50 protein-coding genes and 1 pseudogene (2 of these 51 only partly in view) are annotated in these 57,671 nt (G+C 32.4%); 24 read left to right on the top strand and 27 right to left on the bottom strand.

What is annotated here, in order from left to right; genetic code table 11:
- On the bottom strand, positions 1-651 hold the beginning of the coding sequence (locus ACP3TL_RS12230; protein WP_277575700.1) for a glycoside hydrolase family 2 TIM barrel-domain containing protein. It extends 2,325 nt beyond the left edge of the window; 651 of the gene's 2,976 nt are visible here — the first part of the coding sequence; its start codon is at positions 649-651; the stop codon falls past the left edge of the window.
- A gap of 15 nt (positions 652-666) precedes the next feature.
- Positions 667-2,055, bottom strand: coding sequence for a melibiose:sodium transporter MelB (gene melB / locus ACP3TL_RS12225; RefSeq protein ID WP_069816839.1), 1,389 nt, complete (start codon positions 2,053-2,055; stop codon positions 667-669).
- A gap of 186 nt (positions 2,056-2,241) precedes the next feature.
- On the opposite strand from melB, the gene ACP3TL_RS12220 reads away from it, so the two are divergent.
- Positions 2,242-3,066: an AraC family transcriptional regulator gene (locus ACP3TL_RS12220; RefSeq protein WP_069832782.1), complete on the top strand. Its 825-nt coding sequence runs from the start codon at positions 2,242-2,244 to the stop codon at positions 3,064-3,066.
- A gap of 10 nt (positions 3,067-3,076) precedes the next feature.
- On the opposite strand, the gene ACP3TL_RS12215 is transcribed toward ACP3TL_RS12220, so the two are convergent.
- Positions 3,077-3,601, bottom strand: a complete 525-nt coding sequence (locus ACP3TL_RS12215; RefSeq protein ID WP_069832783.1) for a DUF3267 domain-containing protein — start codon at positions 3,599-3,601, stop codon at positions 3,077-3,079.
- A 126-nt stretch (positions 3,602-3,727) separates the two neighbouring features.
- Between ACP3TL_RS12215 and ACP3TL_RS12210 the strand changes: the two genes are divergently transcribed.
- The 4 genes from ACP3TL_RS12210 to ACP3TL_RS12195 are packed head-to-tail and all read left to right on the top strand — an operon-like array spanning position 3,728 to position 6,153.
- Complete coding sequence (locus ACP3TL_RS12210; RefSeq protein WP_002506324.1) at positions 3,728-3,931, top strand: helix-turn-helix transcriptional regulator; 204 nt, start codon at positions 3,728-3,730, stop codon at positions 3,929-3,931.
- Positions 3,928-4,647, top strand: coding sequence for a DUF3169 family protein (locus ACP3TL_RS12205; RefSeq protein ID WP_069832784.1), 720 nt, complete (start codon positions 3,928-3,930; stop codon positions 4,645-4,647). The genes ACP3TL_RS12210 and ACP3TL_RS12205 overlap by 4 nt, the downstream gene beginning before the upstream one ends.
- 28 nt (positions 4,648-4,675) lie before the next feature.
- Positions 4,676-5,518: an ABC transporter ATP-binding protein gene (locus ACP3TL_RS12200; RefSeq protein ID WP_069832785.1), complete on the top strand. Its 843-nt coding sequence runs from the start codon at positions 4,676-4,678 to the stop codon at positions 5,516-5,518.
- Positions 5,518-6,153, top strand: a complete 636-nt coding sequence (locus tag ACP3TL_RS12195) for an ABC-2 transporter permease (RefSeq protein ID WP_069832786.1) — start codon at positions 5,518-5,520, stop codon at positions 6,151-6,153. Before ACP3TL_RS12200 ends, ACP3TL_RS12195 begins: the two co-directional genes overlap by 1 nt.
- A 60-nt stretch (positions 6,154-6,213) precedes the next feature.
- Here ACP3TL_RS12195 and gtfB read toward each other — a convergent pair whose 3' ends face one another.
- The 4 genes from gtfB to ACP3TL_RS12175 form a co-directional block, all read right to left on the bottom strand.
- Positions 6,214-7,536 carry an accessory Sec system glycosylation chaperone GtfB gene (gene gtfB, locus ACP3TL_RS12190; protein WP_069832787.1) on the bottom strand — a complete coding sequence of 441 codons (1,323 nt, stop codon included), beginning with the start codon at positions 7,534-7,536 and terminating at the stop codon, positions 6,214-6,216.
- On the bottom strand, positions 7,529-9,037 hold the full coding sequence (gtfA, locus tag ACP3TL_RS12185) for an accessory Sec system glycosyltransferase GtfA (RefSeq protein WP_277575701.1): 1,509 nt from the start codon (positions 9,035-9,037) through the stop codon (positions 7,529-7,531). Before gtfA ends, gtfB begins: the two co-directional genes overlap by 8 nt.
- A 44-nt stretch (positions 9,038-9,081) precedes the next feature.
- Entirely contained in the window at positions 9,082-9,270 is a 189-nt protein-coding gene (locus ACP3TL_RS12180) for a hypothetical protein (RefSeq protein ID WP_069832789.1), read from the bottom strand.
- A 109-nt stretch (positions 9,271-9,379) separates the two neighbouring features.
- Positions 9,380-12,127: a YSIRK-type signal peptide-containing protein gene (locus ACP3TL_RS12175; protein ID WP_277575702.1), complete on the bottom strand. Its 2,748-nt coding sequence runs from the start codon at positions 12,125-12,127 to the stop codon at positions 9,380-9,382.
- Between the two features lie 879 nt (positions 12,128-13,006).
- On the opposite strand from ACP3TL_RS12175, the gene ACP3TL_RS12170 reads away from it, so the two are divergent.
- The 3 genes from ACP3TL_RS12170 (at position 13,007) to ACP3TL_RS12160 (ending at position 14,703) form a co-directional block, all read left to right on the top strand.
- A complete protein-coding gene (locus ACP3TL_RS12170) occupies positions 13,007-13,639 on the top strand; it encodes an ATP-binding cassette domain-containing protein (RefSeq protein ID WP_069832794.1) in 633 nt (210 codons plus the stop codon).
- A gap of 18 nt (positions 13,640-13,657) precedes the next feature.
- Entirely contained in the window at positions 13,658-14,380 is a 723-nt protein-coding gene (locus ACP3TL_RS12165) for a peptide ABC transporter permease (RefSeq protein ID WP_069832793.1), read from the top strand.
- A 179-nt stretch (positions 14,381-14,559) separates the two neighbouring features.
- On the top strand, positions 14,560-14,703 hold the full coding sequence (locus ACP3TL_RS12160; RefSeq protein ID WP_277575703.1) for a hypothetical protein: 144 nt from the start codon (positions 14,560-14,562) through the stop codon (positions 14,701-14,703).
- 105 nt (positions 14,704-14,808) lie between these two features.
- On the opposite strand, the gene ACP3TL_RS12155 is transcribed toward ACP3TL_RS12160, so the two are convergent.
- The 3 genes from ACP3TL_RS12155 to ACP3TL_RS12145 all read right to left on the bottom strand — a co-directional run bounded on the left by ACP3TL_RS12155 (position 14,809) and on the right by ACP3TL_RS12145 (position 18,230).
- The gene (locus ACP3TL_RS12155; protein WP_002506312.1) at positions 14,809-15,198 is read right to left on the bottom strand and encodes a tautomerase family protein; all 390 of its coding nucleotides are present in this window, start codon (positions 15,196-15,198) and stop codon (positions 14,809-14,811) included.
- A gap of 127 nt (positions 15,199-15,325) precedes the next feature.
- Positions 15,326-16,825 (bottom strand): sodium:solute symporter family protein, encoded by a 1,500-nt coding sequence (locus ACP3TL_RS12150; RefSeq protein ID WP_069832401.1) that lies wholly within the window; start codon positions 16,823-16,825, stop codon positions 15,326-15,328.
- A gap of 25 nt (positions 16,826-16,850) precedes the next feature.
- On the bottom strand, positions 16,851-18,230 hold the full coding sequence (locus tag ACP3TL_RS12145; protein ID WP_069832400.1) for an LLM class flavin-dependent oxidoreductase: 1,380 nt from the start codon (positions 18,228-18,230) through the stop codon (positions 16,851-16,853).
- A gap of 411 nt (positions 18,231-18,641) precedes the next feature.
- Here ACP3TL_RS12145 and ACP3TL_RS12140 point away from each other — a divergent pair, with 411 nt between their 5' ends.
- A complete protein-coding gene (locus ACP3TL_RS12140; RefSeq protein ID WP_069832399.1) occupies positions 18,642-19,406 on the top strand; it encodes a 2OG-Fe dioxygenase family protein in 765 nt (254 codons plus the stop codon).
- 72 nt (positions 19,407-19,478) lie between these two features.
- Here the strand turns inward: ACP3TL_RS12140 and ACP3TL_RS12135 are convergent, their stop codons facing one another.
- Both ACP3TL_RS12135 and ACP3TL_RS12130 read right to left on the bottom strand, forming a co-directional pair.
- A complete protein-coding gene (locus ACP3TL_RS12135; RefSeq protein WP_069832398.1) occupies positions 19,479-19,838 on the bottom strand; it encodes a DUF1304 domain-containing protein in 360 nt (119 codons plus the stop codon).
- 72 nt (positions 19,839-19,910) lie between these two features.
- Positions 19,911-20,252 (bottom strand): helix-turn-helix domain-containing protein, encoded by a 342-nt coding sequence (locus tag ACP3TL_RS12130; RefSeq protein ID WP_069832397.1) that lies wholly within the window; start codon positions 20,250-20,252, stop codon positions 19,911-19,913.
- Between the two features lie 173 nt (positions 20,253-20,425).
- On the opposite strand from ACP3TL_RS12130, the gene ACP3TL_RS12125 reads away from it, so the two are divergent.
- A complete protein-coding gene (locus tag ACP3TL_RS12125; RefSeq protein WP_285325944.1) occupies positions 20,426-21,430 on the top strand; it encodes an NADP-dependent oxidoreductase in 1,005 nt (334 codons plus the stop codon).
- A 125-nt stretch (positions 21,431-21,555) separates the two neighbouring features.
- Here the strand turns inward: ACP3TL_RS12125 and ACP3TL_RS12120 are convergent, their stop codons facing one another.
- Complete coding sequence (locus ACP3TL_RS12120; protein ID WP_069832395.1) at positions 21,556-22,974, bottom strand: sodium:solute symporter family protein; 1,419 nt, start codon at positions 22,972-22,974, stop codon at positions 21,556-21,558.
- A gap of 266 nt (positions 22,975-23,240) precedes the next feature.
- On the opposite strand from ACP3TL_RS12120, the gene bioB reads away from it, so the two are divergent.
- From bioB to ACP3TL_RS12095, 5 genes are all read left to right on the top strand, one after another.
- Positions 23,241-24,224 carry a biotin synthase BioB gene (gene bioB, locus ACP3TL_RS12115; protein WP_069817236.1) on the top strand — a complete coding sequence of 328 codons (984 nt, stop codon included), beginning with the start codon at positions 23,241-23,243 and terminating at the stop codon, positions 24,222-24,224.
- 365 nt (positions 24,225-24,589) lie between these two features.
- Positions 24,590-25,843 carry an ATP-grasp domain-containing protein gene (locus ACP3TL_RS12110; protein WP_069832393.1) on the top strand — a complete coding sequence of 418 codons (1,254 nt, stop codon included), beginning with the start codon at positions 24,590-24,592 and terminating at the stop codon, positions 25,841-25,843.
- Positions 25,836-26,936 (top strand): hypothetical protein, encoded by a 1,101-nt coding sequence (locus ACP3TL_RS12105; RefSeq protein ID WP_069832392.1) that lies wholly within the window; start codon positions 25,836-25,838, stop codon positions 26,934-26,936. Before ACP3TL_RS12110 ends, ACP3TL_RS12105 begins: the two co-directional genes overlap by 8 nt.
- Positions 26,937-28,232, top strand: a complete 1,296-nt coding sequence (locus tag ACP3TL_RS12100) for a tetratricopeptide repeat protein (protein WP_277575704.1) — start codon at positions 26,937-26,939, stop codon at positions 28,230-28,232.
- Complete coding sequence (locus ACP3TL_RS12095; protein ID WP_081325278.1) at positions 28,219-29,238, top strand: class I SAM-dependent methyltransferase; 1,020 nt, start codon at positions 28,219-28,221, stop codon at positions 29,236-29,238. Before ACP3TL_RS12100 ends, ACP3TL_RS12095 begins: the two co-directional genes overlap by 14 nt.
- A 253-nt stretch (positions 29,239-29,491) precedes the next feature.
- Here the strand turns inward: ACP3TL_RS12095 and ACP3TL_RS12090 are convergent, their stop codons facing one another.
- A complete protein-coding gene (locus ACP3TL_RS12090; protein WP_069817237.1) occupies positions 29,492-30,301 on the bottom strand; it encodes a DUF2238 domain-containing protein in 810 nt (269 codons plus the stop codon).
- Positions 30,302-30,816: 515 nt separating this feature from the next.
- Here ACP3TL_RS12090 and ACP3TL_RS12085 point away from each other — a divergent pair.
- Positions 30,817-32,673 (top strand): glycosyltransferase family 2 protein, encoded by a 1,857-nt coding sequence (locus ACP3TL_RS12085; protein ID WP_081325277.1) that lies wholly within the window; start codon positions 30,817-30,819, stop codon positions 32,671-32,673.
- Positions 32,674-32,766: 93 nt separating this feature from the next.
- Here the strand turns inward: ACP3TL_RS12085 and proC are convergent, their stop codons facing one another.
- Both proC and ACP3TL_RS12075 read right to left on the bottom strand, forming a co-directional pair.
- A complete protein-coding gene (proC, locus tag ACP3TL_RS12080; protein ID WP_069832390.1) occupies positions 32,767-33,540 on the bottom strand; it encodes a pyrroline-5-carboxylate reductase in 774 nt (257 codons plus the stop codon).
- Positions 33,541-33,570: 30 nt separating this feature from the next.
- Positions 33,571-34,458 carry a DMT family transporter gene (locus ACP3TL_RS12075; RefSeq protein WP_277575708.1) on the bottom strand — a complete coding sequence of 296 codons (888 nt, stop codon included), beginning with the start codon at positions 34,456-34,458 and terminating at the stop codon, positions 33,571-33,573.
- 140 nt (positions 34,459-34,598) lie between these two features.
- Between ACP3TL_RS12075 and ACP3TL_RS12070 the strand changes: the two genes are divergently transcribed.
- Together ACP3TL_RS12070 and ACP3TL_RS12065 are read left to right on the top strand one after the other, a co-directional pair.
- Positions 34,599-35,417, top strand: coding sequence for a LysR family transcriptional regulator (locus ACP3TL_RS12070; RefSeq protein WP_069832389.1), 819 nt, complete (start codon positions 34,599-34,601; stop codon positions 35,415-35,417).
- Between the two features lie 175 nt (positions 35,418-35,592).
- Positions 35,593-35,743 (top strand): annotated as a pseudogene (locus tag ACP3TL_RS12065) (IS5/IS1182 family transposase); the annotation flags it as partial.
- Between the two features lie 113 nt (positions 35,744-35,856).
- Here ACP3TL_RS12065 and ACP3TL_RS12060 read toward each other — a convergent pair.
- From ACP3TL_RS12060 to ACP3TL_RS12050, 3 genes are all read right to left on the bottom strand, one after another.
- Positions 35,857-36,360 (bottom strand): DUF805 domain-containing protein, encoded by a 504-nt coding sequence (locus ACP3TL_RS12060; protein ID WP_069832388.1) that lies wholly within the window; start codon positions 36,358-36,360, stop codon positions 35,857-35,859.
- Positions 36,361-36,685: 325 nt separating this feature from the next.
- Complete coding sequence (locus ACP3TL_RS12055; protein WP_069817244.1) at positions 36,686-37,687, bottom strand: LLM class flavin-dependent oxidoreductase; 1,002 nt, start codon at positions 37,685-37,687, stop codon at positions 36,686-36,688.
- 333 nt (positions 37,688-38,020) lie between these two features.
- The gene (locus ACP3TL_RS12050; protein WP_069832387.1) at positions 38,021-38,956 is read right to left on the bottom strand and encodes a DsbA family protein; all 936 of its coding nucleotides are present in this window, start codon (positions 38,954-38,956) and stop codon (positions 38,021-38,023) included.
- A gap of 141 nt (positions 38,957-39,097) precedes the next feature.
- Between ACP3TL_RS12050 and ACP3TL_RS12045 the strand changes: the two genes are divergently transcribed.
- From ACP3TL_RS12045 to ACP3TL_RS12035, 3 genes are all read left to right on the top strand, one after another.
- A complete protein-coding gene (locus ACP3TL_RS12045) occupies positions 39,098-39,664 on the top strand; it encodes a TetR/AcrR family transcriptional regulator (RefSeq protein ID WP_002506296.1) in 567 nt (188 codons plus the stop codon).
- A 19-nt stretch (positions 39,665-39,683) separates the two neighbouring features.
- Positions 39,684-40,040: a DoxX family protein gene (locus ACP3TL_RS12040; RefSeq protein ID WP_069832386.1), complete on the top strand. Its 357-nt coding sequence runs from the start codon at positions 39,684-39,686 to the stop codon at positions 40,038-40,040.
- Positions 40,041-40,271: 231 nt separating this feature from the next.
- Positions 40,272-40,463, top strand: coding sequence for a hypothetical protein (locus ACP3TL_RS12035; protein ID WP_069832385.1), 192 nt, complete (start codon positions 40,272-40,274; stop codon positions 40,461-40,463).
- A 148-nt stretch (positions 40,464-40,611) separates the two neighbouring features.
- Here the strand turns inward: ACP3TL_RS12035 and ACP3TL_RS12030 are convergent, their stop codons facing one another.
- A complete protein-coding gene (locus tag ACP3TL_RS12030) occupies positions 40,612-42,321 on the bottom strand; it encodes an ABC-ATPase domain-containing protein (protein WP_069832384.1) in 1,710 nt (569 codons plus the stop codon).
- Between the two features lie 380 nt (positions 42,322-42,701).
- On the opposite strand from ACP3TL_RS12030, the gene ACP3TL_RS12025 reads away from it, so the two are divergent.
- Complete coding sequence (locus ACP3TL_RS12025; protein ID WP_069832383.1) at positions 42,702-45,965, top strand: choice-of-anchor I family protein; 3,264 nt, start codon at positions 42,702-42,704, stop codon at positions 45,963-45,965.
- A 74-nt stretch (positions 45,966-46,039) separates the two neighbouring features.
- Here ACP3TL_RS12025 and ACP3TL_RS12020 read toward each other — a convergent pair whose 3' ends face one another.
- Positions 46,040-47,242: a GTP-binding protein gene (locus ACP3TL_RS12020; RefSeq protein ID WP_069832382.1), complete on the bottom strand. Its 1,203-nt coding sequence runs from the start codon at positions 47,240-47,242 to the stop codon at positions 46,040-46,042.
- 181 nt (positions 47,243-47,423) lie between these two features.
- Here ACP3TL_RS12020 and ACP3TL_RS12015 point away from each other — a divergent pair, with 181 nt between their 5' ends.
- The gene (locus ACP3TL_RS12015) at positions 47,424-48,275 is read left to right on the top strand and encodes a hypothetical protein (protein WP_069832381.1); all 852 of its coding nucleotides are present in this window, start codon (positions 47,424-47,426) and stop codon (positions 48,273-48,275) included.
- Between the two features lie 138 nt (positions 48,276-48,413).
- Here the strand turns inward: ACP3TL_RS12015 and ACP3TL_RS12010 are convergent, their stop codons facing one another.
- The 4 genes from ACP3TL_RS12010 to dcuS form a co-directional block, all read right to left on the bottom strand.
- Positions 48,414-49,595, bottom strand: a complete 1,182-nt coding sequence (locus ACP3TL_RS12010) for an NAD(P)-dependent malic enzyme (protein ID WP_069832380.1) — start codon at positions 49,593-49,595, stop codon at positions 48,414-48,416.
- A gap of 29 nt (positions 49,596-49,624) precedes the next feature.
- Positions 49,625-50,977, bottom strand: coding sequence for a 2-hydroxycarboxylate transporter family protein (locus tag ACP3TL_RS12005; protein WP_069832379.1), 1,353 nt, complete (start codon positions 50,975-50,977; stop codon positions 49,625-49,627).
- A gap of 140 nt (positions 50,978-51,117) precedes the next feature.
- Positions 51,118-51,834, bottom strand: coding sequence for a response regulator (locus ACP3TL_RS12000; protein WP_069832378.1), 717 nt, complete (start codon positions 51,832-51,834; stop codon positions 51,118-51,120).
- Positions 51,835-53,436 (bottom strand): DcuS/MalK family sensor histidine kinase, encoded by a 1,602-nt coding sequence (gene dcuS / locus ACP3TL_RS11995; protein ID WP_069832377.1) that lies wholly within the window; start codon positions 53,434-53,436, stop codon positions 51,835-51,837.
- 278 nt (positions 53,437-53,714) lie between these two features.
- Between dcuS and ACP3TL_RS11990 the strand changes: the two genes are divergently transcribed.
- On the top strand, positions 53,715-54,449 hold the full coding sequence (locus tag ACP3TL_RS11990) for an NAD-dependent protein deacylase (protein ID WP_285336805.1): 735 nt from the start codon (positions 53,715-53,717) through the stop codon (positions 54,447-54,449).
- 85 nt (positions 54,450-54,534) lie between these two features.
- Here the strand turns inward: ACP3TL_RS11990 and ascB are convergent, their stop codons facing one another.
- Together ascB and ascF are read right to left on the bottom strand one after the other, a co-directional pair.
- Positions 54,535-55,956 carry a 6-phospho-beta-glucosidase gene (gene ascB / locus ACP3TL_RS11985; protein WP_285325961.1) on the bottom strand — a complete coding sequence of 474 codons (1,422 nt, stop codon included), beginning with the start codon at positions 55,954-55,956 and terminating at the stop codon, positions 54,535-54,537.
- Positions 55,953-57,671, bottom strand: partial view of a PTS cellobiose/arbutin/salicin transporter subunit IIBC gene (gene ascF, locus ACP3TL_RS11980; RefSeq protein ID WP_069832374.1) — the 3' portion only. Its footprint extends 156 nt past the window's final position; the window shows 1,719 of its 1,875 coding nt (coding positions 157-1,875); its start codon lies beyond the right edge, outside the window; it ends in the stop codon at positions 55,953-55,955. The genes ascB and ascF overlap by 4 nt, the downstream gene beginning before the upstream one ends.

Genomic DNA, 57,671 nt, shown 5'->3' with positions numbered 1-57,671 from the left:
GATTTTAAAATCATCTACACGTGATTGCGCTCGTTTTAAAATATAAACATCTCTAAAAATACCTGAATGTCTGAACATATCTTGGTCTTCAAAATATGTGCCATCTGAGTATTTTAATACAAGCACTTGTATCGTATTCTCTCCATCACGCACAAATTTTGAAATATCAAATTCTGAAATAGCATGAGATATCTGACTATAACCTACAAATTGATTATTTACCCATACATAAAATGCGCTATCTACACCTTCAAAATTCAAATGATAATCACTTTGCGTATCATATGAACTTAACTCAAAAGAACGTGTATAACGTCCGCATGGATTGTACTTCGGTACATACGGCGGATCAAATGGAATTGGATATTGTGTGTTAAGGTACTGTATTTGATCGTAGCCATATAAATTCCATACAGACGGTACTGGCAATATATCCTTTTTAATCTGTTGAGGTTGGTTTAAACATGCTTCTAGAGAATTGAAATATTCAAAGTGCCAATCACCATTTAATAATGTCACATTTTTTGTATTATAACGTGTTTCTAAACGGTAGTCAGACTCCCCTCGTTGATAAGGTATATAAAATGCACGTCTTGGCATCAAGTTCACATGCTGAATCTCCATATTTTCATGAAATTGTTCTTCTAACATAAAATGACATCCCCTCTATTTAATATTCTCTCTATGTTCCCTCTGACGTTTATATCGGAGTGTTTTCTCAATATCATTTAAAAAGTCACCTTTTAAATGGAATGCTTTATGATATAAAAATGCTGTTAAACTAACGAAAATCAACGGTGCAACAATAATCATGATACGCAGCCCATTAACCGTGACCGCTGATTGTGCCTCATTCGGTGTATAACCTAATACAGATAAGCCGACACCGACAATTAAAGCAGCAACTGCTTGTGATGCTTTAGTTAAAAACGTGTTTGTGGAAGTGATCACACTCTCATTACGTTGCCCAAACTTCACTTCACCGTAATCAATCACATCTGCAAGAGACACTGTTGTTATACCAATCATAAATCCTGAACCAACTCGTAACATACCTGCACCTATAATGACTAAGATCGTACTTTGTGGCGCCACGAAACCTGATATTAAAATAATAACTAAACCAGTTATGATAAGCGTAATAGCTGTATTAAACGCTCTAGTTCTACCCACCCATTTAATAAAACGTGGCAAAAGTAATAAACCAAGCATTTCACACAGAATCATTGCATTAAAAATTGAAAATAAATGTTCCGCATTCACTACATATTTAAAGTAATAAATGATAGAACCATTGAGGGTTTGTAAGCATAAATTAAAAGTTAATAAAACACCCATGATGGCAAGTAATTCTTTGTTTTTAAATAAAATACGACCAATATCTTTAAAATTAACTTTAATACCTATTTGTTTTTCCATTTCATGATCTTCAGGTACTTTGAAGACTGTTACACCTATCGTAAAGATAAAAACAACACTACAGATTACGGCAAAAACAAAAATGCCTACCGAATCACTACCACTACCAAAGACGTCTCCTAATTTATGTATAAAGAACAAACCAAAAGTACCTACAATAAATGCGGCTAAACTTGCGAAAAATCTAGGAATGACTGAAATCTCTTCACGTTCTCTAGGGTTATGCGTCAAGTTCGGTAACCAAGACCAGTACGGAATATCCATCATCGTATATGTCATTCCCCAGGAAATATACATAATCGATATATAAATATACATAGACGTTTGTGATAAATCTAAATTCGTAAACAGCAAGACTGTAACAATAGCATTAGCAAGCGTACCGATAACGAGCCACGTCTTGAACTTACCAAAGTTATTCCGCGTATTATCAACGATCATACCCATAATCGGGTCATTAATTGCATCCCAAATACGTGCAACAAAAAGCATAACTCCGACAAATGCAGGAGATAAACCTACAATATCTGTGATATAAAACATTAAGAAGAGCCCAACAATATTAAATATGGCATCCTTCCCTATTGCACCAAAGCCAAATGCTAATTTTTGCTTTCCAGTTAAATATCTATCCATTTTATCCACCTCTAAAATCTCACTTTTTAAAGCGCTTACATATATGTTAATATCATTTTATCAATTTAAAGTGCATGTTATGAATAGCATAATGATGATGTTGTATGGCAAAATGTTGCATTTTGTTATTATAATGTGATTATATAAATCTAAAGAAGTTCAATATGATGAATTGAGAGGTGTGTTATGCAAGTTTTATGGAAGAAATTTAGTAAAAAGTTAATTGATGCTAATTTAGTAGAATGTGGTATTGAAGTTGGTGTACCAAATGTAGGTTATAATTATACAGTTTTCCAAACATCTGTAATACATATCGTGACTCATGGTGAAGGTATTTTTAAATATAATGGGCAGAGTTTCAACTTAAAAAAAGGGGATATGTTTTTACTAGAAAAAGGCATGGAAGTTGAATATAAGCCTTCATTTTCAAAACCTTGGACTTATTATTGGGTAGGTATTAGTGGCAAACAAATTCTAGATTATTTAGCACGTAGTTATATCGTAGATGACCATGTCATTATAGGTAAAGACACTTCTGAAATTAAAAAAACGATTCATAATATATGTGATCTTTCAAAAAAAATTGCGTCTAGCAACTCACATGACATTTTAATCATGCAACATATATACCAATTAGTTTATATGCTTCAAGAACAGTTTCCTAAAAATTTCTCAGTTAACGTCAATATTGTTAACGAAGATATCCAAAGAGCAGTCGAATTTATCAATTCAAACTATCACAAGAATATTAGTGTCGTTGATGTTGCGAAATATGTTAATGTCACTCGCAGTCATTTATTCAAGCTGTTTAAGAAGAATTTAAATTGTTCTCCCAAAGCATACTTAACATATATCCGTATGTATCATGCATCTCAATTACTTATACATACGAATAATATGATATGTGAAGTTTCAAGTAAAGTTGGATATAAAGATCCTTTGTTATTTTCTAAAAATTTTACAAAACACTTTGAAATTAGTGCGTCTGAATATCGAAATAATTTTTCGTAGCTTTAAATTTTCAACTTATAACAATGCCACTATCTGTAGTTTTAATATGAGAATTCTTTGGTGTTTGTATCATTTTAATCACCCAATAAAAGTCTCCAACACATGACATTGTATGCATGGTAGCAAATGATAAAAAGAACACTTTGGGTAAAATCCCCATATAAAAAGTTATGATGAAAGTTGAAGTAATAATAACAAATGGTGCTATTGCACTTATAGCAAAAGTTAATGGCGTAAAGCTTCCCCCTGGTATTGCACAATAAATCATTCCGTTAGCTATTCCAAAATTCACCTTATTCAATGGCGAGAACAGTTTGAAAAACAAAGCGTGAATTAATTCATGTACAATAAACGTCCCTATAAATAACCCTATTCCAATAAATATATTAGCTAACATTGAATCGAAAATATCGATAGTATCAGACATCTTCACCATAACAAAAAACAACCCACCAAAAACAATACATAAGGCAATTTGATATTTAGAAAATGCTTTTATTAATGAATCATTACCTATAATATCAATTTTTTTCATAATGATAATCTCCTCTTCATATTATAAAATTCTCACATATAACATACACGATACATGTCATTTTGACAAATATAGTTGTCAAAATGACAAAAGTAATATATATTAACCTTAAGGAGTTGATCAATAATGCGCAATCGACTTAAAGAATTACGTGCACGTGATGGCTATAATCAAACACAACTTGCTAAAAACGCAGGAATTTCTAGACAAACTGTTTCCTTAATAGAACGTAATGATTTTATGCCATCAATTCTGACAGCTGTTAAAATTGCTCGCATATTTAATGAACCCGTTGAAAACATCTTCATAATTGAGGAGGAAGATTTATGAAAGTAGGACGCTTTTTATTGCTTGTTTTAGTAGGAGGAATCATTGGTGGTATTATTGGCCTATCCTTTGGCTTATTTGAAAATAACAGCCATTTTTCAAGCATAAGTTTCGCAAGCCACGAAATTACAATCATTGTTTGTCTCATTGCATCCCTCATTAATATAATCCTTACTCTAGTGTTATATAAAGTTCAACAAAATGCACTCACATTCAAATCAAAAATGAACCATGATATAGAGGGTCAACAAGCTGATGAATTTGAAGAGAAAGCAAATATGATGTTTATGAGAACGAGCTTTATTTATTATGTTCAAATTTTAATTAGTTTAATTTGTATGTTTATTATAGTGATGGTAAATGCTCCTGAGGGAGACATTTTTTATCCTATCATTCCTTACTTAATCACAATTGTTCCTTCTCTGATGATTGGTTTCTTTGTAAGAAAATTTGATAGTCGTTATCCAAAACAAGGTGAAGCTCAGTATACGGAGAAAATTCTAGACATCATGGATGAAGGAGAACGTCATATAACGCTCGTCTCTATGTTCAAAATTTATCATATCAATCTTACTTTATTGATTATTGGTGGAATGATATTAGGTTTATTCTCATTAATTACTGGCATCAACCAACTTTTAGGATTGCTCCTTATTATTATTCTTTTTATCTATAATGCATTTGGTTATATGTTAAAAGTACGTAAATTTTATTTATAAATATAGTATGAAGAAAGAGAGTGTATCTATGGAACACCTTTTAAAAGTTCAAAATTTAAATAAGTCTTACACAAAATCTGACTTTCACCTTTCCGATATTTCACTATCAATCAAACCTAGTGAAGTTGTAGGTTTAATTGGAAAAAATGGTTCAGGTAAATCTACATTGATTAATACATTGGTCGGAAATCGCTTTAAAGACAGTGGAAAAATCATTTTTTTCGATGAAACTGTAACAGAAAATGATTCCAATTATAAAGAAAATATCGGTGTTGTATTTGATGATTTACGTGTACCAAACAAACTAACAATCAAAGAAATTGATAAAGTGTTTTCTAATATTTATCAATCATGGAATAGCGAAAAATTCTTTTCAATTATCGATAAATTTGAGTTACCTACTAATAATGCAATTAAATCTTTTTCACGTGGTATGCGTATGAAAGCTGCTTTGACAATATCGTTAGCACACGAAAGTAAACTTCTCATTCTTGATGAAGCTACTGCTGGTATGGATGTCTCAAGTCGTGAAGAAGTTATTGAAATGTTAGAGGATTACATAGAAGAAGGCAATGGGATTTTGATTTCATCTCATATTTCAGAAGATATTGAGCAGCTTGCAACTAAACTTGTATTTATGCGAGATGGCAAAATTATTTTTGAAGAAAACAAACAAAACTTATTGGATAATTATGGCATTATTGAGCAACCTGAAGAAGATTTCAATATTCCAACTGACCTTATCATAGCTTCAAGAGCTCGTAATCACATAAGAACTACTTTAATCAATAATCGTAACCAAGTAACAAATGCGAGACCATTGCAAAATATTGATGACGCAACAAAATTAATTATGAGAGGTGATAAATAATGAAGGGCTTAACACTTAGCAGTTATTACTCATCAAAAAAATCACTCTTCACTTATTTAATTGTAGGTATTGTCGCTAGTATACTATTCACATTTATGAACCCTATCATGACATGTTTTTTACCAATGATTTTTCTTATTTCACCTGTAACGGATAACATTAAACATGAGAAAGATTCAAAATGGATGTATTATGTGTCCACTTTACCTAAAGGTAGAAGTGCATACGTAAACAGTTATTTCAGCTTCTACGGCGTTCTAATTTTAATAGGACTTATCATCGGTATTATACCATTAGCACTCATAACACAAAATTTAAATCTCACGTTAGTATCTATATTAATAGGCATAGGTGGCGCTGGTTCATACGCAATAATGTTCCCTTTAACATTTAAATTTGGACCAGAAAATTCAAATGTTATTTTAATCACAACATCCTTTATAGTAATAGCTTTATTTTTCCTAGTATTCTTTGGATTTATCATGCCAAATATTGCTTCATCTGGATCAATTGAAGATATAGCTAACGTAACAAGTAATTTACTCGTAGTTAGTACCTATGCACTTTTAGGTATTATTTTATTAGTATTTTCCTACATTTCATCAATTAAAATATTTAATAAACAAGAACTATAGCAAAAAATCCCAGTGACTTAATTACAAAGTCATTGGGATTTTTTATTATTGTGTGATTTATTAATTTACTGATTCAATAAATGTTGTTTTATCGATAGCATTGGCTTGTTGTAATTGTAATTCTAAGTAATTATCGAATGTGTCTTTGTGTTGCGTAACTTCCTCTAGGGCACTGATTAGCGTATCAGGATACGCTACATCGAATAAATGAGTTGGTGCTGTTACTACTTTATTGTGCGCAGTGGCATCATAACCTAAAATTAATAATTTGTAGTCAAAGGCTGCCCTAACTGCATCTAATATTTCATTACCTTTATTAATATCTAAATAGATATCGCATTTTTTATAAAGTGCTTTAAATTCGGTCTTTTTGGCATTTGGATATAATTTAACATTGGCATATTTATTCAAGTTCATTAACACCTTAGACATTTCAGTCATAGCTGCAATATGAAAATCTAAATGTGGATGTGCTTGTACAATTTGTTCTAAATGCGGTATTTGATCAGAATTTGTTAGTGTTAGCACTTGGTTAGAATGATTATTAGACTTCAGGAATTTATATACATATCCAGATTTATATATTCTATTTTTCCATTTATCACTAATGGATGATTTAAGTTGTTCGTAGGCTTCATCGCTCGGCACAATAATACTGAATGATCTACGTTCTTTAGATAATATATTTTCTATATGACGAATAATATCGCTCGTAATATCACCTTGCCAATAAAAATAATCATTGCTAGACTCACTTAAACCGTTCATCACTGCGGCAGGTACTGAAAATGAGTTGATTAAAAATTGTTCAGATTCTAACCTTGCAACTTGAATATAGAAATTAACAAATTGTATTTTAGAATGGAAGAAGTATTCTTTGCCTTGCCAATTCAAAATAACATCATTTGTGATGAAGTTCTCAACCATAAACACTTCACCTTTAGCGTTATAGTAGCGTTTTAATATTCTTTTATGGGTATTAGGATCCAATACTACTTGTGCATAACTGTATCCATATTTATTATAATAATCAATAAACTGCGTATGTCCTTGTTTATTTAACCACTCAATACGTTCTACGATTCTATGTTTATAATTCTTTTTATAAATAATTCTCGCTTTAATATCTCCTGTATCTTTAATTACAGCATCGTTATTATTGCCTTCAATCAACCAAAATTTCGGTGTTTTAACTTGGTTAAAAAATAATGGTTTAACTGGCAAATTTTCATTTTCCGCAAAGAATTCATATGGTGTTTTAACATCTGCAGGAAGAAAGCCATCTGCTTCAATAACGATTGTTTGTCTATTCATACCAGAAAATTTAAATGAATTATAAAGGACTATTGTTTGTTTATCGAAAGCTTCAAATAAATTAATCATAAAGCACCTCTTCAATTAAATTATTCCATTGGATTTTTACAGCATCTTGTGTAAATTGTTCAGCAACTTTATAAGATGCCTCATGGAAATCATTTGTATCATTTTCAAAAAATAGAATTATAGCTTCAGCAATTTTTTCTACTATTTCAGACTCTGATTCTACATTTAATTTAATAGGTATGAGATAGCCATTTTCTTTGTCCTCAATAAAAGTCGGATTTCCATAATTAACATCAAATCCAATAAGTCCTAATCCTGAGCCAATCGCTTCCATCAATGTTAATCCAAAACCTTCACTCGTTGATCCTGATAGAAACAATTCATAATCCTTATATACTTGGTTTAAATTTACATGGCCATGCAATGTGATATAACTTTCTGCGTTATTTTCACGAATAAGGTTATGCAATGCCTGCTTTTGAGCACCTTCTCCATATATATCAAATGTTATTTCAGGTCTTTGTTGTTTTGCAATTGCGACTGCTTTAACTAACCAATCTACACGTTTTTCAGCTGCTAATCTTGAAGCAGTAATAATAGAATAAGGCTTTCTGTTTAAAGAAGGTTGTGTTAAAGTTTTTAAATTTCCTACAGGAATTGTATATATATTAGGCTTGTTATGATTATATTTTTCAAATTGCTCTGTCAGCAGTTTATTTTGGATTTCCGTTGCTGTGATAAAAAAATCAATTTCCTGCGCATTAGTGAATACATATTCATAATGATTATTCCAAAGTATATAATCATCGTTCGTTGTCGACGCATTATAGTGTTCTGCATGAATCACTACACCTAATTTAGCTTGATGTTTATTTTCTATCATAACTTGACCAACATCTTTTGAGCGATCTAATAAAATCATATCTTCCTGCGACAACTGAAGTTTTTCCATGAAATATGCAATAAAACTTTGCTTCGAATATAGTATTCTATCTTTAAAGACAAACATACTATTATCACCATTTACATATTCATTGTATGCTGTAGAACCGTCTTCATTGTAAAAGACTCTCATATATAATTTAGCCATATTATCTTCAGGGGCGTAATACTCTGAAAAGACACGTACATAGGAATAATAATCTTTGCGTAGTAACTTCCCTCTTGATACATATTCTACTCTATCAACAATATCGCTATCTTCTTCTTTCAAATGACACACGATATAATTACTGTTTTTATTAAAGAAATATTTTTTGATTTTTCCTTCATCTTCTGTTTTAGTGATGTCGTCATTGAGTGATTGAATAATCTCATCTAATTTAACACTTGAAGGTGCTATTTTTATATCTGTGAAAAATTGGTATAACCATACCACTTCATCATCATTAAACCCTAAATTTTTTGTTAGGGTTTGTATATTTTCAGTTTTTATAAATTCTAAAAACACGAACTTTAATGTTTCTAATCTTCCTCTTAAAGCTTGAGCTCTGTATAATTGCGCATACTCTACACCACTGCTCGCCCATCCAATACCATAGTTCATGTTATATATCGTCATGTATTACACCTCAATAACTAAAGTTAAAATCACAATTTTACTTATCAAACAAACAATTTAACAATGCTAAAAATCATAAAGGTCAATATAATAAACGTGCCAAAAAACTTAAGTGTCAGAAATTCTTTTTTTACTTTTTGTTGATCTTTTTCAGCATCATATTCATTTAATTCTTCTTCAATTTGTTTATTTATTTGATCTAATTCTTCTTTTTCATTTATATTTTCACTCATATATTACACTTCCTATAACTATAGAAATATTTATTAACTTATTATAACAAAATAAGCCAAGGAAAATATCCTCAGCTGTATTTTGTATTGATATTTAAATCAAATGTGATTAATTATTCTCAGTTTCTTTTTTACGACGTCTTCTCAGTAGTGCCAAACCACCTAGTCCAAGAATACCCGCTAACAATCCGTTTTTCGTTGTATCGTCACCTGTATTTGGTAACTCTGAATCTTTGTCTTTATCTTTTTCATTTTGGTTCGCTTCATTCTCAGAATCTGAATCATTTGATGATTCTAATGTGTTTGTAGAATCTGATGAATTGTTTGTTGTTTCTGATGATGCATTGTTTGTTGCTTCTGCTGTGTTTGTAGAATCTAATGAATTGTTTGGATCAGATGAAATCATTGATTCGCTCTCGCTTAATGACTCTGATGTACTCAATGACTCACTTTCACTTAGTGATTCCGACGTGCTCATTGATTCACTTTCTACTTCGCTTAATGAATCACTTTCACTTAATGATTCCGATGTACTCATTGATTCGCTTTCTACTTCACTTAGTGACTCGCTTTCGCTTAATGATTCCGATGTGCTTAACGATTCACTTTCTACATCGCTGAGGGATTCACTTTCACTTAGTGATTCCGACGTACTCAATGATTCGCTTTCACTTAATGATTCTGATGTACTCAATGATTCACTTTCGCTTAATGATTCAGAAGTGCTTAACGACTCACTTTCTACTTCGCTGAGTGATTCTGACGTACTCAACGACTCGCTCTCACTTAGTGACTCTGATGTACTCAACGATTCGCTTTCACTTAATGATTCTGATGTACTCAACGATTCGCTTTCACTTAATGATTCCGATGTACTCAATGACTCGCTTTCTACTTCGCTTAGTGATTCTGATGTGCTCAATGACTCACTTTCTACTTCGCTGAGTGATTCTGATGTACTCAATGACTCACTTTCTACTTCACTTAGTGATTCCGATGTACTCAATGACTCGCTTTCTACTTCGCTTAGTGATTCTGATGTGCTCAATGACTCACTTTCTACTTCGCTAAGTGATTCTGATGTACTCAATGACTCACTTTCTACTTCACTTAGCGATTCTGACGTACTCAATGATTCACTTTCACTTAGTGATTCCGACGTGCTTAGTGATTCGCTCTCGCTTAGTGACTCTGACGTACTCAATGATTCACTTTCACTAATAGACTCTGAATCCTCTTCGTTTTCTATAACAATAGATGTTTCATTTCCGCTATTTGCGAGAAGATCAAGATTTATTAAACCACTACCCGCAGCTGATGAAAAATTATATTCTTGTCTACCCGGTTGATCAGATTCAGGTAACATACCATTTTCTGTCAATTGGTTTAAATCAATAGTCAAATTATAGGTAACTCTACTAGCAACACCTAAATTCACTAAATTTTCAACAGTCCCATAAACTACACCTGTATTAGGATCAATAGTCAATTCGCTACCCTCTAAAGTACCAGTGTTTCTCACTAAACCAAGTAATCCTGGTAAATCATAGTCTAATTCTATAGCATTTATAAAATTAGGATCTGCCATTAAATCACGGAATTGTTGAGACAATTGGAATGTTGGATACGTATTTCCTACACCTAAACCAACTAAAGGTCTTCCCTCTAATTGTAGATTTAATATGCCATTATCATGAGTAGCTGTTAACTCCATGTTGTCTAAAAGTGTAACATCTGCAAGTGCAGCATAGGTTTGTATGCCTCCTGTAGCTTGGTTATTTACATCTGATCTTCGTTGAAGTGTCGCATTAGCTTCTGCTAAATCCTCATCTTCTGATTCTGATCCTTCTTCAACTGGTTCGATTATTTCCTTTTCATCTTCAGGTGATATTTCTGAGCCTTCTTGAACCAATTCTTCTGCATTTTTATCAGTTTCAGTTGGTGTCGTTAGTTCTTCTTTTACTTCTCCTGGTTTTTTCTCGTCCTCAGGCGATGCCTCTGTATCTTCTTGTGTTACTTCTTCTTTGTCTTTTTCGTCCTCAGTCGATGCTTTTGAGTCTTCTTGTGTAGCTTCTTCTTTATCTTTATCATCTTTTGCTACTTCTTCTGAATCTTTTTCGTCCTCAGTCGATGCTTTTGAGTCTTCTTGTGTAGCTTTTTCTTTATCTTTACCATCTTCTGTTGATAGTTCTGGCTTTTCTTGTGTTACTTCTTCTGTATCTGTTTCATCTTTAGCTGGTGTTTTTGAATCTTCTTGTGTCACTTTTTCTGTGTCTTTTTCATCTTCTGTTGACGTTGCTGGCTCTTCTTGTGCTACTTCTGATACGTCTTCTTTACTTTCGTTTGATAATTCTGATTTTTCTTGTGAAACTTCTTCCGTACTTTTCACATCTTCTGTTGATGTTGCTGGCTCTTCTGGTGTTAACTCATCTATGTTTTTATCATCTTCAGGTGATGCTTTCGGTGTTTCTTGTGAAACTTTTTCCGCACTTTTCACATCTTCTGTTGATGTTGCTGACTCTTCTTGTGTTACTTCTTCTTTACTTTCGTTTGATAATTCTGACTTTTCTTGTGAAACTTCTGGTGTATCCTCAGCTTTCACATCTTCAATTTCTTGTTGAGCAGATTCAACCGTACCTTTTTCATCTTTACTTGCTATTTCTGTACCATTTTGTATAGGGCTCCCAATATCGCCTACACTTTTATCTGATACGACGGATTCAAAATTTTCTCCATTATTTTGTCTCTCGTCAGCCGATGCAACGTTCCCACTTGTTGCAAAAATCGTAAGACCAATCAATACGGATCCAACGCCAACTCCCAATTTCCTTATAGAAAACCTCTGTCTCTCTCTCACTGCACAAATTCCCCCTCTAATATTAGGTATGATTACATATTACATTGTATTCATAATAAATACTATTTCTTTATTAAAAAATTATTTTTGTTTTCGTGTTATTCACGTTTATTTTTATATTTTAATTAGAATTCAACTTAATAAAGATTAATTTTTAATACTTTTTACAGTTGAAAAATGTAGTATTTGAAAACGTTTTACAGTTAAATTTTATGGTTATATAATAAAACCAAAAGACAAACCTAATGCTTTATAGTAGAGGGTTTGTCTAGGTTTTAAAACATTTTCTGTATTATGACAAAAGTTAAAAATAAATATGTTTAAGTTCTTTGAGATGTGGAATCAAAGTAATACAATATTTTAAGGAGGCGTTTATTTATGAGTAAGTTTGACGAGTATAAAGATCAAGCAACAGATAAAGCTAAAGACTTAAAAGATAAATTTTAATTTTTGAAATATAGTTAAATTAAAAGAACCGCCAATGATGAGATGGCTCATTATTGGCGGTTCTTTTAATGGTTTTAATTGGTGATAATATTTGGTTTTCTTTCCACAATTTGGAAACAGTTCAATTATATTTTTCTATATATAGTAGCGTTTTTTACTATAGAAAATCAATTTTGACAAAATTATGTATTTAAGCAATTCAATAAATATATTCTCGAAAAATTTCATGGTTACTATAAAATAAAATTAGATTGCGTGTTATAATATTTTCAAATAAAACCCCACATCTCTTTAGATGAATTTCATAATTTTACGAAAAACCATTGGTTGGTTCTATTAATACAAGGAATAGGGATAATAATTGCTGTTAATACTTTAATACACTGGCTATTTTATTGGGGAAATCATATTTTTTAATAGGAGCTAAATACTATGGAGATTAAAAACTATTTTTTAAAATTAAAGAATAAAGAATTAGTTTCAAATTCAGATTTATATTTTTATGAGGGGAAAATAAATCATATTGTTGGAAAAAATGGTGTTGGTAAATCACAGCTAGCAAAAGATTTCATATTAAATAGAAATGGTTGTATACCAAAAGTAGTGTCACAAAACACAACTCTTATTTCTAGTTCATCAAATGTCCCTAATGATATAAGTAAGGAATTTCTATTTCATTTACTAAAATCCAAGTTTAATAATAATAGTAAATTTAAAGAGATTAGTAAGATCCTTAATCTAGAGTCAATTCCTAGCAAGATTCTCATTAAAAATTTAAGTGATGGTCAAAAACAAAAATTAAAATTATTAAGTTTTTTACTAGAGGATAAATCAATAATAATCCTAGATGAAATTACAAATGCTCTAGATAAAAAGACAGTTAATGATATTTATAGTTTTCTAAATAAATTCATCTCAGATAACCCTTCAAAAGTAATTATAAATATAACACATAATTTATCAGATTTAAGTAGTATAAACGGTGCGCAATTTTTATTTAAAGATAAACGCATTGAAGAATATACATCAAAAGATCATCTAATAAATGATTATATTAACTTATAAAGATAAAGAGGTGTAAAAATGTTATTAGAATTTAAAAAGAGTATTTCAAATAAAATAATTTTGACATTAGGTATATTGTTCATTTTTGTATTTTTATTAGGTTATTTTTTACCAGTTGGTATAGATAAAGTTAGCAATTTGACATATGGACAATATTTTTTCAGCACATACACGGTAGCTACTGAATTTGGTTTTTTATTATTCTCTTTCATAATTGCTTATTTCATAAACAAAGAATATAGTAATAAAAATACATTGTTTTATAAGTTGCTTGGAGATAACGTATTTAAATTCTTTTATAAAAAAGCTGCTATTTTATTTATTGAAAGCCTTATATTTTTAACAATTGGTTTAACAATAATTTCTGCTGTTTTCTCAAATTTTTCGCACTTTTTACTATTACTCACTTTATTTTCTTTAGTACTCTTACAGTATATATTGATTATTGGAACTATAAGTGTACTATCGCCCAATGTACTTATAAGTATAGGTATAAGTATTATTTATTGGATAGGGTCAATTATACTAGTTGCAATAAATAAAACTATTTTTGGAATAATTGCTCCATTTGAAGCTAGTAACAGTATATATCCTTTAGTTGAGCAAGTATTAAATGGTAATAAAGCGTTTTTACCTGCAAACCAAATTTTAACTATATTTATATTCTTCCTAATATTATTTGTAGTCAACTTCATGCTTTTAATTTTTGCTAAAAAACGGTGGTTAAAATTAGGGCTATAACTTTTTAAGATACTAGGCCTATTAATGCGAACCCGGATACACTTAATTAGACAAATTTTATTGTTAAATTGGGTGTATCAGGGTTTTCTCACTATTCCTTAACTATAAAAATAAATATGTTTAAGTTCTATGATATGTGGAATCACAGTAATATAACATTTTAAAGGAGGCGTTTATTTATGAGTAAGTTTGACGAGTATAAAGATCAAGCAACAGACAAAGCTAAAGATAAAGCCAACGAAATTAAAAATGACGACGAGAAAAAAGACGAATTGAAAGACCAAGCAACAGATAAAGCTAAAGACTTAAAAGATAAATTCTAATTTTTAATAAAAACAGAAAAACACTTCCGCTATTAAGTGGAAGTGTATTTTTTATGCTTTATATAAGTGTTGTCACCTAACAAAATAATATGGCCTTGAGTTAGATTATAAATCACCTGTTAAAAATTGTGCTTCACCGTTAAAGAAACTCCAGTTTTCATCGGTATTTTCTACTAAACTAATCATAATATCTTCTTTACGAATGCCTACTTTTTCATGTAACGTATTCACTAAATTTTTGTAGAATGTCGTTTTTTGTTCTTTTGTTCTCGGTCTTGAAACGATAGTAAATACAATCACGTCATCCGTTCTTTCAATGCCTAAACCTGTATCTAATATTTCCATTTCATAGTCTTCATGTTGATTCACAATTAAATATTTATCACCTTTTGGTGCTTGAAATGCATCTAACATCACGTTATATGTGATATCTAAAATACTTTTAATTTCCTCTTTTTCTCTACCTTTGATCATGTCTAATTTAATTAATGGCATATAAATTCTCCTTTTAAAATTAATTATTTATCTTTATTTGAATATCCGACTTTTAACGAAATAAATACTACAACAAACATTCCTAGAAAACCATATAACCATATCGATAACATCTCATTAACAAACATTAATTATTACCTTCTTCTACATTATATTTTTGATTATCTTTTGGCTTGATGATAAATGCAGCAATTGTAATTGTTGCGATACCGATAAATGTTGCTACTGCACCTGCTGACATTGTACTTGGAATAATACCACCGAAGTAAATGACTAAATAGGAACCCAACCCTACAAACATAGATATTTCTGCAGCTCTCGCTGGTGCTTTCTTCTTGGCGTATATGGCATGTAGGATAGGGCCTAATGTACCCGCTGCGATGCCTGATATTCCAATCCACATAATGTCACTCATATGCTTTGGAGGTTGTAAGACAAGTAAAAATGATAATAAACCTACGATTGGCACACTAATCTTACTTATTTGAAAAGCAATTCTATTCGCTTTTTCATCACTAATATTTATTATTTTTCTTTTAACTAAGAACTTCAAGAATATGTCATTCGCAAATACTGTAGAAATAGATACAAATAATCCATCTGTTGTCGACATTGCTGCAGCTAAAATGACCACACCGAAAAGTGCTACAATCACTGCAGGAAATGCCCAAATAATATAGTCAAGCAGTGCTAAATCTGATGTTTCAACGCTATTACCTAATGTGACACGAGCGAATATACCACCGAATAACACGAGTAGACAAAGCCCCGTGACAATAATATAAGTATTGATCATTTTCCCTAAATCTTTTTCGTTTTTCAAACCTAATATTTTATTGAATAAATGCGGTGCAGAAGCAAACGCCCACTGTATAACGATTGCACCTAAAACCATGGCGAAAGAGTTGAAATGTACAGATTCTGGATTAAATACTTTAACTAAGTTTTCATTTTGGTTAGATAAATTATTTGCGATACCAGTAAATGTACTTGTAATACTCCCTTTCCAAAAAATAACGATACCTGAGATAAATACACCAAGACCTGCAATGGCCATAATGACAACTTGTATCGCATCAGTATAAATATCTGCAAGTGCACCACCAACGTACACGTATAGTACGACAATAACGGCTATAAAGACGAGTCCGCTAAAATAAGACATACCAAGTAAATATTCAAAAATCCTTGCGCCTGCAACAAACTGACTGGCTATATAAAAAATATTAAAAAGGAGAATAATGCCAGTACCTACGCGCATAATGTCACTATCGTAGAAATCTCCTAACCAATCTGGGAGGGATAAAGATTTTTGTGTTGTATTTAATTTCCTTACCTTTTTAGCAACCATTAAGACACCCGTGGGCCCACCAATAAACATGGCTAGAAATAACCATAAGTTGTTAAGACCCCATTCATATGACCAACCGGGATAGCCTAAAAAGGTGGCTGCACTTAAGTATGTTGCTGCAAATGATAGTCCCAGCACCCTAGGCCCGATATTGCCGCCACCAGTGGCAAAATCAGCAATATTTTTCATCTTGCGTGAACTCATGTATCCGACAATAACCATGACTATCATAAATAATATGAAGCCTATCCATGTATAAAGAGAAATTTCATCCATTGTTCTTTACTCCTTTATTATTAATTTATATAAGAGTATTCGCTGCACTCTTGTTTTTTGCTGGATGATTTTCCTTTATTGTTTTTTGATCTTTACCGAACATATTTTCACGAAGTGTTGTGCCTTCGTATTCTGTTCTATATAGACCTCTTTTTTGTAATTCAGGGATAACATGATCAACAAACTCTTCAAATGTACCAGGTGAATAACTTTGAGCGATATTAAACCCAGCTGCCCCACCTTCAACTGCCCATGCTTCAAATTTATCAGCGACTTGCTCTTTCGTTCCAATAAATTTAGCTGTGCCATTGCCTAAACCATGATTTTTCACAGCTTCTCTGAGTGTCCATTTATGGTGTGGGTCTTTGGTATACATATTCAGATTGCCTTGCATCGCTTCCGTCTCAATATCTTCTATATACTGGTCTGGGTCGTACTCTGAAAAATCAATACCTGTATGTCCACTTAACAATGATGCGGAACCTTCATAGCTGATATGTTCTGTTAATGCTTCATATTTTTGATAGGCTTCTTCTTCTGTTTCTCCGATAATTGGGAGTACCATAGGAAATACTAAAATATCATCCTTACTTCTGCCATGCTGTTCAGCTCTTGTGTGTATATCATCTACATAGCTTTTCAATGATTCTACTGAGGTATGTTTCGTAAACACCGCTTCTGCATGTTTCGCAGCAAACGTTTTACCTTTTTCTGAAGCGCCTGCTTGAAATAATACAGGTGTTCTTTGCGGTGATGGTTCAACTAAATGAGGACCAGGCACACTAAAGAATTCACCTTCGTGGTTAATTTCATGCACTTTATCAGGGTCTGCATATGTATCAGTATCTTTATCATTAACTACAGAGCCGTCTTCCCAGCTGTCTTCCCAAAGTTTATAAACGACTTGGAGAAATTCATCTGCTCTGTTGTATCTTAAATCTTTTGGTAATCGTTCTTTCAGTCCTAAGTTAATCGCTTCACTTTCTAAATAAGAAGTGACAACATTCCAACCTAAACGACCATTAGTTAAATGATCTAATGTAGATAATTGTCTAGCTAAACTATACGGTTGTGCATATGTAGTAGAGATTGTTGGGGCAAAACCAATATGTTTTGTGACTGCAGCCATAGCAGAAATAATCGGTATAGGATCGTGCGCAGGTAGTTGGACTGCATGCTTAATTGCAGCATCACTCGATTGATTATAAACGCTATATGTTCCTAAAACGTCTGCAATAAATATAGAATCAAACTTACCTTTCTCTAATGTCTGCGCGATATTGATCCAGTAATCTAATTGATTGTGATGTGCACCTTGATCTTTGTCATGTTTCCATAATCCAGATGAATGTGGGGATGGTGAATTTTGAACAAATCCATTAAAATGTATCTGCTTTTTCGGCATATGTTTTTCCTCCTAAATGTAGTTTCGTTGTGCTTAATAGTGACTGTTGAGGAAATTTTAAAATTTAATTTAATATTTTTTGAATTACTTTACTCATTTCCCAAGATGAAAATTCTCAATATATAGAATTTTCAGATAATATATATGCTAGTTAATATAGCGAATATTACATACTTCGTCAACACCAAAATGGTAATTGATATAAGAATAGTCGGATTAAATCGGTAAAATGTTTTTGTTCATTTTTAGGAAATCAAAATTTATCGACATTTGTGTTTGCTACTTACAATGGTATAAAATATAAAAGAGATTATTAAGTCACATATATAAGAATCATGAACAATTGGACGCAATTAGTACGGACATTCACACATTATTAGATTTAAAAATAGAAAGGATACGTATTGAATAATGAATAAATTACAAAAAGATGGTTATTCAAGATATGATTTAATGAAAAGTTTAAATTATGAGGGTATTGAACAGGATTATAATGAAATATTAGCGTACTTTGCTGATCTGCCTGAAGATGATTATGCCCCTAACCTTAATAGATATAGAAGATACTCTAGAGCAATCGTTTTACCTGGCACAGAAGATGTTTTTTGGCTTCCTACAATTGAAAGAAATGGCGTTGATTATTCTGCGTATTTTCAAGGAAAGTTCAATCCAGAACATTCCGGCTCATATAGAGAATTCCACTCTATTGATGAAAATATAAGAAGTAATAAATTGTTGAACGCTATTATTATAGCCAATTATCATGAAACGTTTTGGAACGAAGAGGATAAAATCTTACCGATTCATGTGGGTGTGCATTTCGTTAAATTATATGTAGAAAATGACGGAGATAAAGCTGTTTCCTCACCGAACTGCTTGCACCAAGACGGAGAGCCATTTACTTTTGCTCATTTAATTGAAAGAAAGAATATTGTTGGTGGAACGAATGCTATCGCTGTACCAGAAGCTGCTGGAAATAACCCGGAAGATACAGATGAAAGCAATATAATAGAAGTTTTTGAAATGGAGAACCCTTTAGAATCCTACGGCGTTTACGATCCTAATGTAAGTCATTATGTGAGTCCAGTGGAAAAAGGTTCAGAACAAGGTACAGGTCTTAGATCTGTCATATTAATTGATTACCAACAAACAGTTGTTGCAGATGTCGATGAATAATAAAATCCCCCTACTTGTATAACAGTAGGGGGATTTTAAAGTTCACCCTTCCGGCAATAAGTTAAATCCAAACTAAAAAAGCAATGAAATAAGTGCGATTATAGGCAGCCCGCCTTGTTTCAAAATTATAGATTTTTGACTAGTAATTGCCTTATATACGGCAACTAAAATGATATAAATTAAAATACAAGTAATTAATTCTCTAGGATTATGGGAAAAGAACAGCGCATATACTAACATCACACCAAGAAGTCCATTGTATATACCTTGGTTTTTCATAAGAACCTTTAAATTGGGCTGTTTTAATTCTTCCTGCTTAATATTGAATATTTTACTAGTTCTAAGGGAAGTCGTTTTAATTGTTTGTAATATCATTATATATATAAATTCAATAGCAACTAATAAAACTAAAATTACTGTAACAATACTCATAAATGAATACACCTCTTTTTCAAATGAACTTTCCATATATTAATATCACAACTTTAACTGGAGAGTAATAAATTAAGTGATTTGAATTAACTCTCCTTCAATAACTCCAATTCTTTTATTCAATACTTCTTTTTGGTTATTTAAAACCCCTAAATGTACTTCTAATATTGTTTTTATATCTATTTCATTATCATATAACATACCTGTATTTTTTTTGATTTCTTTTAAACTCATATTCAAATTACTTAAACATTTGATGAATTTTATCATTTCAATATCATCTTTACTATAGAGCCTTTTATTATTAGTGTCTCTTTCTATAAATTTTAATATCTCCTTTTTTTCATAAAATCTTAATTTACTTTTACTTATATCACATATGCTTGCTACTTGATCAATATAAATTTTTTCCAATGTAAGCACATCCCTTCTCTTAAACTAAGGTTTAACTGGTATCTTATTATATAACCACGCAAGAGGAGGAAAAACAATTAAAAAGATTTGATTTTTATAGTTCAAAAGAAATCATTTTATTTAAGCAAGTCAGTTTAAACACTAATTAAAAAACATTAAAACGGAGGATTATTATGCAAAATGAACAAATTGTATTAAACGAAAGACCAGAAGGATTACCTAAAGATGACACTTTTAAATACGAAGCAATCCAAACAGCGGAACCTAGTACGGGTGAAGTACAATTAAAATCTATTTATATTTCTGTGGATCCTTATATGCGTGGAAGAATGAATGATTCAAAAAGTTACGTTAAACCTTACGGAATCGACAAACCAATTGATGGGCATGTTTTAGCGAAAGTTATAAAATCCGAAGTAGAATACTTGGAAGAAGGAGATTATGTTACGGGTGTCTTACCTTGGCAAAGAATAATCACTACTGATGCTAATCAAGTGACTAAAATACCTTCCACAGAAGTTCCTCTACATTTATACTTAAGTATTTTAGGAATGCCAGGTATGACAGCATATACTGGTTTGTTGGAAATAGGTAAACCAAAAGAAGGAGAAACAGTTGTTGTATCTGCTGCTTCAGGCGCTGTGGGGTCTGTAGTAGGACAAATTGCTAAAATAAAAGGTGCAAAAGTAGTTGGCATTGCCGGTGGAAAAGAAAAAACACAATATTTAACAGACACATTAGGCTTTGATGCGGCTGTTGATTATAAAGGTGATGATTTTGAAGCACAACTTGCCGCATCTGTACCAAATGGTATTGATGTATATTACGAAAACGTCGGTGGAAAATTATCAGATGAAGTTTTCAAACATTTAAATACATTTGCACGTGTACCTGTTTGTGGTGCAATCTCAACTTACAATAATACGCAAACTGAAATGGGACCAAGAATTCAGGAAACACTAGTTAAAAGCCAAGCCCTAATGCAAGGTTTTGTAGTAGGACAGTTTGCAGAGCATTTTAAAGAAGCAAGCGAACAACTTGCCAAATGGGTAGCTGAAGATAAAATAAAATCACAAGTAACAATCGATGAAGGTTTTGATCAATTGCCTAATGCATTTAGAAAACTATTTTCTGGTGAAAAATTCGGTAAACAAGTGGTTAAAATATCAGAAGAATAACTTGAGATATCATCTAATATGAAAGTATATGAGATAAAAAACACAATTAGCTTATAATAAAACTCTCACTCATCAAATAAGATGAGTGAGAGTTTTTATTATAAAGTTTTTGGTGAACTGTTTGCTTAAACTGTTGCGTAATCTTTTTTACCAAAGCATGTTACAAGTAATAACATAATTATTGATAGTGGTAACCCAATTAAGATTGGATGTAGACCAAACGGATGACCTAGTATTTGCCATATTACTGCTGAGCCAAGTCCACTCCACATTGCGATGTTACCCGCAAGTTTGGTAGGTTTTTGCCAAAACAGACCGAAAATCACTGGCGCAAGCAATCCTGAAACTGTCATCGCAGTGCCTGTTACCATCAGATTTACTAATTCTGGAATCATAAGTGCTAATACTAAAGAAATAACAGCTACGATTAATACTGAAAGTTTACTATATAATAGCATTTTATGTTGATTATGACTTTTCACATTTGGTTTTATAATATCATTTGCTATAGATGAAGACCCTGCAATAAAGAAGGAATCCGCGCTAGATATTACCGCTGCTAATAAGACGATAATCATTATGAGTACTAATGGAAATGGGAACACTTCTTGTATGACATTATAATAAACTAATGGGGTTTCTGCTATGTCCAAATTCAAACCAAACTTAGCATAGACACCTATAAACACTGTCATTGCGCCTAACGCTACTGCAATAATCATAGAAATACCATAACCATTTCTTGCAGTCTTCAAATCTTTAGCAGCCCAAATACGTTGCCACACATCTTGTCTGATAAATTGATAGAACGCTAATGTTAGCAGATAAATTAAGATTTCATTCGGTGTGATGTTAAGGTAATTTAACATATCGCTTTGATTTTGACTGCTTGCATTGGCTTGAATATCACTCCAACTACCTGAGTAATAGATAACCACAAAGAATAACACAATAACGCCGATTGTAAGTATTGTTCCTTGAACAACGTCTTGCCAAACGACAGCTTTTAAGCCGCCTAGGTAAGTTTTTATAGTCAGTAAGATACATCCTATAATAATACCCGCTGTCATATTTAACCCTATTGTTAAATTCAAAATAGAAGCAATCGCGACAAATTGCATACCTGTCATCGCACAATAAGCAAATAAGAAACTGATAACAGTAGGAATACGTGCTGATTCGCCATAACGAAGCGCAGTATAATCACCGATTGTCACCATATTATGCTTTTCACCTAATAATCTAATACGTTTTAATAAAAAGAATGCAAGTACAATAACAGCAGCCATCATAGTTATATGAATCCACTGTTGTCCCATACCTAATGTATAGCCATTTTCCATATAACCTAACAGTGTCGCGCCACCTACACCTGTACTCACAAATGTCAAAATCAGTGGCCATAGTGTTACCGTTCTGCTTGCCATATTATAGTCATCATAAGTTTTAATTTTTCGTTGTATGTATACAGACATGAGTAATAGAAAAATAAAATAAATAATGATCGTAAATCCTAAAATTAATTGTTCGCTACTATTAAACACTACATTATCCCCTCGTAAATATATTTTTCACAATGCCTTTAGTTTATCGTGACTCCTTACATGAATCAAACTAAATTTTTAGTTTTTATTGATGTCATTAGACTTCCTTAAACAGTTGAATATAAAACGTTATTCCCTCCTCAGAATTTTAAGCTAGCTCGAAGTTAATGTAAACCAATTATTTATTTCGGTTTACATTTGTATAGAAATAGCCTTATTATAAAAAGTAGAAACTATTAAATCCTAATTAAATGAGGAGAATTAATATGAAATTAGCTGAAAACATTTTACAAGGGGAAACATTAACTAAAGATACGTTGCTAAAAATTTATGAAGATCCTAACGTAGACACATTAGATTTATTAAACGAAGCTTATATATTAAGAAAACACTATTACGGCAAAAAAGTTAAATTAAACATGATTTTAAACGCAAAAAGTGGTATTTGTCCTGAAGATTGTGGTTATTGTGGTCAATCTAGGGATATGAAGCAAAAACAGCGGTATAGTTTAGTACCAGAAGAACAAATTGTTAGTGGTGCCAAAGTAGCGCATGAAAACAATATAGGCACTTATTGTATTGTTATGAGCGGCAGAGGTCCAAGTAATAAAGAAATTGACCATATAAGTAGAACTGTAGAAGAAATAAAATCAAATCATCCTCAGTTGAAAGTATGTGCGTGTCTTGGGTTAACCAATGAGGAACAAGCTAAAAAACTCAAAGCAGCTGGTGTTGATAGATATAACCATAATATAAATACGAGCGAAAACTATCACGAAGCAGTTGTAACCACACATACTTATAAGGATAGAACCAATACTTTAGAAATTATGAAAGCAAACAATATTTCACCATGTTCTGGTGTCATTTGTGGTATGGGAGAATCAAATCAGGATATTATTGATATGGCGTTTGCCTTAAAAGAAATCGATGCCGATAGTATTCCTATTAATTTTTTACATCCCATTCAAGGCACAAAGTTCGGGGAAATGGATGAATTGACTCCTATAAAATGCTTAAGACTTATCGCCTTATTTAGACTCGTTAATCCATCTAAAGAAATTAGAATTGCTGGCGGTAGAGAGGTTAATTTACGGTCACTACAACCTTTAGCTTTGAAAGCTGCAAATTCAATATTTGTAGGAGACTATTTAATTACTGGAGGACAGCCTAATCAATTAGACTATAAAATGATTCAAGATTTAGGTTTTGAAATTGACTTTGGATACAATGAATTGAAAGGAAATTGAATGTTCCATTAATCAAATAATTTATCAATTTTGTAGTGAGAAAAGAAGGATTAAGTTTTATTTTCTTGAAAAGGGGGGCTTGGGGCTGAAATCAAAAATATGAAATTTGATTTCAACCCCAATCTATAACTTTAAAATTCTTTAATATATTAACCTCAAATCTGTACGTTAAAATAGACCATGCTACTTCTTAACCAATCAGTTCAATAAGTTTTTACAAAACCTCTAATCAAGACAAAGGTAACACTATATAAAAGAAACCAAAATACTATAACAAAATAATCGTTTTCTCAATTGTTTAAATTTACATTAATATGCTATTATTTTTATGTAATAAAATATGTATAAAAATTAAGGAGGCTAATATGGAAGAATATTTACTGTTATTAGGAGCTGATCAATTCCTTAGAGAACGATCATATGCCGGTGGGAAATCAATAGGAGATTTTCAGATATGGACAGCAATAAAAGATTCGAAGTATAAGTACAATGCTTATTTTGATTTTTGTATTGATGCAGACCCCTTAAGTTATGAGGATATAAAAAATGAAATCGACTATTATAAAACGCAAGGCTATGAACCAAGATCTATAGTTCCTTTAAATGATTGGACACTTAAAGTAGCTAATAAATTAAATAAAGACTACGGGCTGCCTTACCTTAATGATGAAGTCGTAGAAGCATGTAGAAATAAATACCTAATGAAGGGATTGTTTGAAAAAGCTGATATCCCTACTCCAAAGTCGGAACTTTTCGAAACTATTGAACAATTGAAAGAATTGATACAAACATTTGAATTTCCCGTTATTATAAAACCTGTAGATTTTGGTGGTAGTGGCGGCGTTTACTTAGCTCATAATGAAGTAGAATGTAGGGAAGCTTACATGAAATCTCAAAAAGTTATGGCTGCTTATGCTGATTCTTTCAAGGTTTCTAAAAACACATTTTTAATTGAAGCATTTATAGATAGTAACGAAGAAGTATCTGTAGAAGTCTTATGTGGTGAAAATTTCTATGAAGTAATCACTGTCACAGAAAAATATTTATCTCCAAGGCCTTGGTTTACTGAAATGGGACATTTAGTTCCTAGCCACAGATATAAAGATGAGAATATTAAAAAACTAGCAATACAATCATGTAAATCTTTAGGCATTAATCGTGGGGTAGCTCACATAGAAATAAAAATCAAAGACAACAATCTATACGTCATTGAAGCTGCAGCTAGACCGGGTGGAGATGCTATTATGGATTTAGTTGAATCTTCTTACAGCATTAACCCCTATCAACTACATATTTCAATGTATATAAACAACAAACTCAAACCTCCATTCACATTTAGACCAAACAAAACATCAGCAATAGCTTTCATGAAAGCACAAAAAGGAAAAATAACAAATATCAATTTCCCAGATATATCAAAAGATACTGAAATTAAGCGTATTAGTTTATTAAAAAATATCGGTGATATGGTAAGTGATCCTGAAAACTGGAGCAGTCGCGATGGTTTAGTGCAATTTAGCTGGTCTGAGCTACCAACTACTAAAATATATAGACATATAAATAAATCCAATGATTTAGCAAATAAAATTTTTGATAGTAGTGATGATAATAATGAATAATTACTTACTCATTACTGCTTTATATAGATTTATCTGTGGTGGATTAATTCTAGCGATTAACTGGGAATTAGCCAGTCCTGAATCTACAAGTGATTTAGCGATTTCAACTATTCTCTCATTCGTTCCTGCAATATTCACTCCATTTTTAATCAATTTATTTTTTAAAAATTATTCAGGCAGTAACCTTACAAAGTTATCTTTTTTAGGAATATTTTTTATAGTTATCGCTATCACGATGCTTTACCAAAACACGCTACTATTAATACTTTTGAATTTTGTTTTATGGATTGTGTTTTTCCTACTAGAAACAAGTTTAGAATTGTGGTTTTCTGAATTAGTAGCGAATGAAAATGAAGAATTTATTAATAAATATAGTTCTCTTTCAATGACAGTCAATCAAGTCGCTTTAATGATAGGTCCTTTGTTTATTACAGTAATTATGAAATTCATTACTTTATTTTGGATTTTTTTGATATACGGAATAGTCTACCTCTTACTTCACTTAGGAATTAAAAAAGTGAAGTTGATGACACATGAAGTTACCTGTGAAAATACATATGCTTCAAAGGAACCTGTGAAAATAGTTCATTACCTAATCGGCATGCTTATGTGGCCAATATTAGGAACTATCAATTTTATGTTACCTACATTTACAGCATATAAAAATAGAAAGATACATGAAGTAGCATTATTAGATAGTGCCTTAGGCGTTGGTATGGCACTTATTGGTATTTTACTTAGTAAGTATCTGTCTTATAAATGGATGAATATCTTTTTAATTATAAGTATATCAATATCACTTCTATGGTATTACTTCGAGGATACAATAATAATAAAACTGCTATTAATGCTATGCTTTGGTCTATCTTTTGGTGGTGCAAGAATCATATTCAGAAAAATAATCGTAACAGCATACGCGAGTCACACTGTAAAAAGCGTTTATTCCCTGGGAAATGCATTCGGCCTACCCATTCTTTCTGTTTGTATTTACCTAGGTATGTTGAATTTAAATTTTGTTTGGTTACCCTCATTCATTTTATTAACTATATTACTTATTTTACTTAAAACTCAATACAAAAAAGGAGCTCTTTAGATGAAAAATAAAATAGTTAAATTTAAAGACATTTATGATACTGCATATTACTCACAACAAGAAATTGACATAGAGAAAATATTTAATCAACTTTATGGAATGCTCGAACCTATTGACTATGAAGGCATAACATCTACAGATATATTTTTATTACAATTACAAACAATTGAGTTATTAAGTAGTATGGAAAAAGATAGTCATAAGCATGCTTTAACAAATTTAGAGACTTTAAAATCTAATACAATACATGATAATGATGCTTTATCTTTAATAAAAGCATTAGAGCTACAAGCTAATTTTAAATATAAAGAAGCACATTTCATATACAGAAACTTACTCCATAATAATCCAAGAAATAGACTTAGTTTCTTTGCATTACATATGCTTGAGTTTAATCTTGGTTGGCAAAAGCACATGCTCGAAACATCACGTATTGTAGTAAATTCTTTAAAAGATAGTACAGATACTTATTATGGCTATGCTAAGGGAATAGAATCATTTTCATTAGTTGAAAATGGAATATACGAAGAAGCAAAAGACGCAGCTAATATTGCACTTCAAATTAACGGTAAAGATATATATGCAATACATGCTATGTGTCATTATTTTTATGAGACAGGTAAATATAATGAAGGCATAATATGGATGGAAAAAATAAAAGAAAACTGGATTTTTAATAAAGGAATGAGGATACATGTATGGTGGCACTTAGCTGTATTTCACTTATTTAATTTAAATTTAGAAGAAGTCAAAAATATTATGATTAACGAAATAATGTGCAAAAACTACGAAGATGGTTTAGAAGACTTAGATGCAACCGCATTACTTTGGCGATTATATTTATTAGACGAAAAGAACATTGAATTTTATGAAGCTTTAGATAATTGGGATGATTACTTAAAAAACAGCCATTTTATCTTTAATGATTTACACGCCCTAATGGCTTACGCACTAAAAAATGATACTGAAAAAATAGAGTTATGTATCGAAAATGCAAAAGCACGAGAACATAATTTAATTAAGGATGATCATTTAAATTTACTTTATGGTTTTTATTACTTTGCAAAACAGAATTATAAAAATGCCTCTGAAAGATTGAAAACAACACTAAATACAACAAATTTTGGTGGGAGTAACGCTCAAAGAGATGTTATTTCACTGACCTTATTTATTTCCCTCCTAAAATCAAATAGAAATAATGAAGCCAAGATATTACTAGAAACTGATCGAGCATTTAAAAATAGTTCTAAAATGAAAGAAAAGTTAATGAATAAGTTAGGAGATGTTCATTATTAATACTGTACAATTTAGAGATAATATATTCAAAATAACTAGTAATAAAGATAATATTTTAACTATCGAAATAGGTCGCTTAGCCATTATAGAGTATGCTAATAAGAAAAGTGATATAAAGACATTTCTTATTGGTGTTGGAGAAAAATTTAATATCCGAAAAAATGTAACATACTTTATCAAAAAGTTAGTTTCTCCAACTAGTTTTTCACTTTCAAATAACTACGTTATGAAGATAGAAAAAAGTAACAATTTAAAGAAATTATTTTTAGATGTTGATGATTATTATTTTGGATATGAAGATAGATATCATAAAATTTATGAAATTGGAGGTGATTTGTGGGAAACTGGAAAACCTAATGAATCATTACTTAAAGTATATCAAAAATATCCAAACATCTTTAAAGGTAAGGTTATCGACCTAGGTTGTGGAGAAGGTAGAGATACTATATTTCTAGCTCAAAAAAATATTGATATTCTAGGAATAGATATTTCCCACAGTGCTATTGATAAGGCAAAAGAAAAAATTCAAGAATGTGATGGTGAAAAATCAATATTCCATACAGGCAATGTACTTTATTTAAATAATTTTAAAGATGAGACGTTTGATTTAGCAATGAATATGGGATGCTTACATATGATAAATAAAAATGAAGATAGATTGTCTCACATAAAAAATGTTAATAGGATCTTAAAATCTGGTGGTTATTTTTTAGTTGATCATTGCAAATCTGAATGGGGAAATGGTTTTCATACTATCGAAGATTATAATCAAGTGAAAGAAAAATTGAAGAACTTTCATGATGAAAATTACATTGATAGAACTATAGTAGTTAATGAACAAAGAGTAAAAATTCCATTAAAAGTAATACCCTACTTAGAAAAATCAGATGATGAATTAATAAATGAAATTACAAGTTGTGGATTTGAAGTTGTGGAAGTTTATGATAATGATACGGAATCTTTTGGAAATTCATCTTTGGTATTATTTAGAAAAAATTTAATATAGTTCATTGAATAATTACAAAAATAAGACTATAAACATCGTATGCAAAGGGCATTTATAGTCTTCAGTAAATTGAAATATATAATTAGTTATTAAATCATATTATTTGTAATATAGTTTAATTAAATTCAAACGATTACTATTCCACTAGTTTTACTTGAATTTTTGTTTTCTTCAATAATTTCAGAAGAATATGAGTTAAATCTTGTTTTACAATTTTTAACTCTCTCTTTCTTATATTTTCATAAGTGCGCAATTACCTATCTTCTCTTTTAAGTATAAAATTCTTCACAAATTTATATTTTTTCTGATCGTATTTCGCGTATGAGTAACTTAGCACACTAAATGCAGCGGCGCCTAGTAAATTCACAAATAAATCTTTCATTGTGTCATGTATACCAACATCAAGATATCCATCATTAACAACATTTTCAACACGATTGCCCGACGCATCTCTACTCTCTATAACGGTTTTCTCAATATTATCAATGTGGTGTACAGTATTGTGCTCATTAGCCATCGTTGCACTATTCACTTTTTGAACAACATGGTCTTTTTGCATATCCATACCCATACTCTGGTCAACAGTATATTCAAAAAACTCCCACATCACACCGATCGTCATAGAAAAACAAAATGTAACGATTGCAAGAAACAATGGATTTAAATTGATTCCTTTCACATTTTTATTAAGTAAAAATACTAGTGAAAATCCAATACCTGCAGCTAAAAATCCATTAATCGAATGGAGCATTGTGTCCCATAACCTGAAATAACTATAAAAATCTCCAAGTTCACCTAAAATTGTGGAACTAAAAATAAACAGTATAATAATAAATTCAAGCAAGTTAGGAATTTCAATTTTTAATAAACGTTCAGTAAGTTGTGGAATGGTAAATAGCACAAGCGTCAAGACAAGAGTGAAAATGACATCCCATCTATGGATAAATATCATTTCATTCATAAGATTTAAAATAACAATTAAGCGTAAAATAACATATATAGTGATTACTTTTTTATTTGCCGTTTTCGTGCTACTCGTAAATATCTTTTTAAAACGATTCATAGACAACATTCTCCAATACTCATAGCGTATAACTTACAACCAATGAAATGATATATAAGGAGGATTTTTCATCACTGTTTTCTCCAATTATATAAATCCTTTTTATCTTCATATCCATAGCTTTGACATCATAATACTTATGTTATTTCTTAGCAAGATTATGTGTCTTTAAAATATTTAACACAGTAGCTGTTAATAAAGTTATCGAGTTTCTTAAACTATAACATTACAAGGGACATAGAAACGAATACGCAAACCTGTTAAATGAATATAGTAACATTCTAAGCGAATTATTTTTAGCGTCATGTTTGATGCATTTCTACATATAAGATACTAAAACTTGAACTATAATCAATAAGAGTATAGTATTCCATTTATGAATTTTCAAAAAAGTACTTAATTTCCTTTTATTAATATTTGAATGTATATTACATGAAAATAATATATAATAGCGATAAATACTTTTAATCACAAGCAATATGGAGGCGATTATAATTCAGAAATTAATTTCAATAGTGGTAACAGTATATAACAAAGAATCTTTTTTAGAAAATTGTATTCAATCCTTAATTAATCTAAATATTGATAAGTCACAAATTGAAGCTATTTTTGTAGATGATGTTTCTACAGATGCTTCGTACGCAATATTAAATCGTTACGCTGAACAATATGAATTTATTCGAGCTATTCAATTAGATGAAAATTCAGGCGGCCCTGCAATCCCACGTAACGTTGGTATGCAAGAAGCCAATGGAGAATATATAACTATACTAGACGCTGACGATTGGTTAGAAGCAGAAGGTTTTCCTAAATTAATTCGTCAGATGCAAACACACCATTCAGATATTGGGTTTGGTCAATGTTACAAACATATGAATAATGAAATAAGAAAAGTAGCTAACTTCGCTTCTTATAAAGAAGATAATGGACTCGTTCCTCATGAAATTTATAATATCTTCAGAGCTGTTGGCCCTTGGGGTAAAGTATTCAAGCGGTCAACTGTTATTGATAATAAGATGAAGTTCAAAAATTTAAAATATGGCGAAGATAAACTATTTTATTCTGAATTAATTAGTAAATCTCAAAGCGCCTCTATGACGCCAGAACCTGTCTATCATGTAAATCGTTATGCTGATAATATTTCATTAATAAAAGCCACTGACATGATTGAAAAATCTCATTTTAATTTAGATGTACTTAAAGAAATAATTCAAATGGAACTACCTGAATATGCTAAGGAGCAAATCTTATGTCGTATTATAGAAATGGATTTTATGTCTCGTTTCTTAGTTACAAAAACATTCTTAAATTCAAATGACAAAGCTTTCTTTTATCAACAATTCAATAAAGTTGAGTCTGTTATCACAGATGCAGGCTACGATATGGAAAAATTATTAATAAATGATAAGTATAAAAATGTTTATAACACATACCATCATAATAAAGAAAACTTTGTAGATTATATTGAATATATGCTTTTTGAAGAAAATACTCACAAATATATTAAAGATCACATGGTTTATTTTAAATATCCTGAAAAATTCAGTAACTTGCTTGAACTTAAGACAAAATGTACTGCCGTATACAATGGTACAAAATTAATTAACAATACATTTTATGATGTCATTGAAGTGTTTAAACAACCTAGTGTATCCATTGATGCAGTAAAATTAGTCAAAATTCAAGATGACCGTTTTAGTAAACAAGTGGATTTCATATTAGAAAATGACTCTATTTATATTAAAACAGACGATTTGAAATTTGAAGCTATTGATTTTAATATTTTAATTCAATATAACGGCTTTGACCAAGTATTAGTTCGTGCAACTTATCCAAATGTTAATGGCCATAGTATATTAAAACGTCAGAATCTTGATATTGAATTTATTTCAGATAAAAAAGACCATGTTTCATCAAATACAAATCATTACCTAATGAATGCGCCTGACCATATTGTTGCGAAACAGGAAATTAACAGATATAAAAATATTGATTTCAATGATCCAATTGACTCAATTGCTAAAGGTCAACTTATTAAAATTAAAGCAACTGGAAAAAGCACTAATCAACTGCCTATATTAATCACAAATGATGATTTCTACATCACAGCTGATAAAGCGTTGGTAACACCAATTAATCTTAATAAGATTGAAGGTTATGTATCTCATATTCCAAAATCAGTAGAAGTTATAAAAAAATGCAAACTATACGAAAGTATTGCTTTTAACAACGAGCCAATTAAAAATTTAAAAGTTGGAGCCACATTAGATATTGTTGATCTTGCATTCACTGACAAACTTACACCGAGATTAAAAACTGCTGATGGCTATTATTTAACAGCAAATGAAAAATTTGTTAATGCTTTAAATTAATTATATTTAAGATGACAAAACGCAATCTCACTATTATTAAGTGGATTGCGTTTATTTTTAGAAGATAGCGAAAGTTTCAGGTAAGATGTTTTCTTAATTTTTACGATTAACAGCATTTATTGCATCAACAAGTGTATATCTAAAAGCGTGTTTTTCCAGTGTAGCGATTGCTTTAATTGTACTCCCTCCAGGAGAAGTTACATCCTCTTTCAATTCAGCTGGATGTTTTTCAGACGCTTGGGCTAATTTTGCAGCACCAATTATCATTTCAGTTATGACTTTATAAGACAACGCCCTATTCATACCATTTAATACAGCCCCATCTGATAAGCCATCAATGAAAACATCGACAATAGCCGGTCCACATCCTGAAAGTGTGCTAAATATATCTAATTCACTTTCGTTCACCTTAACCATATTACCTAAAGGTTTAAAGACAAAATTAATCGTTTCTTCATCAACATATTGATTATGCGCATAACCTAAAATACCTTGATTTATTTCGACAACAGTATTAGGTAATAAACTAACAATAGGTTGTGCTTGCGGTAAAATACCTTCCATGCCTTCGATAGAAAGCGATGGTACGACAGAAACGATAACCGTATTTTCACTCATTACATCACTCAATTTTTCCAAAATTCCTCTAGCGTCACTCTCGTTAACCATTAAAATAATCATGTCACTTTGCTCTAAGTCATTATATGTGTCGATTACATTAGCATTGACACGCTCTGCAAGTACTTTAGCTTTATTGCTTTTACCAGATTTGATATAAATATTATTCATATTTAAGTGATTTGATTTATAAAACCCTTTTACCATCGCTGAGCCCATACTGCCTGCACCAATAATTCCTATTTTCATATTTAAACGCCCCTTTTAAATGCTTAGTATTTAAAACCCTTGTTTTCGTCGTATTTTTAATTTATTAAATGAAAATTCACTCAAGAACGTTGAAGCAATCAGTATTATTCCTCCAATTATTTGTAACATCGTAAATTGTTCACGTAAAATAAGGCCCGATATAAAAATTGCAACTAATGGATCGATATAGCTTAATAATGCAATATTTTGACCGTTTAATTTTTCCATACCAGAAAAGAATAACCAAAAACCAATACCAGTATTAACAACGCCTAAAATAAGAATGAACGGTATCGCAGAAATTTGTGTATGAATTTCAAATCCACCACCAACGCCAAAGACGAAAGGAAGCAAAATCAAAGCTGTTATGCCTAATTGAAAAATAGTTAAATCCATACGGCTACCCTGTTTAATAAACTTATTAGTAAGCATTAAACAGGCGTAACAACTCCCCGCAAGCATACTAATTAGAATTCCTAACACATCATTTGATCCAGGCTGTAGAAAACCATTACTTAAAATAAATATCAAGCCTATAAGTGAAGCGATAATACATAACACACTTTTTTTACTCAATGCTTCTTTTAAAATGAATGGAGATAGCAGTAATACAATAATCGGACCAAAATAATAGCCTAAAGTTGCATTTGCAATACTCGTATATTGATATGATTGAAATAAAAATACCCAGTTACCTGCTAATGCAAAACTAGAAATAATGATGAGCCATTTATAATGCTTCAAAAAAGTAAAATTTAGTCTTTGCTTACGCATAATGTAAAACAATAATAAAAAACTACAACCAATAAAACTGCTAAGCATCGCTATTTCTATGGAAGTTAAATTTATTTGTTTAATGATAAGGCCTATCGTTCCAAAGATGACCATTGATGCTATGAACTGGATTAATGCTTTCATCGTTGCATCCTTTTCAATACGTTTAATTTCTTAGACAAATTATCACTCCTTCATTAACTAAATGTTAGCAAGGTATTGTGCTTTATGGAATAAGCGCTTAGTATAATGAGTATAAACTAGGAGTTAAAAGAGGCGATTGTATGGAAATAGATTATATAGAAGATTTGTTTTCTGTAGTTGAAGCTAAAAGTTATAACAAAGCTGCACTTGAAAGAAATATAAGTACACCCGGCATTAAGAAAAGAATTGCTCAAATAGAACAATATTTTGGTTATAAAATATTCGATGCAACCCCTAGAGGCGTCAGTTTAACGAATGAAGGTTTAAAGCTATATGAAGGACTTAAATCAGTAAAACAGCAAATTGATTATTTAAAAAATCATGATACTGAAGTTTTAAAAGTAGGTATTATTTCAAATTTTCCATTAGACAAATTGCATAAAATGAACAATCAAAATGAACGCATCAGATTGTTTCCCGCCAACAGCACCGAGGAATTAGTAAATAAGCTTCAACAACATAAATTAGACTTGGTCATAGGAGAACAAATTGAGTTACAAGAAGGTGTTTATTATGAATATTGGTTTGAAGAGCCCTATGAAATTGTATTCTCTAAGCAGCACGCATTAAATGAAATAACTCATATTGATGAAGAAGTCTTAGCTCAACAACATTACTATTTATTAGAACCACCAGGTGATACATTTGATTTTAAAAATAATAATATTAATCCACAAAAAATGGATTTATCCTACGTCAAAGATAGAGAATCCATTTTAAATTTTATAGCTACAAGTGAAAGTGTAGCCATCTGTCCGCAGTCATATATGGAAAAGGTGAACAGTGATATGTATACGCACATTAAACTTCCAAATGCCTTGCGAACGATAGGTATTTACGCAAGAAAGGAAAAGCACATAAATAATTTTCACAGTATCTTAAAAGAACACACAAAATAAGACTGTAGACAAAGTCTCCGACTTTGTTGGCATTTTTTTATGCACGCTTTCCGCGGGCACTGCCTTAGCCTGTAGTCTTCGGCTAGTGCTATTCCCGCAGGAGTCGGCATAAATCACTGCTCATATTACACAAAAAATATTATAATATATAAATTAAACAGTGGTGGTCTTTATTATGTTGAATAAATCAATTGATAGAAGAGATCAATATGAAATGATTTCTATCTCTGAATTAGTTCCTAATAATCATTTATTACGTAAGGTCGATTCGATATTAGATTTAAATTTTGTATATGAACTTGCGGAGGAGATATTGTCTTGATAATATTTTGACATAAAAGAAACCCCTAAAAGTTAGATTTTTAAGTCCAACTTTTGGGGTTCACATCAGTGAAGGGTTTGTCTACATTCTGAGACTGTAGGTAAAGCATTTATTTAACTAATGAGTATGAGCTTGAGGGTCAATTTCACAACTTCCCCCTGAACCATAATTATTAAGTTCTCTATTACCAGTGATAACTAATACATATAAAGTATATAGTGCTATTACTCCAGCAACAACTGCACCAAATGCACCAGCTAATAATGTAGCACCAATCATACCACCACTACCTGAGCTTGCTACTGCTAAAACACCTACAATAAATACAATAGTTGCCACCATCGCTATGAAACCACTGATATGCGAAACGATTGCAAGAACCATCGTACGATTTGTATCATGTAAACGTCTGGCCATAACGGTAAATGAAGGAATAATAATTGCAATTGCGAATACACTGCTTAGTAAACCTGCTGATACTATTCCTAAAAGCGAAGATATTACGAAGTTAATCCAAAAAGGATGCCAAAAGTTAGGACGAGTAGATCTGCCATTAATGTCCAAAAAACGCGTCCAAAATTCTTTATAACTTTGAATAACTTGATTTTGTGAATTGTTCATATAATTTCTCCTTTAGTTTAATAGTAATAGTATACGAAACTAAAGATGCATATAGCAAATAGCTTTTAAAAAAGATGTATTAAATCCTTAATTTCAATTTCAAAATAAGTTTTATTCACTTTTTATTTATATGTAAAATACAGAATATTTCTGCTATTGATCAAATAGCTATTTCGATGTCATATTTCAAAATAAAATTTTATAAAATCAAAAAAGAACTGTACATCATAAATGACATACAGTTCCTATTATCTTAAATCTAATCAGACGATTTTTGTTTTTCACTTTGACCAACCATGAAAAATCTTCCTTGAAGATCAATCATTTAGAACCACAGGTCTGCGAGCAGTTCCATCGATTGTTTTCTTTTTTCTGGATCATACGTATAAGTCACAGTGATAAGTTCATCTGCCCCGGTCTCTTCCGTGAATGCTTCTAATTTATTACGGACTGTTTCAGGTGAACCAACCGCTTTAATACTGAACATTGATTCCATCATTTTTCTTTGTTCTTCTGAACCTAATTCTTCAGGATCAACAGGTGGCTGTAGCTTACGGCGCTGACCAGTATGCATGTCTCTCATCATTTGAATCGTCGTTGTCCAAATTTTTTCTGCTTCTTCGTCAGTTGGTGCCACAATGACATTAATTCCCGCCATGACATACGGCTCATCAATCTGTGAAGTTGGCGCATCTGTCTTGAACGTAGAACGATACATGTCAATTTTTTGTTTATAGTCATCAGGTGCAAAATGTGTCGCAATAGAATACGGCAGTCCAAGCTGTCCAGCAATAGATGCACCATTTATACTTGAGCCCAATACCCAAATTGGTATATGCGTACCTGTACCTACTGTCGAAGTCACAGGAACACTGTTACCGAGACCTTCATCACTGAACCAGCCCATGAGGTCAAAAATAGAATTTGCAAAAGTCTGTGCATCACTATCAGAACGTGTAATGAGTTGAGATGTCTTTTGATCAGTGCCAGGCGCTCTTCCAAGTCCAAGGTCAATTCTACCTGGATAAAGTTGGGCAGTCGTGCCGAAATTTTCAGCTAACTGCAATGGTGAATGGTTTGGCAACATAATACCGCCCGAGCCTACACGAATATTTTCTGTTCGTGCTGCTGCCATCGCAATCAGTTGTGATGTAGCACTGGATGCAAGATTTTTTGTATTATGATGCTCAGCAAACCAAAGTCTTTTGAACCCAAGATGATCTACAAGCTCTGCATTATCCATAGATGCTTCAAGTGCTTCTTTGACTGTCTGATTTTCCGAAATGCCTACAAGTTCGAGGACACTTAATGGTATATGTTTTGTCATTTAATTAGTACTCCTTTATAAACCTTATTGAATATGGATGGTTTTATAATTTGATATAACGCCTACACTTTTATACTTAAAACGTATATGGGCATCACACAATTAAAAAAATCCTCTGCTTATTCCATCATAAAACACCAGGCGATATAAAGATAATTTACTGTTTATGGCGTGTGAATATTCAATGCAACGATGTAAATAGCATTCTTTATTATTAAAATTAAAGGGGTTCTGTTATTTAATTATTTCTCGGGAAATAAAAAAGATGAGAACACTACTTTTCACAGTGTTTTCATCTTTTTAAATTTTATAATTCACTAATAAAATCTCAGTTTATTTTACTTCGTAATAGCTTTCTCCAAGTATGTTCGAGATAGTGTATTTCGATTTGTCCAAGTCTTTCTCTATGAAATTTGGAACATCCTTTTCTTCGATATCGTACATTACTTCAATTTCTTTGGAAAATAAACTTGATTGTTCATTTAAATATAATGATAATTTTGGCAATCGATTTGGCTCTATAGTTATAGAAGTATCTAATTTTTCTAATGCATCTATATATGTTTCTAATGAGCGAGCCCCTACAATTTTTGTTCCTTGGTTATCTTTATTAACGATTACTATTGTTGGGAATCCACGTACGCCCAATTGACTCACTAAATTAAAATCTTCCGCAAGTAGATTTTGTCCTATGTCGCTGTCTGCGATGTTTAAAATTGAGTCAACATCTATGGTATTGTCACCTTTATATAAATCTTCAACAATATGCTTAAGCACTGCTTTATCTGAAATATTTTTATTAAAAACAAAAACAGCTTCTCTAACTAATCTCGTAAATTTAATTGCAGCTGTAGGTGAATCTACATGTTGAATTGCTTTATAGAGTCTAGATGCAGGAAATGAAGATTGAACAGGATCTATTTCCATTATTGTGCCATCAATAGGCATGCGTGAATAATTCCCTACTTCTTGCCAGTGTGGGGTAACATCTGCAGGCTTGTAGATACCATTCGCTGGATCTATCGGGCCGTCTCCCCATGCTTCTAATAATCCCCCCATAACCATTTGGAAATTAAATAAATGACCATATTGTACAAGTAATTTATTTAGAGTTGGTTCAAATGCCCAGCAGTGTGAACACATAGGATCTGTTACATAATACAAAGTTAAATTCGGTGCGCTCACATCAAAATTTATCGTTTCAATTTCATTTTCCTCACTTGGTTTACATATACCAGAATACATATCACATACCATGTTTTTTTCCATTGAGATAACCTCCAAAGTTTAAATATAACTAATATAGCTTTATAATAAGTATTCATAGCGATAATAAGTACCAACAAAGATATATTAATGTTGGATATTCAACACTAATGACAAAGTGTTGGGAGAAAATGAGGGAGTCGAATGCTAAAATCAAAATCAGACTTACGAGTTATTAAAACCAGAAAGTCAATTATGCAAGCATTTATTAAGCTTTCAGATGAAAAAGATTTTAAAAATATAACTGTAAAAGATATTACGGAAGAAGCACTCATTAATAGAGCTACGTTCTATTATCACTTTAGTGATATTTACGATTTACTAGATAAAGTCCTTGCCGAAGAATTATTGATTAATTTGAACTACGCCAATTATGAACAACGTCAATTAGATGAGGCTACTATTTCTAATATTTTTAAAACAATCGCAGAGTTTCAATTATCGTTAAATAGAAGATGTCATAGGAGTTATCCTGAAACAATCGGCAACATTATACAAGAACACGTTGAAAGAGTACTTTATAAATTGTTGCTAGAGGTGAATTTCGAGGATGACGATACACGACACTTAGCTGCAACGATGCTAAGTGCAAGTATATATCGAGCTTCTGAAAAATGGTGTCAAAGTTATAGCGATATCCCTGCTGAAACATATATCAATCGTGTAATTCCGTTCATTCTTTCTGGATTAATATCTCGTGACAAAGAATAAATGAAACGAGGCGCTTTAGATGGAAATTATAATTATTATATTACAAATTATTTTAGGCATATTTTTCATAATGACAGGTTCTAAAATATTATCCGGAGCCATGAAAGCTGATTTTTCGCGACTTGGTTACCCGCCCATTTTCAATCAAATCACTGGCATATTTGAGTTGCTTGGTGGTTTAGCAATGCTTGTCGGCATTTTCTATGGCATGCTCGCTTTCTTAGCCAGCATATTACTCGGTGCGACAATGTTAGTAGGCGCGTTATCTCTCGTCTTTTTAGGAAACGATCCTATTAAGAAGGCAATGCCAGCAACCGTATTATTTATCTTAAATTTAATCATATTTATCTACTATGTATCATCAGGACTTCTATAATAAATATTGAAAGACAATAACCCCCTTAACGCGTTTATATACAAAACCTTAAGAGGGTTTTTCTTATTTTAATCAGTCTCCCTTATTCATAATAATTAGTATTTTATTAAGCAAATGTTATCCTCTCGTTGCCATTTCCCACTATTTAATTGCGTTAATTATAACCACAATACTAATTAGATTATAATGAGTACAATTATTATTCTATAATTATTTAAAAAGGAGGCTAATATGACTAACGGATCAGAAGTTTTAATATGGAAACAGAATAAAGTCGCTAAGAAACTTATCGAAGCGCATGCCACTTCGCCCGAACATGCTAGGACTTACGAAAGTTTAAATATTAAATACAATAGGACGTTTAAAAACTTATTAAAAAAAGAAGTGATTAAAAAACTGGTGATAAATACTACCTTGATATAGCAGCATGGGATAAATTCAGAAAATCATTTAAAAGACTATTTCTACTTTAAAAACATAGTTAAATTAAAAGGTTTGTTTCCTAAAAATATAAAAAACAAACCTTTTAAACTATATAATATAACTTTTGATTAAGCACTTTGTCGTCTTCTTATGTGCTTTTCACTTTTAATCCACGGTAACGATTAAGCGTTGCACAGAATTCCTGCTTTCTCGGTAAAGCTAAATTTCCTGGATGTCCATGAAATGGTGAGAGTGCATCTAAGCCGTTTTGCTCTATAAAATCATAGAGCTTGTCAGCCGCTTGAGCTAAAGTGTCTTGCTCATTTAATAGATGGTTCTGGTAATAATCAATCATGTCCGCTAAACACTGTGTTTGGCTGTTATCTACCAACTGTTCCAAACCTGATATATCAATAAGTTCCTTACCATATAAAATGGAATACCGTCCTTTGACTTTAAAACGATTTTCTTTTCCTTTTTTAGAAAAACTAGATTTTAACGGAATTCGCGTAGGAATGTCACCGAATTTTTTATCTATGTTCATGCTTTTAATACTATCGTTTGACGCCGCAATGGATTTAGCTTGTGCTGTTACATCGTTCAATACATACTCATCCATCATCAACACTTGATCTGCCGCCTCAAAATAATCCCCCGAGCCACCCACAATTAAAATTGTAGAAACATCATAATCTTTATAAAGTGATGTTACCTTACTCGCAAATGGTGTGATAGGTTCTTTCTCAGGCGCAATCAGCTGTTGCATACGACTATCTCGAATCATGAAGTTTGTTGCAGAAGTGTCCTCGTCAATCAGCAATAACGATGTATTTGCTTCTAATGCTTCCATCACATTCGTTGCTTGTGACGTACTACCGCTCGCATTTTCAGTCGAGAATTGTTGTGTATCCTTATTTCCCGGTAAATTATTTATAAAAGGACTGATGTTCACCTTTTCTATATTTCGTCCATCTTCTGCACGTATTTTCATAGCATCATGACAAGTAATTACATATTCTCTACCGTCACTTGCAATATGGTTATAGACACCACGTTCTAATGCTTCAAGTATCGTTGACTTACCATGAAAACCGCCGCCTACGATTAAAGTAATCCCTTTCGGAACGCCCATGCCAGTGATGTTTTTTCCACTCGGTAAAGACAATTCGACTTCTACATTTTTCGGACTATTAAACGCTACAGCACCCGATAATTGTTTATCAGAAACCCCACTTTTACGTGGCAATATAGAACCATTTGCCACAAATGATACAAGCTGTCTTCGGTCGAGTTCTTCACGAATAAACGCTTGGTCCAACATTAATGTAACTTGTGTCTTTAATGCAGCTTGATCAATATTTTTATAAAGTAATGCGTGCTCTACAATTTCTGGTAACGTGTCAGTTAATATATTTGCTGCAACTTTTCCTAAAATTTTTCTACCTGTGGCTGGCAAACTAATTTCAAGTCTCACTTCAATGTCCTGTTTATTGATCACAACAGCAGTTCGCTCTAAAATCTCTTGACCACAACGATCAATAAAAATATTGCTAGCACTTTTTGCGTGTTTATCGCTATGTTTCAACGATTCTATGTTTTCTTTAAACGCTCGAGTCAGAAAGTCAGATACTGCAATAATTTTATTTTTTGAATCTAGCATATCGTCCGGAATATTTGCTGTTTCACGATTCATGATAACCCTCATTTTTGAAGGTGGCGCATACGGGTCCACTTGCGCATGATCAATCGCAAAACGGAACTGCTTAAATTGATACACTCCCTTTAGGCGCTTATATGCACCATACTTCTGTCCATCTAATGATCTTAATAACTGCGCGAATTCTGTAGCTTGTTTCAATAGCGTACCTCCTCAAGTGATTCTTCTTGTTTCATTTTTTATTATAATACTTTAGACGCTCTTTCTAATATTTACCCAGTATAAAACATTAGATTAACTGTGTACAATATTTATTTTTTGTAGTAACACTATCTCTGACAATAAAACCCGCAAAGCAGCGTAGCAACATCAAAATATATGTATGATTACTCTATTCCCAAATATGATTGAATTAAATATATTTCTAAATTGCGTGATTTATATAGGTAGCGCTATGTATTAATAGTTTTATTTATTTTATGGCAAAGCATATTTACTAATTCTTTATTTTTTAAAAATAATACACAAACATACTAGTGAGATAATTAATAAGTACGTATTTATCTATCTAGGGGGATTTTATGTTTAACAATATGAAAAGAAACACAATTTATTCTATTAGAAAAAGTATGATGGGAACTGCTTCAGTTACAATTGGGACATGTCTATTACTTGGGATGAGTAATCAAGCTTCCGCCGCTGATCATAGTCAAATTAAAAATGATACTGAAACTACAACTGCTCAAGATCAAACTAGTAGTCAGAATCATACATTAGAATCATCATCTAAATCAACGTCTACAGATAATCATAATTCGAACAATAATCAAGCAACAAATATACATAATCATAATGAAGGCACTACAGAAGAAACTACCGACGAAAATGACATAAAGAAAGAAAATCAGTCACCAAGCACACAGAGTGCATTAAATGATGCTTCAGACACACAAAAACCTGAACAACCGACTGAAAGTGATGCTAATGAAGAACAAACTATTGATAACAACACTAAAGATTCAAGGGAATCATTAACAAGAAAGGATTCAAATAAAGAAAAAATTACAGAACAGAATACACAAAAATCTCAACAACAAGAGCTTCTTAAAGAAGAAGATAAGCAAAATGATTCAAATGTGGAAAATTCAAAATCTGATCAACTACCAAACCCTTCATCTAGTGACGCTACACAAGAACAAGTTCAAAATGACGCTGAATCCAAGCAAACTATAGCGCAAACAAAGGATTCAAATACATCAACAGCTCATTCAAAGATGCCATTAAATGAATCAGATGCAACAACAGATAATTCGAACACTCCAAATGAATCAGACGAATCCACAAAAAATTCAAATGCTTCACCAGATAATGCAAACGCAACAGCACAGAAGCAACATGACTCAACAAACAAATCGCTCAACAAAACAGAGCATAATATAAACCCACCACATAAAATAGAAGACGCATCATCGGCATCGCAATCCGCTTCAGAACCATTGAACAATAATTATATTCATAGTGATGCTATTTCATCTAACAGCACATCTACTAAAGACTTAGAAAATTTAACCAATGCAGAACGCACAACACTTTTAAAAGCGATTCAACACAATACCCAAAAACAAGACAAACAGCCAAAAGCAGTCTTACAAATGGCATCTGCTCAAAATCCAACAATTAGAAATACACGTAACGCTTCTAAAGATTCAACATCACTCAACATTAATCACACAGGCCGTTATGATAGCGGTGCTGGCTTTGATAAAGGTGGTACAGAAATTGTAAAATATAACCCTAAAAATGGTTACGCCTATTCAATAAATGGAGATAAAGAAGCATTAGATATTTTAGATATTAAAAACACTAAAAACGAAGAAATTCAGCTCGTAAATCGAATTTATCTACAAGATGCTGGTATTGAAGCAGGCGACCTAACTAGTGTAGCTGTTCATCCTGATGGTAACTATATTGCCCTTTCTGCACCTGCCAAAGATAAAACAAAACCCGGTCACGTGGTCTTCTATAGTGATACAGGAAAATACTTAAATGATTTGACGGTAGGTAGTCTACCCGACATGGTAACTTTCACAAAAGATGGTTCTCGTTTACTTGTAGCCAATGAAAGCGAACCTTCTGACGATTACAAAGTGAATCCAGAAGGTTCTGTGTCAATTATCGACACATCAGGTGCACCAACCGAATTAAACAACTCACACGTTCGCACTACTTCACTAACACAAGATTATATGAATGAATCTATTCGTGAATTAGGTCCTAATAAATCTCAAGCTTATCTAAATTTAGAGCCAGAGTATATCGTGACCGATGAAAGTGGAAAATATGCCTATGTGACGATTCAAGAATCAAATGCTATTGCTAAGCTAGATATTGAAAAAGGTGAATTCGTACAAGTCCAAGGATTACCCTATAAAGATCATTCCTTACCTGAAAATGCTATTGATCCTTCAGACAAAGATGGTAAAAAAGAATTACGACCTGTACCAGTACTCGGCATGTTACAACCAGATGGTATTGATTCATATGAATATAATGGAGAAACATATTTATTAATAGCCAATGAAGGTGATTCACAAGATTATGAGGGCTATTCAGAGGAAGTCCGTGTCAAAGATATTAAAGATGATATTGAATTAGACGCTAAATACTATGAAGGTTATACGCAAGAAGAATTAGATGCACTTGTGGCTAACGGGCTATTTGATGATGATCAATTAGGCAGATTAAAAGTGACAACTTCTCACAAATTCAGAGATGAAAATGGAAAATATAATGCACTCGTAACGTTCAGTGGTCGTTCATTTTCAATATTAAAAGGTTCTGACCTATCTATGGTTTACGACAGTGGCAATGATATTGAACAGCGTATCAAAGATATTTTACCAGAACGCTTTAATGCTAATTATGAAGATTTTAATGAACTAGAAGTAGATGGTAGAAGTGACGATAAAGGTCCTGAAGTCGAGTCTATAGAAGTTGGTACTGTCGGCAATCAAACATACGCATTCGTCGGCTTAGAACGTGTAGGAGGCATCATGATATATAATATTACGAATCCTACTGCTCCTGCATTCACGCAATACCTTTATGATGAACAAAATAAAGATATCTCACCTGAGGGTATTACTTTTGTCTCTGCAGAAGCCAGCCCGACAGGCAAAGCAATGTTAATCGTATCCTTTGAATTGTCAGGCACTACATCTACATTTGAGTTAAATCAGATTAGTGGAACTGAACAAGTACCACCTAACGATCAAGACAACACTGAAAATGAACATCCATCTGCAAACAGTGATTATGGTGAAGATAATGATACGATTGATTTAAATGACGAAAATCCTGAAATTGAACATCATTCAGAAGGTCCTCTTGTCGACCAAAATGCAGTTATTGAGAACCCTGACGCATTAATTTCAGAAAATCCATCAAATACTCAAAATGACTCGACTCAGTTAAATAACAACTCGACAGTTAAATCAGCTAGTCTTTCTACAGCACCTAGCGCTGCACAATATCATAATACGATGAAAAATCAAAAATCAGTTTCACAATCAGAACAGCCTATACATCAGCTAGCTACAGAAACACATAACCAAAGTTATCATCAATATAATACAAATATTAATAAAACAGGTACAACAAACACTAAAATTGATAAAGAAGACATTCATCTCGATAAGCAAAACACGACAAATGCGCATGGTCATTCAACTGAAACACAACAATTACCAAACACAGGTCAAAGCCAAAGCCAAGTACCACTATGGTCATCATTAGTTTTAGGCGTTTGTCTACTATTGCTTGGCAGAAAACAAAAAGAGAAATAAATAATATTCACCTATCGCAAAATAATTAAATACCAAAATAGGAAGCATTATAATCAAATGCTTCCTATTTTGATTTATTGTTGTTTACTTATCTCCCATTGATAAGGGTCTGGTAAATTTCTCCAATCTTGCTCTATTTCATGACGATTTAATAAACATGCATCGAGTTCACGTTCAATTTTTTCAGTATCTAAATCCGTTCCGATAATGACAAATTGTGTATTTCGGTCACCATATTCAATATCCCACGTTTCTGCAATATCTGTTCTTTCATGCAAAATCTGTCTTTGTTGTTCTGATGACATCGCAGCTACCCAATAGGTCACTGGACTAATGTTACAAGATGACCCAGCTTGTGATAATAAACAAGCAACTTCATTATATTGCGCGAGCCACACGATACCTTTGGAACGAACGATGTTATCCGACATATTTTCTAACCATGTATTAAAACGTTCCGCGTGAAACGGTAATCTTCTTGAATAAACAAAGGAACTTATACCGTATTCTTCAGTTTCTGGTGTATGTGTCGCATGGCCACCTTCAGTTAATTCTTTAATCCATCCTGCAGAATCACTCGCTTTTTCAAAATCAAAGCGCCCCGTATTTAAAATTTCGTTTAATTCTACTTCTGCATTCACTGTTTTAATTAATTTCGCTTCAGGTTGTAACTGTCTCAGTACATTTTCAAGTTTCTGTAATTCATCGTCAGTAACTAAATCTATTTTATTCAATGCTAGGACATCACAGAATTCGACCTGATCGATTAGTAAATCTGCAAGCGTGCGTTCATCCGTAACATCAGCACCTTGGTCTCGATCGACTAATAAATCTTCCGAGTTAATATCATTGGTGAATCGATTCGCGTCTACTACTGTCACCATTGTGTCTAATTGGCATATTGACGTTAAATCAATGTCGAGTTCGTCATCTATGTATGAAAATGTTTGGGCAACTGGTACAGGTTCTGAAATACCTGTTGATTCAATAACAATGTAATCTATATTTCCTTTGTGTACGAGCCGTTCTACTTCTTTTAATAAATCATCTCTCAATGTACAACAGATACAGCCATTCGATAATTCAACTAGTTTCTCATCAGTTCTGGATAAGCCGCCACCTTCTGCAACTAAATCTTTATCAATATTGACTTCACTCATATCATTTACAATAACTGCTATTTTACGTCCCTCTCGATTTTTTAAAATGTGATTGAGCAACGTAGTCTTCCCTGAACCTAAATAGCCACTTAAAACAGTTACCGGAATTTTACTCATTAGATTAACTCCCTTTTTATAAATCGTAATAATTACGTTTTATAATGTAACGTGAATTATAAGTAAAGTCAATATTATATTTTTAGACGTGTTAATCACTCTATCTTGGAAAAGATTTTCGACAACTTATTGGGTATAATAAATATTAAGCATACTTATTTATGATATAAGGGGGGTTTTTATGAAATTTAAATATATAGCTACTGGTATTATTGTAGCTTCTATTGGTCTATCGGCTTGTGATATCAACATTAATACAGGATCTGGTGGAGATTCTAATGACTCAAACAAACAAGATCAAAACAGTAGTAATAATAGCAACGATGAAAACGAAAACCAAAATGATAATTCATCATCTGACAGTAACAACAATGATGAAAATACAAATTCACCTGAACACTATGCCAAAGTATGGATTTCTGTACTTGAAGATAATGGCGGCAATGTAGATCCTTCAAGTACTGAAATCACGCATGCAGATGTTTCGGGTGAGGTCTTAAATCCATATAACAAGAGTGCTTCCGCGACATTCCCAAATGGCACGCAAGCATTATACGGTACACCAACTGCTGCGGGACAAGTTATTTATAAAGACAATCATGATGGTACAGTAGATGTTTATGATGTGCCTAGTCATTTCCAAGATAAACGTTGGGACGAAGATGATTATTCGCAAAATGAATCTACACGCATACTTAATAATCCTAAAACTGTAAAACTAAAAGATTTTTCTCAAAGTGAAATAGATAATTGGACACCTGTCATTTCTGAATCTAATGATTCTAATGATAGTAGCGAAAGTAGTGATGATAGTACTGGCGAAGTAACACGAGAAAATGTAATAGATAAGGTTGAGTCATACGAGGGTCAAAGTTTAGACACTTCTCAATATACGTACAAAGAGCCTGAACAAAGTAATAATGGGGATTGGGGCTTCTCCTTTACTGATAAAGATGATAACTTAGCTGGCTCCTACATTGTTGATCAAGACGGTAATGTAACGAAATATGATGAAGATGGAGAACCAGAATAAAAGTATAAAATTAAAAGCGCTGACAACGTTACATTTTGTTGTCAGCACTTTTACGATTTATTTAGCATCTTAGTTATTTGTTACAATCGTAGCATTATAAATCTGTTAACTGTTCCATTTATTGTTAAATTTTTCACTCTAAACTAATATTTTTCCTTCTTTTTTCGCAATATGCTTAACCGCTTCGGCGACTTGGTGAGCGACGTTTTTATCTAGCGCATTGGGAATGATTAAATCTGCTGCTAACTGATCTTCTCTTATTGAGCCAGCAATTGCTTTAGCCGCCGTTATTTTCATTTCTGTAGTAATATCACTTGATTGTGCATCTAACACGCCTCTAAATATTCCAGGAAACGCTAATAAATTATTGATTTGATTAGGATAGTCCGAACGTCCTGTGCCAATGATGGTAGCTCCAGCTTCTATTGCTTCTTCTGGATATATTTCTGGGGTAGGATTGGCTAATGCAAAAACAACTGGGTTATCATTCATTGACTGTACATGATCTTTTGTTAACGCTTTGGGACCTGATACACCAATAAATACATCTGCATTTTGAATGACATCATCCAATGTGCCTCTAGATTCTTCAGGATTTGTATATGTTGCAATGTCTTGTTGAGCGCCGTTCATCCACGTTTCTGATTTATTTAAGACACCTTCTAGACTGACCAGCGTAATATTATTATATCCTGCTTCTAATAATAACTTAGCAATCGCAATACCTGCAGAGCCTGCACCATTAATAATGATTTTTGTAGAATAGTTTTCTTTTCGAACAAATTTAAGTGCATTGATTAATGCTGCAAGCACAACTATTGCCGTTCCATGTTGATCATCATGAAATACTGGAATATCAAGTTCTTCAATTAATCTTTTCTCAATTTCAAAACAACGTGGTGCAGATATATCTTCTAGATTAATTCCAGAAAAATTAGGTTCTAACGCTTTTATAATAGATATAATTTCTTCAGTATCTTTTGTATTTAATGAAATTGGAAATGCATCTACATTTGCCAGTTTTTTAAATAAAATACTTTTCCCTTCCATAACTGGTATAGCCGCTTTGGGTCCAATATCACCTAGTCCAAGTACAGCCGTACCATCCGTAACTACAGCAATCATATTACCTCGCGCTGTTAATGAATTTACTTTTGATTCATCTTCTGTAATCGCCTTACATACTTCAGATACACCAGGCGTGTATACGACACTCAAATCCTGTTCATCCTTAACCTCTACTTTACTCGTAATTTCTATTTTTCCTGAACGTTCATGGTGTAAACTGATTGAATCTGTAGTTTCATTTCTTACTGACATATTTATTACCCCTTATTTAGTATTGTGATTTAACTTAGCATTTTCAACAAAAATGTTGCCATGATGACTGTTGATACGCCGCCTATTCTGGTAGCAACTTGTGCAAATGGCATAAGTGCCATACGTTTAGATGCTGACAATATAGCTACATCTCCTGTACCACCTAAGCCACTATGACATCCCGTCACGATAGCGGCATCTACTGGATACATTTTCATCAATTTACCTACAAAATAACCAGAAAGAATCATGGTTAATACGACTGATGCACATATGACAACATATGCTGGTGTAACAATTTTAACGACATCTTCTAAAGGTATGTACAACATTCCAAGACCTACCATTAATGGCCAAGTTAAACTTGTAGATACAAATTTATATAAATTATGTGCGCCATCTTCCATTTTGTGTGGCATTACTTTCAAACATTTAATAATCGTTGCAAATAGAATCATAATAACTGGCCCCGGCATACCTATGAATTTTTGACCAAGTGTACCAACAATAAAGAAACTACAAGCAATGAGTAAACCTGCTCCCATAAGTGAGAAATCAATTACTTTTTCTTTATCTTCTTTATCCTCACTCGTTTCATCTATGTTTTCAGATTTAATTAATTTTCCATTTCCTGAAAGCTTTGTATGTTTTTCACCTACACGCATCATGACTCCTGCAGTAACAACCGCAAATATATTACCAATTACTGCTGCTGGAATCATTTGAGAAACGAACGATTCAGCTGTGCCTCCCAATATAGCTGAGTATGCAATGGATAATGGGAGAATACCTTCACCAATACCTCCTCCAATAATAGGTACAACAATATAAAACAATGTATGCTTAATATCATAGCCAAATAGTAGGCCGACTAATAAACCAGCAGATACTGCCAGAATAGTTCCCACTAGTAAAGGCACAAACATACGTGTAAATCCTTGAATTAACACTTTACTATTCATGCCTAAAATACTTCCAACAACCAAACAAGAAATATAGAAATATAAAAAGTTCGATGTCTTCATTAAACTTGTTACCGCTTCCATAGAAGATGTGTTAATAACATCTAAAAACACTAAAACAGATGGTACAAGTAATGCTAAAATAGCTGGTCCCCCGATATCTTTTAAAATCGGTAATTTTTGACCAAGATCGCCTAGTAAGATACCCAAAATCATGATTACTGCGAATCCACCAATCATGTCTGCCGGTAACGCATTATATACGGACGCAGCTAATATAATTGCAGCTAGTATTAAGTAAAGTGGTAATGGTAACACGCCCACTTTAATATGAATCAGCCTTTTCCCTAAACTTTTAAAGCTGCGCTCTATTGGCACCCCTTCATTAGTAAGCGCTTTCAAATTTGCTTTCGTATTCATTATTAACCCCCTTGTTACGTATAAATCTATTCTATTCATAGACGATATAAATTTATAGCTTATGAAATTTTAATTATCTTTTTGTAATTAAAAAAACCGAATCAAAAGGAATTTCATCCCTTTGATTCGGTAACACTTCACTATAATTCTATATAACCCTTTAAATACTGAAGATTATCCTTTTTAACCTTATAGAAATTAATGGGCCGCCCTATACCATAATTTAAAGATTCCTCTAAAACTTCTATATCCGTTAAAAACTTTAAATATTTTCTTACAGAAACTCTCGAAATATTGACGCACTTTGAGATGTCATCTGTAGAGAATTCATTTTCTTCAAAGTATTTCATTTTATCAATAATCACTTGTAACGTTGCTTCCGTCACACCTTTTGGTAATTTCAACTCTGAATCACGGTCAACAATTTCCTTGTTAAGAAACTCAGCATCAATATCAGTTTGATTAATACTACTCGTTTTATTAAAGAATGTGAGTCCTTTTTTATATCTCAACAATGATTGTTGAAAACGCTCAAAGTCGAAGGGCTTAATTAAATAATCTACAGCGCCGTAACGAAATGCAGTTTGAATATCCTCGACATCCGTAGCTGCTGTGATGAGAATTGCGTCTATTTTATAACCTTGCTCTCTTATATATTTAAGAAATGTGAGTCCATTTTCCTCAGGCATGTATATATCCAGCAATAGTAAATCAATTTCTTTATTTTCTATATGTTTTATAGCTTCTTTAACATTTGAGGCAATATCAACTGAGGTTTGGTCATCTATTTTTTTAATAAATTGTTGATTTATTTGTGCAACCATTGGATCATCTTCAACAATTAAGATATTTAACATTTAGAGTCCCCCCTTTTTTGAATAATTTATAACGACTGAAAATGTCACATTGCCTTCTACATTAGAAGCTACATTTATTTCCCCGTTAAGTTTCTCTACGCTTTGTTGAACAAGGTGCAACCCATAGCCTCTATGCTCCCCTTTAGAAGAGTAGCCCTTTTCAAAAATTTGATGGGCTAAATCACCTTTTAGACCTAAGCCTGAATCTACAATATCTATGATTAATGCGTTATTTATATATTTCAAATGTACGTCAATTGTTTTCTCACTAACAGCAGATGCGCTTAAAGAATCTATACTATTATCTATTAAATTACCTATAATCGTAATCATTTCATGAGTAATATATGACTGCTTCGGTTCCGGAATCATTGTATGGCTGATAATAGACAATTTAATATTCTGTTCTCTCGCCAAACTTAATTTGCCAATTAAGAATCCAGCTAACACAGGATCTTTAATCTTCGACGTAATACTACCATTCTCTTGACTGCCTAGTTCAACAATCTCATGTATATACTGTTTTAAATCCTCATAATGTTCCATTTGCACCAGGCCAGAAATCACGTGCAACCTGTTACTAAACTCGTGTGACTGCGCACGTAATGTATCAGCATATGTCTTCACACCTACTAACTGTTCTGAAAGTTTGTTCACCTCTGTCTTGTCTCTAAATGTTGAAATTGCACCAACAATTTCATTATTTACAACCAGTGGCACTCTATTAACCAAGATCTTCACTCCATTAATATTTTGTTCCTTGTCCAATTCTGGTTTACCTAACTCGAGTACTTTTGGTAGTTGTGTAGACTCCATATAATCATCAATCTTCATGCCGATTGGATTGCCTTTTAAATTTGCCTTATTAAATATATCCATCGCTGATTTATTCACTAAATTAATCTTACCTTCTTTATCAACAGCCACGATACCTTCATGAACAGATTGCAACATCGTGTTCCTTTCTCCAAGTATCTTAGCAATATTTGATGGTTCTAAACCAAGTAAAATTTTCTTAATATATCTAGACAGTAAATATGCACCAATGGCACCGACAATAAGTCCAACAATTGACCCAATGATAATTTGCTTATTCCCATCTGCAAGTGCTTCAGAAACACTTTTCATCGGTACACCAACGGCAACTACTCCAACTTGCTTACCATCAGAATAAACAGGGGTAAATGACCTTAATGATTCACCGAGCGTCCCTTTAGAAATCGAAGCACTCTCTTTACCGTGCAGCGCATTTGTTTCATCGCCACCTTTAAAATGCTTACCAATGCGTTTTTCATTAGGGTGCGATTTTCGTATCCCGTTCATATCCATCACAACAATAAAACTCACATCCGTTGATTGTTGTATTTCAGACACATACGTTTGTATACTGTTATCATTGTCACCTTTTTTCAAAGTAGATTGAACAATCTCAGACTGAGCAACGGTCTTACCAATTACTTCAGCTTTCTCTTCAGTTGTTTTATGTATCGTATCTTTAATGGTCTTACTAATCAATACACTCGTAATAAGTAATGAAAATAACACTACAATACATACTACAATAATGATCAGTGTGCTTAACTTTAGTCTCTGTTTCTTCAAAGCCCCAAACCGCCTTTAGTTATTAAAATTTATACATATAATTATTAGAAATATATCATACTTTTTAGAATTAATTAGTATAAGTTTTAAATGTGAAATTTAATAGAATAATAATACAATTTGAAAAAAGACCGTAAATACACCCTTAAACAAGAGATAATATACGGTCGTATGTTGGGGCTTAAGTATATGTTTTATTTGCTAAATTACTTTTTACAACTTAAAATTAATTTAAAGGTTAGGAGTATGATTTTTAAAATTTTAATGGAGTGAAATGCATGAATGACAGGATTGAACAATTCAAGAACATCATTAATGATTCTAATAAAATCACGTTTTTTACAGGTGCAGGTGTATCTGTCGCAAGTGGTGTCCCAGATTTTCGTTCTATGGGCGGGCTATTTGATGAAATTTCAAAAGATGGCTACGCGCCTGAATATTTATTAAGTACGGATTATCTTCAAGATGACCCAGTAGGCTTTGTTGATTTTTATCATAAACGTTTACTTATAGCTGATAAGCAACCGAACCTTGTTCATCAATGGATTGCTCAACTAGAACAGGACAAACGTTCATTAGGGGTTATCACTCAAAACATCGACGGTCTGCATTCTGATGCGGGGAGTCTTAATGTTGACGAACTGCATGGTACATTAAACCATTTCTATTGTATTGACTGCCATAAGGCATATTTCAAAAATTATATTATGGAACAGCATTTACGTGATTGTGAAGTGTGCGGTAGCCCCATTAGACCTGATATTGTACTTTATGGAGAATTATTAAATCAAAATACGATATATAATGCACTGGATAAAATAAATAAAGCTGATACTTTAGTCGTCCTAGGTTTGTCACTCGTAGTCCAACCAGCAGCAGGACTTATTTCGAACTTTAAAGGACAAAATCTAATTATCATTAATAATGACCCTACACCTTATGATAACCACGCAACTTTAGTCATACATGACGACATGGTCAAAGTGGTTAATGAATTAGAATATGTAGAGTGAGTTATGTAGTGAAGTGAAAGCATTTATAAAAAAGGAGAACGCGTTTTATAAGACGCGTTCTCCTTTGCATTTATTTTTAGATAAGTTATATTTCTATACCATTTCGTTGTATTACTTGTTTATACCAATCAAATGATTTTTTCTTTTTACGTTCTAAAGTGCCATTGCCAGCATTATCTTTATCAACATAAATCATGCCGTATCTTTTACTCATTTCACCTGTTGATGCTGATACTAAATCAATAATACCCCAACTAATATAACCTAATAACGGTACACCATCTTGAATCCCATCATACATCGCTTGGAAATGTTGTTGCATATAATCAATACGATAATCGTCTTGAATGGTTCCATCTACTTCTACTACATCTTTCGCACCTAAGCCATTTTCTACGACAAACAGTGGCTTCTCAAATCTTTCATATATTTGGTTCATCGTAATTCTTAAACCGAGCGGATCAATGACCCATCCCCAATCACTCATTTTTAAGTAAGGATTTTTAGCAGAGACAATAATATTGCCTTCATTTTTTTCCACTCTTGAAATATCAGCAATAGATGTTCGAGATGCATAATAACTAAACGCTACAAAATCTACAGTTTCTTTCAATATTTCCTTATCGCTTTCAATATCAATATTGAGACCTTTAGCTTTAAAGAATGCATCCATATAATAAGGATATTTCCCTTTCGCTTGCACGTCTACAAAGAACGTATTGGTTCTCTCATCATTCATAGACTGCCAGACGTCTTCTGGGTTGCAACTATAAGGATAGAAACTGCCGCCTGCAATCATACAACCAATTTTCGCTTTTGGTGTGATGCGATGACAACTTTCGACAGCTCTAGCACTTGCGACTAGCATGTAATGTGCCGCTTGATATAAAACTGCTTCTTTATTTTCAGTTTCATCAAAGGTTAAGCCACCTCCTGAAAATGGACTGTGCAACACGACATTGATTTCATTAAATGGAATCCAGTAATTCACATATGCTCCGAAGTATTCAAAACAAGTTTCTGAAAATTTCACATATAAATTGATTGTTTCTCTATTTTTCCAACCATTATATTGCTCAACGATCCCCATTGGAATATCAAAATGCGCAAGCGTTACGAGTAACTCCATATTATGCGCTTTACATGTTTTAAATAACTTAGTGTAATAATCGATACCAGCTTGATTTGGTGTTTCTTCATCACCATTCGGATAAATTCTACCCCAAGAAATAGATGTTCTAAACACTTTCAATCCCATTTCAGCAAGTAACGCAATATCTTCTTTATAACGATGATAAAAATCAATACCTGTATGACTTGGATAATATTCTGTATCACTTAATTTAGATTGTTTATTCCCTAGTTTTATCTCTTGTCGATTAGGGCCATGAGGAATTAAGTCTATATTACTTAATCTTCTGCCACCTAAATCCCATGCACCCTCAGTTTGATTTGCTGCAATAGCACCACCCCAAAGAAAATCTTCTGGAAAAGTTTTTATAGTCATTTTTTAACCACTCCTAATATTGATGTATGTACTTTAACGTCTACGTTATCGAATGACGTGATTGCGTCATAATCTTCAGTATTTGTAATCACTAAAATTGTTGTAGGATCATAACCCGCTTCAATAATTTCTGCTAAATCAAATGTTCCAATAACATCGCCAACATTCACATGGTCCCCTTGTTCTATTGCAGATGTGAATGGTTTTCCTTCTAACTTCACAGTATCAATACCTACATGAATTAATACTTCAACGCCCTCGTCACCTGTAATGCCAACAGCATGTTTTGTCGGGAAGACTGAAGTCACTGTACCGGTTACTGGTGCATAAATCTTGTTTCCTGTTGGTTCAATTGCAATACTCTTTCCAATCACTTCTCTACTGAATACATCATCTTGAACACTTGCAATCGGTTTGATTTCCCCTTCAATTGGGGATGCAATAGTAGTATTATCTTTCGTTCCTAAATCTAATAAGTCATCTTCTGATTCTGGTATATCTTCAAAACCAATCACTAACGTTAAAATGAATGAAAGCACAATTGATATGACCATAACCACAATAATCCATAAAATACTCATAGGATTGTCTTTATCTATAAATTGTACACTCGTAAACAATCCAGGTGCTGCCATAGAATGACTCGCAAGTCCTGCAAGTCCTGCAACTGCACCTGCTACAAATCCAGTTATAACTGATGCAATCATTGGACGTTTTAATCGAATGGCTACCCCATATAACGCAGGTTCAGTAATACCAGCAATAATTGCTGATGACGCTGCTGCCAAAGCTGTTTGACGTAATTCTCTATTCTTCGTTTTAAATGCTACTGCCATTGAAACCCCACCAAGAGATAAGTTTGCACCAATCTCAGATGGCATAACCATGCCTTCTTTACCTGTTTCTGCAATTGTTTGAACGATTGTTGGTGTGAACACGCGGTGCATACCTGTCATAACTAATAACGGCCACAATGCACCAACAATTGCTACTGCTAAGAATCCTAATTGACCATGGACAAAGAATACAATTTGAGCTAACCCTGTACCAATTAAAATACCAGCAGGGCCAACAATAATAATCGCTATAGGTGCTGCAATTAATAGGATTAACATTGGTTTCAAAAAGTTTTTCATGACAATTGGCGTAATATAATCCGCAAAATCTTCAATGTATTTCAGCAACCATGTCATGACAATTGCTGGAATAATCGTATACGTATATTTCACAGACATAACTGGAATAAATGCAAATGTAGCTTCTTTACCTTCAGCTGCTTTCTCCATAATCTCCATAAATACTGGATGGACCATGACCCCAGATACTGCCAATGCCAAGAATACATTACTGTTAAATTTCCTAGCAGCAGATACTGCAACAAGTATCGGTAAGAAGAAGAACGGTGCGTCACCAATCGTATTTAAAATATTAAATGTTGAACTTTCCTCTGATAACACACCCGTCATACTTAAAAGCATTGCTAATAACTTAATCATTGACCCACCAATGATAGCAGGGATTAATGGAGACATCGTACCAATAATTGCGTCTAAAATATTAATACCAACTTGTTTAATTGTTAATTTTTTCTTTTCAACAGGCTCGTTATTCTTATCATCCCCACTTACACCTAATTCTATTAACTCAGCATATGTTTTCGAAACGTTATTCCCAACTATAATTTGATATTGTCCGCCTTGTTTACGTAAACCCAT

Source organism: Staphylococcus caseorum, from assembly GCF_049943195.1.
GTDB classification, from domain to species: Bacteria; Bacillota; Bacilli; order Staphylococcales; family Staphylococcaceae; genus Staphylococcus; species Staphylococcus equorum_A.
This window is presented reverse-complemented; position numbering and strand designations above follow the sequence as displayed.

Excerpts from the sequence above, each read along its gene's own strand:
- ACP3TL_RS12055 (WP_069817244.1), bottom strand. The coding sequence starts at position 37,687 with ATGACAAAACATATACCATTAAGTGTCCTCGAACTTGTAGGCATTTCG.
- ACP3TL_RS12100 (WP_277575704.1), top strand. The coding sequence starts at position 26,937 with ATGAAAAATAAAATAGTTAAATTTAAAGACATTTATGATACTGCATAT.
- ACP3TL_RS12000 (WP_069832378.1), bottom strand. The coding sequence starts at position 51,834 with ATGTTAAATATCTTAATTGTTGAAGATGATCCAATGGTTGCACAAATA.
- ACP3TL_RS12155 (WP_002506312.1), bottom strand. The coding sequence starts at position 15,198 with ATGCCATTAATTAAATTAGACATGATCAAAGGTAGAGAAAAAGAGGAA.
- ACP3TL_RS12025 (WP_069832383.1), top strand. The coding sequence starts at position 42,702 with ATGTTTAACAATATGAAAAGAAACACAATTTATTCTATTAGAAAAAGT.
- melB (WP_069816839.1), bottom strand. The coding sequence starts at position 2,055 with ATGGATAGATATTTAACTGGAAAGCAAAAATTAGCATTTGGCTTTGGT.
- ACP3TL_RS12110 (WP_069832393.1), top strand. The coding sequence starts at position 24,590 with ATGGAAGAATATTTACTGTTATTAGGAGCTGATCAATTCCTTAGAGAA.
- ACP3TL_RS12125 (WP_285325944.1), top strand. The coding sequence starts at position 20,426 with ATGCAAAATGAACAAATTGTATTAAACGAAAGACCAGAAGGATTACCT.
- ACP3TL_RS12210 (WP_002506324.1), top strand. The coding sequence starts at position 3,728 with ATGCGCAATCGACTTAAAGAATTACGTGCACGTGATGGCTATAATCAA.
- gtfB (WP_069832787.1), bottom strand. The coding sequence starts at position 7,536 with ATGATTAATTTATTTGAAGCTTTCGATAAACAAACAATAGTCCTTTAT.
- ascB (WP_285325961.1), bottom strand. The coding sequence starts at position 55,956 with ATGACTATAAAAACTTTTCCAGAAGATTTTCTTTGGGGTGGTGCTATT.
- ACP3TL_RS12075 (WP_277575708.1), bottom strand. The coding sequence starts at position 34,458 with ATGAAAGCATTAATCCAGTTCATAGCATCAATGGTCATCTTTGGAACG.
- ACP3TL_RS12060 (WP_069832388.1), bottom strand. The coding sequence starts at position 36,360 with ATGAACAATTCACAAAATCAAGTTATTCAAAGTTATAAAGAATTTTGG.
- ACP3TL_RS12215 (WP_069832783.1), bottom strand. The coding sequence starts at position 3,601 with ATGAAAAAAATTGATATTATAGGTAATGATTCATTAATAAAAGCATTT.
- ACP3TL_RS12170 (WP_069832794.1), top strand. The coding sequence starts at position 13,007 with ATGGAGATTAAAAACTATTTTTTAAAATTAAAGAATAAAGAATTAGTT.
- ACP3TL_RS12035 (WP_069832385.1), top strand. The coding sequence starts at position 40,272 with ATGACTAACGGATCAGAAGTTTTAATATGGAAACAGAATAAAGTCGCT.
- ACP3TL_RS12015 (WP_069832381.1), top strand. The coding sequence starts at position 47,424 with ATGAAATTTAAATATATAGCTACTGGTATTATTGTAGCTTCTATTGGT.
- ACP3TL_RS12165 (WP_069832793.1), top strand. The coding sequence starts at position 13,658 with ATGTTATTAGAATTTAAAAAGAGTATTTCAAATAAAATAATTTTGACA.
- ACP3TL_RS12045 (WP_002506296.1), top strand. The coding sequence starts at position 39,098 with ATGCTAAAATCAAAATCAGACTTACGAGTTATTAAAACCAGAAAGTCA.
- ACP3TL_RS11990 (WP_285336805.1), top strand. The coding sequence starts at position 53,715 with ATGAATGACAGGATTGAACAATTCAAGAACATCATTAATGATTCTAAT.
- ACP3TL_RS12090 (WP_069817237.1), bottom strand. The coding sequence starts at position 30,301 with ATGAATCGTTTTAAAAAGATATTTACGAGTAGCACGAAAACGGCAAAT.
- ACP3TL_RS12220 (WP_069832782.1), top strand. The coding sequence starts at position 2,242 with ATGCAAGTTTTATGGAAGAAATTTAGTAAAAAGTTAATTGATGCTAAT.
- ACP3TL_RS12020 (WP_069832382.1), bottom strand. The coding sequence starts at position 47,242 with ATGAGTAAAATTCCGGTAACTGTTTTAAGTGGCTATTTAGGTTCAGGG.
- ACP3TL_RS12095 (WP_081325278.1), top strand. The coding sequence starts at position 28,219 with ATGTTCATTATTAATACTGTACAATTTAGAGATAATATATTCAAAATA.
- ACP3TL_RS12200 (WP_069832785.1), top strand. The coding sequence starts at position 4,676 with ATGGAACACCTTTTAAAAGTTCAAAATTTAAATAAGTCTTACACAAAA.
- ACP3TL_RS12205 (WP_069832784.1), top strand. The coding sequence starts at position 3,928 with ATGAAAGTAGGACGCTTTTTATTGCTTGTTTTAGTAGGAGGAATCATT.
- proC (WP_069832390.1), bottom strand. The coding sequence starts at position 33,540 with ATGAAAATAGGAATTATTGGTGCAGGCAGTATGGGCTCAGCGATGGTA.
- ACP3TL_RS12180 (WP_069832789.1), bottom strand. The coding sequence starts at position 9,270 with ATGAGTGAAAATATAAATGAAAAAGAAGAATTAGATCAAATAAATAAA.
- ACP3TL_RS12070 (WP_069832389.1), top strand. The coding sequence starts at position 34,599 with ATGGAAATAGATTATATAGAAGATTTGTTTTCTGTAGTTGAAGCTAAA.
- ACP3TL_RS12005 (WP_069832379.1), bottom strand. The coding sequence starts at position 50,977 with ATGAATACGAAAGCAAATTTGAAAGCGCTTACTAATGAAGGGGTGCCA.
- ACP3TL_RS12105 (WP_069832392.1), top strand. The coding sequence starts at position 25,836 with ATGAATAATTACTTACTCATTACTGCTTTATATAGATTTATCTGTGGT.
- ACP3TL_RS12160 (WP_277575703.1), top strand. The coding sequence starts at position 14,560 with ATGAGTAAGTTTGACGAGTATAAAGATCAAGCAACAGACAAAGCTAAA.
- ACP3TL_RS12040 (WP_069832386.1), top strand. The coding sequence starts at position 39,684 with ATGGAAATTATAATTATTATATTACAAATTATTTTAGGCATATTTTTC.
- ACP3TL_RS12145 (WP_069832400.1), bottom strand. The coding sequence starts at position 18,230 with ATGCCGAAAAAGCAGATACATTTTAATGGATTTGTTCAAAATTCACCA.
- bioB (WP_069817236.1), top strand. The coding sequence starts at position 23,241 with ATGAAATTAGCTGAAAACATTTTACAAGGGGAAACATTAACTAAAGAT.
- ACP3TL_RS12135 (WP_069832398.1), bottom strand. The coding sequence starts at position 19,838 with ATGAGTATTGTTACAGTAATTTTAGTTTTATTAGTTGCTATTGAATTT.
- ACP3TL_RS12150 (WP_069832401.1), bottom strand. The coding sequence starts at position 16,825 with ATGGATGAAATTTCTCTTTATACATGGATAGGCTTCATATTATTTATG.
- ACP3TL_RS12195 (WP_069832786.1), top strand. The coding sequence starts at position 5,518 with ATGAAGGGCTTAACACTTAGCAGTTATTACTCATCAAAAAAATCACTC.
- gtfA (WP_277575701.1), bottom strand. The coding sequence starts at position 9,037 with ATGACGATATATAACATGAACTATGGTATTGGATGGGCGAGCAGTGGT.
- ACP3TL_RS12050 (WP_069832387.1), bottom strand. The coding sequence starts at position 38,956 with ATGGAAAAAAACATGGTATGTGATATGTATTCTGGTATATGTAAACCA.
- ACP3TL_RS12010 (WP_069832380.1), bottom strand. The coding sequence starts at position 49,595 with ATGTCAGTAAGAAATGAAACTACAGATTCAATCAGTTTACACCATGAA.
- ACP3TL_RS12140 (WP_069832399.1), top strand. The coding sequence starts at position 18,642 with ATGAATAAATTACAAAAAGATGGTTATTCAAGATATGATTTAATGAAA.